Annotated in this window: 31 protein-coding genes, 3 tRNA genes and 2 pseudogenes (1 of these 36 running past the window's edge); 20 read left to right on the top strand and 16 right to left on the bottom strand. The window is 36.7% G+C overall.

What is annotated here, in order from left to right; translation table 11 throughout:
• The 3 genes from ACFILY_RS00180 to gpsA all read left to right on the top strand — a co-directional run.
• A protein-coding gene (locus ACFILY_RS00180; protein WP_375630500.1) for a cytochrome (ubi)quinol oxidase subunit III crosses the window boundary here: on the top strand, nucleotides 1-601 show its 3' portion. The gene continues 68 nt to the left of window position 1, outside the view; only the last 601 of its 669 coding nucleotides appear in the window; its start codon lies off the left edge, out of view; it ends in the stop codon at nucleotides 599-601.
• On the top strand, nucleotides 601-1,509 hold the full coding sequence (gene cyoD / locus ACFILY_RS00175) for a cytochrome o ubiquinol oxidase subunit IV (RefSeq protein WP_375637194.1): 909 nt from the start codon (nucleotides 601-603) through the stop codon (nucleotides 1,507-1,509). The genes ACFILY_RS00180 and cyoD overlap by 1 nt, the downstream gene beginning before the upstream one ends.
• A 398-nt stretch (nucleotides 1,510-1,907) precedes the next feature.
• Complete coding sequence (gene gpsA, locus ACFILY_RS00170) at nucleotides 1,908-2,915, top strand: NAD(P)H-dependent glycerol-3-phosphate dehydrogenase (protein ID WP_375630496.1); 1,008 nt, start codon at nucleotides 1,908-1,910, stop codon at nucleotides 2,913-2,915.
• Nucleotides 2,916-4,853: 1,938 nt separating this feature from the next.
• On the opposite strand, the gene fabI is transcribed toward gpsA, so the two are convergent.
• The 3 genes from fabI to fabA are packed head-to-tail and all read right to left on the bottom strand — an operon-like array spanning nucleotide 4,854 to nucleotide 7,508.
• Nucleotides 4,854-5,672: an enoyl-ACP reductase FabI gene (gene fabI, locus ACFILY_RS00165; RefSeq protein ID WP_273790282.1), complete on the bottom strand. Its 819-nt coding sequence runs from the start codon at nucleotides 5,670-5,672 to the stop codon at nucleotides 4,854-4,856.
• A gap of 48 nt (nucleotides 5,673-5,720) precedes the next feature.
• Nucleotides 5,721-6,941 carry a beta-ketoacyl-ACP synthase I gene (gene fabB, locus ACFILY_RS00160; RefSeq protein ID WP_375637193.1) on the bottom strand — a complete coding sequence of 407 codons (1,221 nt, stop codon included), beginning with the start codon at nucleotides 6,939-6,941 and terminating at the stop codon, nucleotides 5,721-5,723.
• A gap of 57 nt (nucleotides 6,942-6,998) precedes the next feature.
• Nucleotides 6,999-7,508, bottom strand: a complete 510-nt coding sequence (gene fabA, locus ACFILY_RS00155; protein ID WP_375637191.1) for a 3-hydroxyacyl-[acyl-carrier-protein] dehydratase FabA — start codon at nucleotides 7,506-7,508, stop codon at nucleotides 6,999-7,001.
• A 232-nt stretch (nucleotides 7,509-7,740) separates the two neighbouring features.
• Here fabA and irrA point away from each other — a divergent pair, with 232 nt between their 5' ends.
• Nucleotides 7,741-8,253, top strand: coding sequence for an iron response transcriptional regulator IrrA (irrA, locus tag ACFILY_RS00150; protein WP_273790284.1), 513 nt, complete (start codon nucleotides 7,741-7,743; stop codon nucleotides 8,251-8,253).
• A gap of 45 nt (nucleotides 8,254-8,298) precedes the next feature.
• Here irrA and ACFILY_RS00145 read toward each other — a convergent pair whose 3' ends face one another.
• The 4 genes from ACFILY_RS00145 to ACFILY_RS00130 all read right to left on the bottom strand — a co-directional run bounded on the left by ACFILY_RS00145 (nucleotide 8,299) and on the right by ACFILY_RS00130 (nucleotide 13,405).
• The gene (locus ACFILY_RS00145) at nucleotides 8,299-8,859 is read right to left on the bottom strand and encodes an SH3 domain-containing protein (protein ID WP_026500127.1); all 561 of its coding nucleotides are present in this window, start codon (nucleotides 8,857-8,859) and stop codon (nucleotides 8,299-8,301) included.
• A gap of 1,619 nt (nucleotides 8,860-10,478) precedes the next feature.
• Nucleotides 10,479-10,712, bottom strand: coding sequence for a 30S ribosomal protein S21 (rpsU, locus tag ACFILY_RS00140; RefSeq protein ID WP_012754552.1), 234 nt, complete (start codon nucleotides 10,710-10,712; stop codon nucleotides 10,479-10,481).
• Nucleotides 10,713-10,899: 187 nt separating this feature from the next.
• Entirely contained in the window at nucleotides 10,900-12,573 is a 1,674-nt protein-coding gene (locus tag ACFILY_RS00135; RefSeq protein ID WP_375637189.1) for a formate--tetrahydrofolate ligase, read from the bottom strand.
• A gap of 755 nt (nucleotides 12,574-13,328) precedes the next feature.
• Nucleotides 13,329-13,405, bottom strand: a tRNA-Arg gene (locus tag ACFILY_RS00130).
• A 355-nt stretch (nucleotides 13,406-13,760) separates the two neighbouring features.
• Between ACFILY_RS00130 and ACFILY_RS00125 the strand changes: the two genes are divergently transcribed.
• The 3 genes from ACFILY_RS00125 (at nucleotide 13,761) to pgi (ending at nucleotide 19,886) form a co-directional block, all read left to right on the top strand.
• A complete protein-coding gene (locus ACFILY_RS00125) occupies nucleotides 13,761-14,900 on the top strand; it encodes an efflux RND transporter periplasmic adaptor subunit (protein WP_375637187.1) in 1,140 nt (379 codons plus the stop codon).
• The gene (locus ACFILY_RS00120) at nucleotides 14,897-18,031 is read left to right on the top strand and encodes an efflux RND transporter permease subunit (RefSeq protein ID WP_375637185.1); all 3,135 of its coding nucleotides are present in this window, start codon (nucleotides 14,897-14,899) and stop codon (nucleotides 18,029-18,031) included. The genes ACFILY_RS00125 and ACFILY_RS00120 overlap by 4 nt, the downstream gene beginning before the upstream one ends.
• A 190-nt stretch (nucleotides 18,032-18,221) precedes the next feature.
• The gene (gene pgi / locus ACFILY_RS00115; protein WP_375637184.1) at nucleotides 18,222-19,886 is read left to right on the top strand and encodes a glucose-6-phosphate isomerase; all 1,665 of its coding nucleotides are present in this window, start codon (nucleotides 18,222-18,224) and stop codon (nucleotides 19,884-19,886) included.
• A 340-nt stretch (nucleotides 19,887-20,226) separates the two neighbouring features.
• On the opposite strand, the gene ACFILY_RS00110 is transcribed toward pgi, so the two are convergent.
• Nucleotides 20,227-20,316 (bottom strand) — tRNA-Ser (locus tag ACFILY_RS00110).
• 285 nt (nucleotides 20,317-20,601) lie between these two features.
• On the opposite strand from ACFILY_RS00110, the gene rplU reads away from it, so the two are divergent.
• The 4 genes from rplU to ACFILY_RS00090 all read left to right on the top strand — a co-directional run bounded on the left by rplU (nucleotide 20,602) and on the right by ACFILY_RS00090 (nucleotide 26,933).
• Complete coding sequence (gene rplU / locus ACFILY_RS00105; RefSeq protein ID WP_273790289.1) at nucleotides 20,602-21,081, top strand: 50S ribosomal protein L21; 480 nt, start codon at nucleotides 20,602-20,604, stop codon at nucleotides 21,079-21,081.
• 12 nt (nucleotides 21,082-21,093) lie between these two features.
• Complete coding sequence (gene rpmA / locus ACFILY_RS00100) at nucleotides 21,094-21,363, top strand: 50S ribosomal protein L27 (protein WP_100130483.1); 270 nt, start codon at nucleotides 21,094-21,096, stop codon at nucleotides 21,361-21,363.
• A 1,406-nt stretch (nucleotides 21,364-22,769) separates the two neighbouring features.
• Entirely contained in the window at nucleotides 22,770-25,301 is a 2,532-nt protein-coding gene (ptsP, locus tag ACFILY_RS00095) for a phosphoenolpyruvate--protein phosphotransferase (protein WP_375637182.1), read from the top strand.
• A gap of 1,542 nt (nucleotides 25,302-26,843) precedes the next feature.
• A tRNA-Ser gene (locus ACFILY_RS00090) sits at nucleotides 26,844-26,933 on the top strand.
• A 473-nt stretch (nucleotides 26,934-27,406) separates the two neighbouring features.
• Here ACFILY_RS00090 and ACFILY_RS00085 read toward each other — a convergent pair.
• The 5 genes from ACFILY_RS00085 to ACFILY_RS00065 form a co-directional block, all read right to left on the bottom strand.
• Nucleotides 27,407-28,627, bottom strand: coding sequence for an MFS transporter (locus tag ACFILY_RS00085; RefSeq protein ID WP_375637179.1), 1,221 nt, complete (start codon nucleotides 28,625-28,627; stop codon nucleotides 27,407-27,409).
• The gene (locus ACFILY_RS00080) at nucleotides 28,620-28,889 is read right to left on the bottom strand and encodes a hypothetical protein (RefSeq protein ID WP_375637178.1); all 270 of its coding nucleotides are present in this window, start codon (nucleotides 28,887-28,889) and stop codon (nucleotides 28,620-28,622) included. The genes ACFILY_RS00085 and ACFILY_RS00080 overlap by 8 nt, the downstream gene beginning before the upstream one ends.
• Before the next feature lie 1,298 nt (nucleotides 28,890-30,187).
• Nucleotides 30,188-30,394, bottom strand: coding sequence for a YqcI/YcgG family protein (locus ACFILY_RS00075; RefSeq protein WP_375630481.1), 207 nt, complete (start codon nucleotides 30,392-30,394; stop codon nucleotides 30,188-30,190).
• A 165-nt stretch (nucleotides 30,395-30,559) separates the two neighbouring features.
• The gene (locus ACFILY_RS00070) at nucleotides 30,560-31,765 is read right to left on the bottom strand and encodes an ATP-grasp domain-containing protein (protein WP_375637176.1); all 1,206 of its coding nucleotides are present in this window, start codon (nucleotides 31,763-31,765) and stop codon (nucleotides 30,560-30,562) included.
• Nucleotides 31,762-32,952 (bottom strand): hypothetical protein, encoded by a 1,191-nt coding sequence (locus tag ACFILY_RS00065; RefSeq protein WP_375637347.1) that lies wholly within the window; start codon nucleotides 32,950-32,952, stop codon nucleotides 31,762-31,764. Before ACFILY_RS00065 ends, ACFILY_RS00070 begins: the two co-directional genes overlap by 4 nt.
• 1,095 nt (nucleotides 32,953-34,047) lie before the next feature.
• On the opposite strand from ACFILY_RS00065, the gene ACFILY_RS00060 reads away from it, so the two are divergent.
• The 3 genes and pseudogenes from ACFILY_RS00060 (at nucleotide 34,048) to ACFILY_RS00050 (ending at nucleotide 36,509) form a co-directional block, all read left to right on the top strand.
• Nucleotides 34,048-34,437, top strand: a complete 390-nt coding sequence (locus tag ACFILY_RS00060; protein WP_375637174.1) for a dTMP kinase — start codon at nucleotides 34,048-34,050, stop codon at nucleotides 34,435-34,437.
• Nucleotides 34,437-34,697, top strand: a pseudogene (locus tag ACFILY_RS00055) (hypothetical protein); the annotation flags it as partial. The gene ACFILY_RS00060 and the pseudogene ACFILY_RS00055, both read left to right, overlap by 1 nt.
• 600 nt (nucleotides 34,698-35,297) lie before the next feature.
• Entirely contained in the window at nucleotides 35,298-36,509 is a 1,212-nt protein-coding gene (locus ACFILY_RS00050) for an MFS transporter (protein ID WP_375637172.1), read from the top strand.
• A 319-nt stretch (nucleotides 36,510-36,828) separates the two neighbouring features.
• Here ACFILY_RS00050 and ACFILY_RS00045 read toward each other — a convergent pair whose 3' ends face one another.
• From ACFILY_RS00045 to ACFILY_RS00035, 3 genes are all read right to left on the bottom strand, one after another.
• A complete protein-coding gene (locus ACFILY_RS00045) occupies nucleotides 36,829-37,098 on the bottom strand; it encodes a hypothetical protein (RefSeq protein WP_012754562.1) in 270 nt (89 codons plus the stop codon).
• Between the two features lie 2 nt (nucleotides 37,099-37,100).
• Nucleotides 37,101-37,547 (bottom strand): hypothetical protein, encoded by a 447-nt coding sequence (locus ACFILY_RS00040; protein WP_375637170.1) that lies wholly within the window; start codon nucleotides 37,545-37,547, stop codon nucleotides 37,101-37,103.
• A gap of 104 nt (nucleotides 37,548-37,651) precedes the next feature.
• Nucleotides 37,652-37,894: a hypothetical protein gene (locus ACFILY_RS00035; protein WP_273790297.1), complete on the bottom strand. Its 243-nt coding sequence runs from the start codon at nucleotides 37,892-37,894 to the stop codon at nucleotides 37,652-37,654.
• A gap of 147 nt (nucleotides 37,895-38,041) precedes the next feature.
• On the opposite strand from ACFILY_RS00035, the gene ACFILY_RS00030 reads away from it, so the two are divergent.
• The 6 genes and pseudogenes from ACFILY_RS00030 to ACFILY_RS00005 all read left to right on the top strand — a co-directional run.
• Nucleotides 38,042-38,548, top strand: a complete 507-nt coding sequence (locus tag ACFILY_RS00030) for a helix-turn-helix domain-containing protein (RefSeq protein ID WP_375637169.1) — start codon at nucleotides 38,042-38,044, stop codon at nucleotides 38,546-38,548.
• A 980-nt stretch (nucleotides 38,549-39,528) separates the two neighbouring features.
• Nucleotides 39,529-44,757, top strand: a complete 5,229-nt coding sequence (locus ACFILY_RS00025; protein WP_375637167.1) for a Vomp family autotransporter — start codon at nucleotides 39,529-39,531, stop codon at nucleotides 44,755-44,757.
• Nucleotides 44,758-45,393: 636 nt separating this feature from the next.
• The gene (locus ACFILY_RS00020; protein WP_375673249.1) at nucleotides 45,394-51,099 is read left to right on the top strand and encodes a YadA-like family protein; all 5,706 of its coding nucleotides are present in this window, start codon (nucleotides 45,394-45,396) and stop codon (nucleotides 51,097-51,099) included.
• Between the two features lie 401 nt (nucleotides 51,100-51,500).
• Nucleotides 51,501-51,758, top strand: a pseudogene (locus ACFILY_RS00015) (hypothetical protein); the annotation flags it as partial.
• Nucleotides 51,759-51,914: 156 nt separating this feature from the next.
• A complete protein-coding gene (locus ACFILY_RS00010) occupies nucleotides 51,915-52,220 on the top strand; it encodes a hypothetical protein (RefSeq protein WP_375637346.1) in 306 nt (101 codons plus the stop codon).
• A 385-nt stretch (nucleotides 52,221-52,605) separates the two neighbouring features.
• On the top strand, nucleotides 52,606-57,671 hold a 5,066-nt coding region (locus tag ACFILY_RS00005), incomplete at its 3' end, for a hypothetical protein (protein WP_375637163.1).

The following is a 57,671-nucleotide window of genomic DNA, read 5'->3' as shown; positions in this document are numbered from 1 at the left end:
GACGTTTGGTTTTTGGGTCTATATTCTTTCAGACTTAATCCTGTTTTCGACATTGTTTTCAAGTTTTGCTGTATTTTCTGCTTCTTATGGCGGTGGTAAAGCGGGCAATGAGTTTATAGATTTAAAGTTTGTTTTGGTTGAGACTGCTTTCTTGTTGTTTTCATCCGTCACTTATGGCTTTGCAATGGTACAAGCACATAAAAATAACATCAGTGGTGTGCGTTTATGGATGGCTATTACCTTTGTATTGGGGTGTTGCTTCATTGGTATGGAACTTTACGAATTTCATGAACTTTTGAGTGAGGTTTTTTATTTCGATCCAAATGCTTATGCGGGTATTGATCCTGCAACAGGTTTACAGCTTTTTGGACGGGAAATTCTCTCTGCTTATTGGTCAGCATTTTTTGCTTTGGTTGGCACCCATGGACTTCATGTAAGTGTTGGTCTTCTTTGGATGGTTGTGATGTTTTTTCATCTTCGTCGTAATGGTTTGGATCAGAACAATAAAACACGTTTAGCATGCCTTTCCATTTTTTGGCATTTACTTGATATTGTATGGATTGGTGTTTTCACCATGGTTTATCTATTAGGAGCGTTGTGATGAGCGTGCAAAATGAAACACATGGTCCCAGTACTGGTTCCTATTTGGTTGGTTTTATTCTGGCTGTATTTTTCACTTTGGGTTCTTTTGTTCCTGTGATGTATGGAATGATGGAAAGTTGGGCAGTTAGTACAAAGGTTGCGTATCTTATTGGGATGGCGATTATTCAGATTATAGTACAAATTGTTTTCTTTTTGCACTTGAATTCTGGTCCAGACGCCAAGTGGAATTTAAGCGCGTTATGGTTTGCTGCTATTTGCGTTTTTGTTATTATTGGGGGAACTTGGTGGGCTATTTCTCATTTAAATTATAATATGATGGGTGGTTCAGGACGTGTTATTGAACCGGAAATATCAAGTAGAGATGATTCTTCAGTGTCTGAGCAGTTATCAAGCAAAGATATATCCGTAAGAAAACAGCCAGAAAAGATACAGGGTTCAGAAATGCCCATTGGGCAGGATCTAAGTACGCAAACTCCTGTAGATCAAGAAGCTAGTTCAGAAATGCCCATGGGGCAGGGTCTAAGTACGCAAACTCCTGTAGATCAAGCACCTGGTTCAGAAGTACCCATGGGGCAGGATCTAAGTACACAAACTCCTGTAGATCAAGCACTTGGTTCAGAAATACCCATGGGGCAGGGTCTAAGTACGCAAACTCCTGTAGATCAAGCACCTGGTTCAGAAATACCCATGGGGCAGGGTCTAAGTACGCAAACTCCTGTAGATCAAGCACCTGGTTCAGAAGTACCCATGGGGCAAGGTCTAAGTACACAAACTCCTGTAGATCAAGCGCCTGGTTCAGAAATACCCATGGGGCAAGGTCTAAGTACGCAAACTCCTGTAGATCAAGCGCCTGGTTCAGAAATACCCATGGATCAAGATCCAAATACACAGTTTCCTGTGGAGTAGTTGTTAGAAATATCTATGGAGCTGATGCGGCATGTATCAGCTCGTAGAAGAAATTCGTAGGATATAAAGAAGGGAAGAAATACAAGATATCAGTGGATATGAGTATCATTATTTTGAATATACTTTTAATTTAAAAGAGAAAGTCCGTGGGGTATTTAGTCAAGCTTTAATTTTTGAGACAAATAGCTATTTGTAGAATATACAAAAAGTGATGTTTGTAAAATTTACTACAAAGAAAGAGAATGTGAGAAACAAGTTTTTATGTTGTGTGAGATAAAAAAACACGAAGCAGTAATGTTTTTAGATTGACAGAATTTATATTAAAGATAGCATTAAAGTTATTTGTAATAATAATATGCAATTGAAATCAAAAATTTAGAGAATAATCAGAAAACTTAATGAAAACCGTTGCAATGACAGTTATTGGTGCTGGTTCTTTTGGTACTGCATTAGCGATAGCTCTTGCCCGTAATGGTCATAATGTTTTACTTTGGGGATATAGTCCTCAACATATCAAAGAATTACAGGAACAACGTTGTAATCAAGTATATTTACCCGATATTCGATTTCCTGACAATTTATTACTTGAAGCTTCGCTTGAAACTGCAATAACGGCGAGTCACAATATATTAATCGCAGTTCCAAGCCATGTATTTCATCAAGTTTTGTGTAATATTCAGCCTTATTTAGATCAGCATTCACGTGTTATTTGGGCTACAAAAGGTTTAGAACATGGTACTGGACGTTTTTTACAAGAGGTTGCTCGTGAGATTTTAGGTGAAAAAATTCCTTTAGCTGTTTTTTCTGGACCAACTTTTGCTCAAGAACTAGCTATTGGTTGGCCTACTGCAATGACGATAGCAGCTTCTGATGTTGAGTTTGGTAAAGAATTGCAGCAACTTTTTTATTGTGACAAAAGTTTTAGAGTTTATAAAAGTTCAGATATGATTGGTGTTCAATTAGGGGGAGCAGTCAAAAATGTTATTGCTATTGGTGCAGGAATATCAGATGGCATAGGTTTTGGGGCAAATGCACGAATAGCTCTTATCACACGAGGACTAGCTGAAATCAGTCGTTTAGGGGGGGCTATGGGTGCTGAGCTTTCCACATTTATGGGAATGACAGGCTTAGGTGATCTGGTTTTGACATGTACTGATAATCAGTCACGTAATCGTCGTTTTGGAATACTTCTTGGTAAAGGAATAGATATAAAAGAAGCGGAAAAACAAATTGGTCAGGTTGTGGAAGGATACTTAAATACCAAGGAAGTACATACGTTGGCGCAGCGTATTGGGGTAGAAATGCCCATTGTAGAACAAATTTATCAAATTCTCTATTGTGGTAAAAACATAACTGAAGCGGCAAATACATTACTAAGCCGCGCCCTCAAGGACGAAATACAATGATATCCTGTTTTTTAATAATTCAAATCGTAAAAAATAGAAACATGCTATGATAGACATATAAAATAGATTTTATTGATGGTTGTATAAGGTAGTCATATTCCAGCAAATTATAGATTCATATCATTCGATTCTTTATGAAACATGGCTGAAATATAAAAGTTTTTGCTTTTATCTAAGAGCTATCTCTTTGAAGATAAATTATCGTTTCCACTTACACATGTTTATGTAATGTAATGAACAAGATATTTTTATTGTCTCTTAAATTCATCTCACAATGATGTTTGCAAACAGAATAATACAAGACTCATTAGGTAGAAGCATCTTATTTATGTAACGTATAAGTTAAGAATATCGGGGCAGGGATATTATGTATCTCTGTTTTTGTAATTCTTTAAAACAAGAAGACAATCTGTTTTGGGAAGAAGATGAAATTTTAAAGATGAAAACCAGTTCCCATTTCTACAATCATTTTTAAATTCAGTTTTACGCTATCTAAAGCAATATCTTTTAAATAATGGAGATTATCTCACACCTTTATTTTCTCATTTTTTAATGAAAGCATTTCTCTGATGTGTCAGGTAAAATAGAACGCCCAAAAAAACACGATAGCTGTTGTATATTCACGCGCTTGTTTTAAAGAGACCTCTCTTAAAACTTCCAAGTCCACTTCGCGACGGTAACCGTGAATAGTGTAACGATAAAGCTATTGTGCACATCCCCATCTTTACGTTTATGAAGGAGGAAGCCGAGCATCATTACACCCCCCAATGTTGAGACAGCTCTAAGCACTTGAAGCTGTTCAGTAGAAATATTTAAGTCTTTTATTTTCTCACATGTCAATTCTGTTTTTTATATGCAAGAAATGATTTTTGGAATTATAACTTTGAAAGTCTAAGATTGAAAAAAATATTATTGTACTTGTTTGTGGCTGTCATTTACACTGAAAAATAATGTGATTATAAAGATAAAAAATTGATTTATATAAATAATTCATTTTATTTTTGTATTGAGTTAATTAAAAATATGTGTTTGCTTGTCACAAGCGGGTTAGTATGTGGATAAAAATTATTAAAGATACTTCTAATGAATCATCTCAAGTGTCAAGGGTTGTTTCAATATTAGAACATGGCAAGTAAAATGACGGTGTCGGTTTGTCATCTGTATAAACATTAAAATGGTGGTAAAAAAAGGATTTTATGTACTTCACAGGGATTTTTTATACGTTCTACAGGTACCATTGTGAAATGGAATGGCGTGCATTGAGAGATATCTTTAAAAAATGCATGAAGGAGAAACAGCTATAGTGTTTTTGGGTGTTCTATTTTACCTGACACATCAGAGAAATGCTTTCATTAAAGAACAAGAAAAATAAAGGTGTGAGGTAAAGCGTAACCTCCATTATTAAAAAAACATTGATGTACATGCTTTTAAAATCGTAAAGCCTCATTAAAGAATAATAGTAAGATTAATGATTGATTTCTTTACGCCTTCATATTCGTCCTAAATTAGATTGTATTTGCGTTTCAAGAATAAATCAAACGGTAGGAATATTTTTTTCAATTTGCTACACAAAAGCTGAAACTAAGGATTTTAATAATTCTCTAATCTCTGTTTCAAACTACGGTAGCATGAGGGCTGGATATTGATTTATAAGCAACGACAAAAGCGTATGCTTTAGTAAGGTAAATAACGTCATAAAATACACACTTTATCAACCATGGATTGAAGAAATACTCCGGCTTTTTATAAAATATTTTGCGAAACAAGGCATCGTACATCTGGTTTTGTATTGACTTATTCTTACAAACATTTGCACATATGCCTTACGTCATATTATTATAAGTCAATACACTATTATATAGCTGAGAAAGTACTCAATACCCGATTAAAGCACTATGGACATGATTTATTTTCTTTTTTAGTGCAATGAAATAAATTTTATTCTTCTTGGGAATCGTCACTTTTTTTCAGTTCTTCAAGTATTGGCATAGACATGATGTTATAGCCTGAATCAACATAATGGATTTCACCTGTAACACCTGATGATAAGTCAGAGAGTAGATAAAGAGCAGATTTTCCAATTTCATGAATATTTACGGTACGCCGTAATGGGGCATTACGGCGTTGATGTGAAAATATTGCCCGCGCAGCTGCAATACCATTACCTGCTAAAGTTCTAACAGGACCAGCGGAAATCGCATTGACACGGATATTTTGAGGACCAAAGTCCGCTGCTAAATAACGTACCATAGCTTCTAAAGCTGCTTTAGCAACACCCATGATGTTATAATTAGGCACAACTTGCTGTGAAGCACCGTAGGTAAGAGTTAAAAGTGTTCCTCCATTGGGCATAAGCTTACCCGCGCGCTGGGCAATTTCAGTAAAGGAATAAGCTGAAATAACCATCGTACGTTGAAAGTTTTCACGTGTTGTAACATCAACGTAACGCCCTTTTAGCTGAGTTTTATCTGAAAAACCAATGGCATGGACAATAAAATCAATTGTTTTCCATTCTTTTTCAAGTTGCTCAAAGACGTAATCAATATTTTCACTTTTTTCAACGTCACACTCTAGCACTAATTTGCACCCAAGTTTATCTGCTAGGGGATGAACACGTTTTCCAAAAGCATTTCCTTGATAAGTCAACGCTAATTCCGCTCCTGCTTGTGCGAGCTGACAGGCAATGCCCCAAGCAATTGAATGGTCATTCGCAATTCCCATAATAAGGCCGCGTTTGCCCTCCATCAAACCTTTCATATTATTCTCCGTAAGACCGTACTTTTTTCAATTACTAAGAGCTTTTGTTTATACATAACGTTGGAAAACAAGCGTTGCATTGGTACCGCCAAAGCCAAAAGTATTCGACAATACGGTATTCAGTTGTTGATGATCACGTCGTTCACGAACGATTGGCATATCAGCAAAAGCTGGATCAAGTTCTTCAATATGGGCACTTTCACAAATAAAATTATGATTCATCATTAACAATGTATAGATTGCTTCGTGAACACCTGCTGCTCCCAAGGAATGTCCTGTTAGAGACTTGGTAGCAGAAATGGGGGGACATTGATCACCTGCTCCAAAGACACGACGGATAGCTTCTATCTCAGGAGGATCACCAACAGGAGTTGCTGTCGCATGGGGATTGATATAATCAATTTTATTATTGACTGTTGCAAGAGCCATGCGCATGCACCGCTCCGCTCCCTCTCCTGATGGGGCAACCATATCATGTCCATCGGATGTCGCACCGTATCCAACGATTTCTCCGTAGATTTTTGCACCACGTGCTTTAGCAATTTCTAAATCTTCAAGGACTAAAACGCCAGCCCCTCCAGCAATGACAAAACCATCACGATTAACATCATAAGCACGTGAAGCTTTGTGAGGAATGTCATTATATCTGCTGGACATAGCGCCCATGGCATCGAATAAAACAGATAGTGTCCAATCCAAATCTTCGCAGCCACCGGCAAAGATGCGCTTTTGTTTACCATATTGAATCATTTCGTAAGCATTACCAATACAATGATTGGAGGTAGCACAAGCTGAAGAGATTGAATAATTGATTCCCTTTATTTTAAAGAAAGTTGCTAATGTTGCAGATGCTGTAGAACTCATCGCTTTAGGGACAACAAAAGGTCCAACACGTTTTGGACCTTTTTGGCGTGTAATGTCAGCAGCTTCTACGATTGAATGTGTTGAAGCACCTCCAGAACCCATAATAATACCCGTGTGTTCGTTCGATACTTCATGCGGTTCTAGACCCGCATCAGCAATCGCCTGATCCATGGCGATGTGATTCCATGCTGTTCCACGCCCATGAAAACGTAGAGCACGTCGATCTACGAGTTCTTCTATATTAATATCGGGTTTGCCATAAACTCTACTACGAAAGCCTAATTCGGCATATTGAGGTGCGTAAGAAATTCCGGATTTTGCTTCACGTAAACTGGTTAAAACAGCTCTAGGGTTATTTCCAATCGCGGAGACAATTCCCATTCCGGTTACAACAACTCGACGCATTCATACCTCCTCGTTCCATACAGAATAGTGAAAAGTTCTTTCTGACGGAAATAACGTTCAATCTTCTTTGAATAAAGCAACGCGTAAATCATTCGCCTTATAAATAGTCTCTCCATCTGCTTTTAGCCACCCATCAGCTATTCCTAAGACTAAATTTCCACGTCGAATACGCTTAAAATCTATTTCATATTCAAGAATTTTGGTTTGTGGAGTTACCATCCCTGATAACTTTACTTCACCTGTTGATATTGCTCTTCCTTTTCCTAGTTCGCCTAGCCAACCAAGAAAAAAACCTGTTAATTGCCACATACCATCCAGTCCGAGACATCCTGGCATGACGGGATCGCCTATAAAGTGACAATTAAAGAACCACATGTCTGGTGTAATGTCAAATTCGGCGCGAACCATTCCTTTATCGTATTTACCATCAGTTTCACTAATTTGAGTGATTCGATGAATCATCAACATTGGCGGTGCTGGCAATTGCGCATTACCTCTACCAAACATTTCGCCGCGAGCGCAGCTTAGAAGCTCTTCATATGTGTAGCGAGACTTTTGTTCAGCCATTGTTACTCCATTTATTTGCATATATCTTTAATTTCTGCGCTTTTCCCAACCTACTTTTAGAGCAAATTTTAAAGAGAGGGAAATGATTTTATATCATTTTTAATGACAAAAGCCTTTTTTTATGTATTCTACATAGGTAATTATTTAAAAATGGAATACAAGATTACACCATACTATTCCCATTTTTTTGTATTTTGATCTTATTTAGCAGGAATGTATTTGGGTTTGTAATATGTCAGTGAGTGCAGACAATTTAGATATGAATGAAGAGCAACAGTGCACAAAAGAGTGTGGAAAAATGGTGCAATATTATTCCATTTCTATGTTAGAAAAACGTTTGCGTCAAAATGGTCTGCGTCCAACACGTCAGCGGTTGGAACTTGCACATATGATTTTTTCTCAAGGAAATCGTCATATTACTGCTGAAGAGCTCTATGAGGAAGCGGTGAGGGCAGGTGTACCTGTATCTTTAGCAACGGTTTATAATACGCTTCATCAATTTACGGAAGCGGGATTATTACGGATTATTGCCGTAGAAGGCTCAAAAACTTGGTTTGATACCAATACCTCTGATCACTACCATTTTTATATAGAAGGTGAAAATCGTATTCTTGATATTCCTTACAATTTGGAAGAATCTCCCATTATTAGAAATTTGCCTAAGCCACCAGAAGGTATGGAAATTTCACATGTTGATTTAATCGTGCGATTGAAACCAAAAAATCGATCTTGTGATAGGCAGTGAGGATATTCAATAAGGAATAAAATTAAACTTATTGAGTTTGAGTATTCACCAGCCTTTTACTTTTTCATCAGGATAGATTCCCCATAACTGTGGTTGTTGAAGCCATCCGCGCGTATTATTAATATTTAGTTCGCACCATTGTCCATCACATTGGCGGATATTACCAATGACATTAGGTTCTACTTCTGCCACAAGTTCTGCGTTGTCGGTGGGGTTTTTTCGTAGCATCAGTCTTTTAGTTTTATCTTTTTGCCATGGAATAGTTATAGCAGTTCGCTTTCCCGATAAAAGTGATTGATACACCCATCCCTCATCGCCTTCGGCATCACGAATTTTGCGCCATTGATCATATTCTTGAATGATTTCAATAGGTAATCCCTTCTTTTTGTAGGTAAAAATGATAGAATAGTTGCTTCCTGGTCCGACGCGTACATTAACGCTGGTGGGTTTAATCGAAGCAAATCGCGGAAGTGGTAAACCACTGGGCCCTAAATTTTGATTAAATGTTTGTGCATGCAACAAATGAGGTGAACCTAATACAATGACTGTTGCTATTAAGATACATGATGCGAGTATTGAAACGCGAAACCAACGAGAATTTTGCACACCGAACTCCTTTATTTCATCATATATTGGAAATTTAAAATCTGAAAGATAAGACTGGAAACTGATAAAAAGTATGACACACTGCTCGTTAAAGAGATCTAAACGATGAGAAAATTGCTACAAAAATATCAAAATAAGGAAAACAAAAGCTTATATTTCTTAGTGCGTATCTTTTTTATGAGGGGATAGATATAAATAAACATTGGATTTTTATGTAGCTGTACGCGTGATAAAACAGTAAAGTATTACTGGAGCCTTAGCAGTTTTTGTACAGGAAATTAGGGCTAAAGTATTGCATCTCTTTTCTGAGTTTGTTTCTCGAAGTAAAAGTGCATGTATGCATACTATGAACAAAGAGCTGTTCAGAAAGGGATTATTGTGTGGCTTGAAAAGAAGTTTTGAATGAACAAAATAATACGATAAATAAAACATTTAAGCGTAAAAATATGAGCGACATTATAGGGTAGATTGATATATGAAGGGCTAATTTTAACAGGACACTTTTTCGTGATAATTCATTTATAAAATTTGCTACACTCTAATCTTATGCCATGATAATGCTTATCCGTATGGTAGATAAGCTGGCTCCATCGTTCTATTTACCAGCTTTCAATGTTATGCAGTTCCTATTATTTATGGTGTTCATAAGAAGCATTTTTGTTTTTTCTTAAATAGCTTTTATTCTATTTGCATACGAATCCCGCTTATGATGTACAAGAAGATAATCTTGATTGATTCAATATGAGAAGGCATTGAGAAACTTTACGTTATTCAGAATTATTAATTAATATGAAAAACAATTACTTATAATAACAAATCACTGCGTTAAAAACTTTAACTCGTTATTTAAATTGTAAAAATATTTCCATCAACAATGGTAATAAAAGGCACATTCATCCATATTAAAATACAGTGTTTTCTCTGTTTATTGTCAAATTTCTTTTTCTCTAACTCAGTATAGAAGAAAGTTGAAAGAAATAGAAGGGCTTATTCGATACAATTATGAGGGTAATTACATAAGTGATGAATAGAAGAAATTTATCAAGAAAAAAGAATCTGTAGTGCAGTGGTTGAAATTCGTCATCCTTTAGAGAGACAGAATCAAGAGATATAAAAAGTTATGGAATTATATCGTTTCGTTACATAACTGAAGGGAAAGAGGATTATGAATTTGATATTATATTTTACACACAATCGCATATTGCGATAGTTATTTTTGTTTTGTAATCAGACCTAGGATGATCGAAAGATGTAGAATATTTAATGACAAAAAAGAAGTTCATCATGAAATTTGTACATAAGAAGCAGTGATGTAAGAGATATCCAGAAGGAGAAAATTATAGTGAAAAGTGATAATAAAACACCTCACACTCAATTCACATAGGAAAAAGTCGCTTAAATATCTAAAGTGTAGTTTGTTATCTATTTTTAAAATATAAGAGTGAAATAAAAACCACCTTTATGATAGAAATCTTATTATTTTCAAATAACTAACATATTAGATAACATTGTACACAAAAACCTACACACAAGCAATTTATTGCAATCGCCTATGAAGAAAAATTTTCTAGTAGCTTATTACCTATTGGTTATGCAGTTATATAATATCATAAAGTATATTACTTTACCGCAACAGTTCGTCCGTTACTAACAAAACCTTCTCTTTGTGCACGCTTACGAGCAAGCTTACGTGTACGACGAATAGCTTCAGCTTTTTCACGAGCACGCTTCTCAGATGGCTTCTCATAATAACTACGCATTTTCATTTCACGGAAGATACCTTCACGCTGCATCTTTTTTTTCAACGCACGGAGCGCTTGGTCAACATTATTATCACGAACGAGTACTTGCACTATCTATCCTGCTTTTTTCAGTGTCATAAATGATAGGAAAAAACCTACGTCCTTTTAAAGGCATATCCAAAAGGACAAGCACTTATATCATATAAATAAGACATTTGTCTATATCGCTTTTTAAAATTCTATTTTTTTTACAATAAAACGCTTTTTATAATGAATGATAGAATTTACGGTTATAAATTTATGAAAGTCCTTGTATTTGATCATTTTCGTCAAGATGAATTTTTTCAGCCGCGGGATAATGGGGTAGTCCCGGCATGGTCATAACATCTCCACAAATGACAACAATAAAACCGGCTCCCGCACAGAGACGAACTTCTCGTATGGGAATTTCAAAATCAACAGGAGCGCCGTATTGCTTGGGATCAGAAGAAAAAGAATAAGGTGTTTTTGCCATACAAATAGGGTAGACGCCAAACCCCTCTTTTTCCCAAGATTCAAGTTGTTTGAGAATAGGGGCTGAGATGATGGCGCCACGTCCACCGTATAGCTTTGTTATAATACAATTAATTTTTTGAACGAGTGGAATATCATCTTGATAGAGAACTTTAAAATCAGAATCGTGCTTTTCAATCAAGGTAACGAGTTCTTGTGCAAGTTCTATAGCGCCTTTTCCACCTTGTTCCCAATGCTTACAGATAATAGCTTTGTGTCCAGTTGTTGCAACTATTTTTTGTAATGTTTTTATTTCAGCATCGCTATCGCTGTCAAAATGATTGATAGCCACAACACAAGGAATACCGTAGTGCTTCATATTTTTTATGTGTCGTAAAAGATTGGCAGCTCCTTTTTCTAAAGCGGTAATATTTTCTTCTGTCAGGTTATTTTTATCCAGACCACCGTTCATTTTTAATGCACGAATAGTTGCGACGATCACTGTAGCATTTGGTACAATACCTGCTTGCCTACATTTGATATTGAAGAACTTTTCTGCTCCAAGATCTGCTCCAAACCCTGCTTCTGTGACAACATAATCCGCAAGTTTTAAAGCAGTTTTTGTTGCTATAACTGAATTGCAACCATGAGCAATGTTGGCAAAAGGTCCTCCATGAATGAGAACAGGATTATTTTCAATTGTCTGTACGAGATTGGGTTGTATAGCATCTTTGAGAAGAACTGCCATTGCACCTTCCGCATTGAGATCAGCAACGGTGATGGGCGTTTTATCATAACGATAAGCAACAATAATTTTTTTGAGTCTTTGTGTAAGGTTTTCTAAATTTTCAGAGAGACAAAGAAGCGCCATAATTTCTGATGCAACAGTAATATCAAAACCTGTTTGACGTGGAAAACCATTTGTTATGCCCCCCAATGAAATGACAATATCGCGCAATGCACGGTCATTCATATCAAGAACGCGTTTCCAAACAATGCGACGTGGATCAATGTTTAGAGTATTTCCCCAATAAAGATGATTATCTATCATTGCGGCAAGAAGATTATGAGCAGCTGTAATAGCATGAAAATCACCGGTAAAATGTAAATTAAGGTCATCCATTGGAATGACTTGCGCATAACCACCACCAGCAGCACCACCTTTTACACCAAAACAGGGACCTAAAGACGGTTCTCTCAAGGTAGCTATTGTTTTTTTACCAATAAGATTAAGAGCATCACTTAGTCCAACTGTTGTTGTTGTTTTGCCTTCTCCGGCAGGTGTGGGATTGATAGCTGTGACAAGGATAAGTTTACCGTCTGGATTTTTATTAAGCGATTTTATGTATTCAGAAGAAATTTTAGCTTTATCATGGCCATAGGGAATGAGATTTTCATGTGAGATACCAATTTTTTGTGCAATTTCAACAATATGTTGCTTTTTAGCAGTGCGAGCAATTTCAATATCAGTTTTAGGCATGGAAAAATTCTTTAAACTTATCTTTTATTAATATTCGAGATCTGTACCCCATGGGTTAATTAGAAAAATTCATAGAGAACAGAAAATATTAAGATATCATAGAAGTCGATGATATGCCATGCAAGAGATAATGCTAAAGAAGCACAAGAAGAGTTTTATTGTTTTTTAGGAAAAAGAATCACTTTGCTTTTAAGCAGTAAAAATACGTTTAATTCAATTAAAAATATTGCAGAAAGAAGCTGTGGTTTGCAACAAAATGCTGATGATATTAATGGATACCATAAGTGTTTTATAGTGGTACGTTTGAGAAGTAGTTTATTTATTCTTTCCAATAACACACTGAAAAAGTTTTACATGGTGGTAACCCGGAATTTATGGCGGCACATTTGAAGTCCCTCTTAAGATGGGACTGCTAGGAATAAAATATCCAGCAACATCCAGTTATGGAACAGTTAGAAATAAGAACGTAAAAAATTACCTAACTGATTAGAGAGTATAATCCGGAAGAGACCAAAAACAAGCGCATAGATTGAAAAAAGAAAACAACAATACACGCTACTCATGCAATCGCTACGATTATTAGCTAATAAAAGCCCTTAGGGCTGAATTGAAGGACTCATAACATCTTATTCTAGCAAAATGGCTAAAGAAACGACTCACAACAGAATGAAATAACAAAAAAACAAAGATAGGTAAAAATAAATCACAAAATAAAGAATTTAAAAAGTCTGCTTTATAAGTAAGATATTGATAGATGGCGCACCCGAAGAGATTCGAACTCCTGACCCCCAGATTCGTAGTCTGGTGCTCTATCCAGCTGAGCTACGGGTGCATATATTTCAATTTTTTACATTGTCTAAGACAAAGGGTTCCTAATCGTTTCATTAAAGAAATGCAAGTGAAACTTGGATAGTAATAAAAAAATCTCTCTTTTTTATGAGATATTTTAAAAATATTATGGCTTCAGTTGGTTTTGATATGAACATTTTTTTGTTGTGACCATACAAAGCAATATGAACGATAGTTAACTTGACGTTTTTATAGATGAAAGATAATCAAGCAGAGATGAGATCTGTTTTTTGCGGTGGGGGTAAGACACACACACCCGCTGTTGGGTTTTTGTGTAAAACGCCGATATTACTGTTGAAAACTATTTCAGATAAACATGACACAGCAAGGGCGGATGTATGGCGTTATTAAAAAAGAGCTTTCCATTAGTGTTTTTAATCGTTGTTTTAACGGTTACTTATTGGGCTGGAAAAAAGAGTGCAGAACAACCCATTTCTATGGTGGATAAAACAAAAGTATCAGATAAAACTTCAAATGGAAAAATGGGAAGGCCACCGGTAAATGTTGTCGTTGATCTTGTAAAAATTCAAGATTTTTATGAACAACTTAACGTTTTAGGGAGTGGAAAAGCTCTTGCAGAAGTTGAGCTTACCCCTTTATCCTCAGGTGTTATTGATAAGCTTTTTGTATCAGCAGGTACAAAAGTACAAGCCGATGATGTGATTGCAAAGCTTGATTCTAAAAAAGAAGAAATAGCGGCTGCAAAAGCAAAAGTGCAACGTGATAACAATGCGTTAACGCTTTCGCGCATTCTTAAATTACGCGCCAGCAATACAGCAACGGAAGTTCAAGAAATTATGGCACGCTTAGAGTTGGATAACGCAAATTTAGTTTTGCGTAATGCTGAATTAGATCTCGATCGGCGAACAATTCGAGCACCGATTCCTGGAGTTGTTGGTATTTTGCCCGTTGATGCGGGGAATAACGTGACCCTTAATACTGTAATAGGCCGTATTGAGAATAGAGAACGTATTTTGGTCGATATATGGGCCCCTGAACGATATGTGTCGCGCATCCATAAAGGAGATGAGGTAACGGCAACGTTAGTCGCGCAGCCAGATATGTCTTTTGTTGGTCATATTTATGCGATTGATAATATCGTTGATCCAGAAAGTCGCACACTTCATGTTCAGGTTGAAATCAATAATGAAAAAGATACGCTCATGTCTGGTATGTCCTTTTCTGTTGCCTTGCAATTTCATGGTGGTTCTTTTCCTGTCGTTAATCCTCTTGCAGTTCAATGGAATAGTAAAGGGTCATTCGTTTGGCGTGTGAGAGAAGGGAAAGTAGAGGCTATACCCGTATCAATTATTCAGCATAAAGCAGATCAAGTTTTCGTAAAAGCACCCCTAGAAAATGGTGATCAAGTTGTCATTCAAGGGGTGCAAATGCTTTATCTAGGAAGTAAAGTAACGATTGATGATCCAAAGTCTCATCAACAGCAATTACCAGCAGTTTACGGAACGGATATACAATGAGCCAAGAATTGAGCACAAAACAGCCTACGTCAAAGGTGGAGCAAGGTGGTCTCATTACCTTATTTATTCGCAGACCGGTTTTTACTTTTGTTTTAAATGCTATGATCATCATTGCAGGATTTGCAGCATGGTTAAATGTTGATGTAAGAGAATTACCCGATGTTGATACTCCCGTAACGACGGTTGTGACGGTGTTTTCTGGTGCGTCGGCAGAAACAATTGATCGTGAAGTTACAAAAGTTATAGAAGATGCCGTTTCTCGTGTTTCAGGTGTTAAGACGATTTCTTCAACGTCTTCTTTTGGGCGCTCCCGTGTACAGATTAATTTTAATGTTGGTGTTGATTTGAATGTTGCGGCATCTGATATTCGTGATGCTCTCTCCCGTATTACCTATTCTTTACCGAAAGATGCGGATTCGCCTTTGATTATTAAAGCAGATTCGAATGCTGCTGCCATGATGTATTTGGTTGTGACGTCACCAACAATGAGTGTTGATGATTTAACCACGATTGTAAACGATCAGATTGTTGATGCAATTTCTGCTGTTGATGGTGTTGGTGATGTACAGGTCGATAGTGCTCGCACAAAGATTTTTCAGATTGATATAGATCAAGCAAAACTTGCAAGTTATGGATTAACTGTAGCAGATATTTCACGTGTTCTTGCTGATATGACAACAGATGTGCCAGTAGGGTCATTACGCAATTCTAAGCAAACTTTAGTTGTACGTGCTACTGCACGTTTAACAACACCAGAATCTTTTGAACAAGTTGTTTTAAAGCCTCATGTGCATCTTGGTGATGTTGCGCATGTTACTTTATCGCCGGATATAGAAACAGTTATTCTTCGTATCAATGGAAAGACAGGTATTGGATTAGGTATCGTGCGTAAAGCACAATCCAACACTCTTAATATTTCTGAAGGTGTGAGAGCCGTTGTTGATAATCTCAAAAGTATTGTTCCTTCTTCTGTACATATAGACGTTATTAATGACGATGCAATTTTTATTAAAAGCGCTCTTCATGAGGTTGAAGTTGCGTTGGTCATTGCTATTTTGAGCGTTATCTTGGTCATTTTTCTTTTTCTCAGAGACATTCGTGTAACGCTGATACCTGCTGTATCTCTTCCTGTCGCTTTGATTGGTACCATTGCGGCTATTTATCTTGTAGGGTTTTCATTGAATATTCTCACATTTTTAGGACTTGTTTTAGCAACAGGGCTTGTTGTGGATGATGCCATTGTTGTTCTTGAGAATATTGTTCGGTGGCGCAACATGGGATTAGGTTCCAGAGCAGCAGCGGTGATAGGAACACGTGAAGTATTTTTTGCTGTTTTAGCAACAACACTGACATTAGTGGCTGTGTTTGTTCCTATTTCCTTTCTTCCTGGGCAAGTTGGAGGGCTTTTTAGAGAATTCGGTTTTGTTTTGGCAATTTCTATTTTGCTTTCTTCAGTTGTTGCCTTAACGCTTTGTCCCATGTTGGCTTCACGTTTTCTCAAAGAACATATTGAGGATAAAGAGGAAGAGTCCCATCATTTTGCTTTTTTATATAAATTAGGTACTTTTTTTCATAAGGCATATACTTACAGTTTGCATAAGTGTTTAGAAAAGCCTTGGGCTGTTGTTTTTGCTTCACTTATTTTTGGGGGTCTTTGTGTTGGAGGCTATACGAAGCTACAACAGGAATTAACGCCAGCAGAAGACAGAGCTGTGATCTTTTTGGTTATTAATGGACCACAAGGTATTTCAACACAATATTTGAACGAGCAAATAGAGCAAATTGAAGCAAGTCTACAGCCATTACGTGATGCAGGAGAGATTGCTAACAGTTACTCTATCGCGGGTGCTGGCGGTTCACCCAATACTGCTTTTTTGATTTTATTGCTTTCATCTTGGGATAAACGTTTACGTAGTCAGCAAGAAATCGTGAAAGATATTAATGCAAAGGTTAAACAGTTTCCCGCAGTTTTTGTATTTGCTGCGCAGGGAAATTCTTTGGGTGTGAGAGGAACTGGGCAAGGGTTGCAATTTGCAATTCTTGGCAATGATTATACAACATTACAACCCATTGCTGATAAGCTGGTGAGTGCTTTACAAGATGATCCGCGTTTTATTCGCCCACGCCTTACTGTTGATGCAACACAACCGCAATTTTTTATTGAAATCAATCGAAAAAAAGCCTCCGATTTAGGGATTGATATCGCCAATTTGGGCGATACATTACAAACAATGTTGGATGGTAAAAAGATTGGTTCCATTAACGTGGATGATCATTCTTACGATGTTAAATTGATATCGCGTACAAATTCTATGAAGAGTCCTAGCGATTTAGAAAATATTTTTTTAAAAACCAAAGACAATCGATATGTTCCTTTATCTGTTATTGCGCGTTTACATGAAAAAGCTATTGCTCCTCAATTAAAACGGGAAAAACGCATGAATGCTGTTGTTTTAAGCGCAAATCTTGCTCCAGATATCGCTTTAGGGGAAGCTTACCAAACTGTACAGAAAATTGCTTCTCCTTTGTTATCAAAAGGAACCTATTTGGTTCCCTTAGGGGAAGCCGAAACGCTTAATGAAACATCTTCCAATTTTATGATTGTTTTTGGCATTGCCTTTTTGATTATTTTATTGATTTTGGCTGCTCAGTTTGAAAGCTTTATTTCAGGATTCATTATCATGGCCACTGTCCCATTAGGGATTGGTTGTGCTGTAATTGCTATGCTATTAAGTGGTGTGAGTCTTAATATTTACAGCCAAATTGGATTAATTTTGTTAATTGGTGTTATGGCAAAAAATGGTATTCTCATTGTTGAATTTGCAGATCAATTACGTGATCAGGGAAGAAGCGTGCGTGAAGCCGTAGAAGAAGCAGCAAACATTCGCCTTCGTCCAGTTTGTATGACAATGATTTGTGCCATTTTAGGAGGTATTCCTTTGGTTTTAGCCAAAGGTGCTGGCGCAGAAGCTCGTATAGCTTTAGGTTGGGTTATCGTTGGTGGCTTAGGTTTAGCAACTATTTTTACGCTTTATGTTACACCGGTTGTTTATCTTTTTTTAGGGCGTTTTATAAGACCAAAAGCAGAAGAAGATTTACGTTTAACAAAAGAACTCAATCAAGTTAAATGATGTATATGATAGAAAAGATTTGAAAGTTTATTCTTGTAAAAATATCATTTTCGGATCTTATCCTTTATATTTTGTATATTCCTTCATTTTTATGTGAGCAGTGAAAATAGCGAGTAATAAAAGAGATACTTTCTGCTTTGTTATTGTTTGGGCATAGATTTCATTATCAATAACCATATAGGATAAGCTTATGGGAGATAGCTTTTCGATTCGAAATGAAATGGCTTTTGAAGCCACATTAAAAGCTTTAAGAAACCATGCCGCAAAGGATGGGGTCTATGATATTCGTCGGCATTTTGTAGAAGATGAACAGCGTTTTTCCCATTTTTCCCTCAGACTTGATGATCTTCTTTTCGATTTTTCAAAATGTGGTGTGACATTTAAAACATTGCAACTTCTAGATGATTTAGCGGTTGCAGCAGATGTGTTAGGCCGGCGTGATGCAATGTTTTCTGGTAAGGCGATTAATGCAACTGAAAAACGCTCAGTTCTTCATATTGCATTACGTTTACCTGCTGATGAAATTTTCATGTTGGATGGTCATAATCTTATTCGCGATATTCAAGACGTCCTTGAAGATATGGAAAGATTTTCTGAAAAGGTGCGTGATGGAAGCTATAAGGGAAGCAGTGGCGAGAGAATAAGTGATATTGTCAATATTGGTATTGGTGGTTCTGATCTTGGTCCTGCAATGGTCACATACGCTTTAAAACCTTATCATGATGGTCCACAGTGTCATTTTGTTTCGAATGCTGACAGTGCCCATATTTCTGATACTCTCTCTATTTTGAATCCAGCAACAACGCTGTTTGTCATTGCTTCTAAAACTTTTACAACGGCTGAAACAATGGTAAATGCTCAAGTTGCACGTCAGTGGATTTGTTCACATTTAGGAGAAAAAGCCGTTTGTACGCATTTTGTTGCTGTTTCAAGTGCGCTTGATAAAGTGGCAGAATTTGGCATAGATTCCACAAGCGTTTTTAAATTTTGGAATTGGGTTGGAGGACGTTATTCAATTTGGTCAGCCATTGGACTTGTTGTTATGTTTGCAATAGGTGGTGGAAATTTTCGCAAATTTCTCAACGGTGCTTTGCAAATGGACCAACATTTTAAAACTATGCCTTTGCATAAAAATATTCCTATTCGTTTTGCTCTTTTAGGATTTTGGCATCGTGTTATTTGTGGTTATTCATCACGTTCGATCATTCCTTATGCACAGCGTTTAATACATTTTCCAGCTTATTTACAACAGCTTGATATGGAATCAAATGGTAAGCAAGTTTCGCTGGATGGAAAACCATTAAGTTTTTCAAGTGGTCCAATTGTTTGGGGGGATTCAGGAACAAATAGTCAACATGCTTTTTTTCAGCTTCTGCATCAAGGAACAGATATTATTCCTGTAGAATTTATTTTATTTATAAAAGGGCATGAGAAAAATTTACATTCTATGTATGAGATGTTGCTAGCAAACGGTTTAGCACAATCAAAAGCATTGATGAAGGGGCGTAGTATTGAAGATGCTCGGCATATCTTGATAAAAAATGGAGTTGGTGAGGGTGAGGCAGATCATTTAGCACTTCATAGAAGTTTTAAAGGAAACCGTCCCAGCATTACGTTGGTTCAAGATTTATTAACACCTTTTGCACTCGGTCGTCTTATTGCACTTTATGAACATCGTACTTTTGTTGAAGGGATTTTAATGAATATTAATTCATTTGATCAATGGGGGGTTGAACTTGGTAAAGAATTAGCAAACGAGTTACTACCAATTCTTCGTGGAGAAAGTAAAGCGGATAATCGCGATAGTTCAACATTAGGGTTGCTAGCACATATTCAAGCAAGACGTGCAAAATAAATATAATTTGACAGTAGGTTTTGCACTAACTAAGCAAAAGTAGAATGAGAGAGAAATATGAGATAATTCTTTAATTTTACTATGCGTTCTCTTATTATCTGAACTAGATTTATGTAACAGAAAATCAAAAAAGTGCAAAAATTGTAAAAAGGAGAATTTATTCGCAAAAACGATAAAGACCTTTGAGAGGTCTTTGAAGACCCTTTGAGCCCCCCTTAAAATCCTTCGAAAAAAATAAATTGGTACAAAATCTAGTGTCAAATTATACAAAATCTGCTGACAAGCTACAACCGGCAAGCTACGATTGAAGACATTTTAATAATATCGTTTTATAAATTAATGGCGGAGAGAGAGGGATTTGAACCCCCGATAGAGTTGCCCCTATGCCGCATTTCGAGTGCGGTGCTTTCAACCACTCAGCCATCTCTCCATAATAAAGTGAAACAAAAATCGGCACTATTTGAGTGTATAAGGGGTAGATAACCTTCTATTGTTTTTGGTACAACCTTTTTTTCTTTTTTATGGGACTTTATTGACAGAGAATAGAAATTCCTTCATATATACAAAATATAAGCGTGGGGAAATCTGCGCATATTTGTGTTGAAGAAGGTTTTATCCTTCTTTGAGATTTATTACGACTGATAAAAAGCAGCCTATTTTCCCTTATTTCAAGGCAGAAATTAAATAAGAGCTGGAGTGAACGGAAGGATAAAAAATGTTCGCAGTCATTAAAACTGGTGGTAAGCAATACCGCATTGTTGCTAATCAAGTGGTAAAAGTTGAAAAAGTTAGTGGAAATGCGGGTGATGTTGTTGAATTCAATGACATATTAATGGTTGGGCAAGAAGGTAATGCGGTTATTGGTACCCCTGTCGTTGCTGATGCATTGGTGACAGCTGAGATTTTAGAACAGGCACGTGGGCGCAAGGTTATCGCATTTAAGAAGCGCCGTCGTCAAAATTCTAAACGCACGCGTGGCCATCGTCAAGAATTTACGAGGCTTCGTGTTTTAGAAATTTTAATGGGTGGTTCAAAACCTAAAAAAGTTGCTGCAAAACCGATAAAAGAAGAAGCAACTACACCACAAGAAACAAAAGCTGCTGCTTCTGTTGAGAAGACGGCTAAAAAAACGGTTGAAAAAAAGACTGCGCCGCAGAAGAAAGCGTCTGTAGCATCAAAGAGTAAGAAAGATTAAAGGAGAGCGTCTATGGCACATAAAAAAGCTGGTGGTTCCTCGCGTAATGGTCGTGATTCAGAATCGAAACGTCTAGGCGTTAAAAAATTTGGTGGTGAAACCGTTATTGCCGGAAATATTATTATTCGCCAGCGTGGTACACGTTGGCATCCTGGTAACAATGTTGGTATTGGAAAAGATCATACGCTTTTTGCATTATCAAATGGAAAGGTTTCTTTTCAACGCAAAGCGGGTAATCGTTCCTATGTTTCAGTCATTCCTATGCTGGAGGCAGCAGAGTAATCTGTAACACTCTCTAGCAATCAACAGGATTTCATTGAATTATAGTTGTGGTTTTATAAGTATTAAAAGGGAAAGATAGAGTCTTATCTTTCCCTTTTTGCGTTGGTACTATAATAAATGTAGAAGATATACGAAAAAGGTAGAATTGAGGAAATGGCTTTTCTCAATGAGGGAAAAAGTTTGTGCGATGTTATGTTAGTATTTAGTACTGAACATATTGATATTATGATAGAATTTGTTGATAAATTTCTGTATAATAATAGTGAGAGAGACTTTCTTTTTATGCATGAAGAAGTGTCTAGTGATTTCTTATAAGAGAAGCAGTTTGTTTTCAGAAAATTATGAGAAATTTAATGAGAGCATTCTTTATGTAATCATTTTGATAAAGATGGGTCTTTTTATCGGCATTGTGGTATTGATGAGTTGTCATACTGTTTTTAGGTGGTAGTGTGGATAGGTGTGGCTATTCATTTAAAAAGACATAGGGATAAAAAATCCATAAGAAGGCAGCCAAAACTACTTTGAAAGTGACGTGCATTAAGGAATTTTCGGTAAATCAAGAGTGAAATTATATTTTTAAGGAGGACGGTGTTTAAAGATATAAAAATAACCAACGTGCAATCAGCGCCCTTCAAGAATATTTTTTCTGATTTCACTATTATTGTGTATTGTTGAAAGTAAATAAGCATAAGAGCTAGGGTTAAGGCAATCATTGCGTTTCATTTTTTACTTTATTTATCTTATTTGTAGAGTTTTTCTTTATTTTAGTAATTGATGATGGTGCTTGGGGGGATGTTCGTACTTTGCAAATGTGCGACAGAGGGTATTGTGTATTTGCGATATTGATTGAAGTAAAGGTGTAGCTTAAAATATATAAATATTATATATCGAGGGTTTGATATCATAAGATGGGCAGCACGGAATTTTAAAGATGATAAGTTGCATGGAGCAATTTGTAATTATGTAATGAATTTATAAAGAGGGATAATAGGTTAAATAAACTTTGAGGAATCAATCAAAATATTAGCTGAAGTTACGGATGATTGGGAAGGATGCTTTTTTGTAGGAAAAATAATGAAAAGTTATGTTGAATAACTTAGGATAATGAGAGCGTTTCGAAAACATAGTTTTTCAGGTGATTGGTTCTGTAGAAAATGGGGTTTTGTCTTTGTAAAGTAAAAGAGTAAGAGGCAGATTTGCTTATAATGCTTTTAAGCACTTCGCTAGATAATAATATCCAATTGTTTTATCGGTTATATTGAGGTATTTAAGCACCTCACTTAGCTATATTCCGTAAAATATAAATAAAGCTGTGGTGGTATTTATAGCTTGTATTTTGGGAAATGCAGCTTTGAAAAGGAATGTGTCAGAGATATTGGTGTTCAAATGTGAGGCAATTTGAATTCATGATGAGATATGAGAAAGCAGAAGCAATGAATGTAGATTTTGCTGATGGTGAAATCTTGTCTATAAGATCTGTACAACTTGCAGCTGCTTTTGATCATAAAAATGATGCAATTTATGCTGCTGCTGAATTGCTTGTGCAGGTTGGTGCAGTTGATAAGTGTTATCTGGCAAGCATGCTTGCACGTGAAGAAACAACCAATACTTGGCTTGGAAATGGTATAGCCATTCCTCATGGTATGGCTGAAAATCGTGATTTAATTATCAAGGATGCTGTTGCTGTTATACAGGTTCCTGCTGGTGTTGAGTGGCAGGATGGCAAGAAAGCATATTTGGTTATTGCCATTGCAGCGTGTCCAGATCGCTATAGAGAAATTTGTAAAAAATTGACGTCTCTTTTATTTGATAAAAAACAGCTTGAAGTACTTGCAACAACTATGGACAAACAACAAATTGTTACAACTTTGTTTGACCAAAATATGAAGATAGAAAAAACTTTTATTGGTGACCTTTCTGTGTGTCAGGAATGGACTTTAGATTATCCAAGTGGTCTTCATGCACGACCAGCTTCTCTTTGGGTTGATTTTGCGAAAAAGGCTCAAAGTTCCATCAGAGTTCGCCATGGTCAATATACCGTTGAAATGAAAAATTTGGTTGGTTTATTGCAATTAGGAGCAAAAAACGGTGATGTTCTGATTTTTTCTACAGATGCTTCAGAAGGAGCACAACTTCTCAATGATGCCATTGCTATTGCAAAAAAAGTGAGTATTAGTGAAAAATGCCTGATGAGAGCAATGGAATCTCAAACAAAGGCTTTTCATGGTTGGTATCCACGCTCTATGCAAAAAGGCATTTCTGGTGTTGGAGCGAGTTCAGGATTAGCATTTGGTAAGATTTTTGTTTTAAGGCAAAATGATATTTCCATAATAGACCAGCCAATTGATTTTGCAGCTGGTGCAGCATGTCTTGAAAATGCTCTTACAAAAACAAAACATAAAATGGCATCTGTAATTTCTGATATTACAGTGCGTATGGGAGCAGATTCTGCTGCAATTTTTTCTGCGCAAATGGTTTTGCTTGACGATGAAAATTTAATAGCTCAAGCTTGTCGTTTTATAGCGGAAGGTCATGGTGTCGCTTGGTCTTGGGATAGAGCGGTTCGTCAATTTTCAGATATGTTTTTTAAGGTAGATAATCCTTTGTTAGCAGCACGTGCTGTTAATTTAGTTGATGTTGGTCGACGTGTTTTAGGTGAAATCAATCCATCCTATAGATCGTTCTTTTTAAATGATATTCCACATGGTGTAATTCTGGTTACAAATGACCTTTCTCCTTCTGATGTAGCACAACTTGATTGTACAAGGGTAAAAGGATTAGCAACAGCATGGGGAGGTCCATTATCTCATACAGCTATTTTGGCGCGTACTCTTGGTATTCCAATGGTTGTTGCTACAGGTGATGATATTTTAGCGATTCAGTCTGATATTCAGGCTATTATTGATGGCGATAACGGGTTTATTTACCTTGATCCTACGCTTGAAGACGTTGAAGATGCTCAAAGGCATATTGATACTGTTGCGCAAAAACGTGTCAGTGAAATAAGTGCGTGTAGATTACCAGCGCAAACGATAGATGGTCAAAGAATTCGTATCATGGCCAATGTCAACTACGCAAATCAGGTTCCTGTTGCGCTTGATTTGGGGGCTGAAGGTGTTGGACTCATGCGCACGGAATTTTTGTTTTTAGAGAATCCACATATTCCGGATGAAGAGCTACAATTTAATATATATCGGACGATGATTACAGCTGTAGGAGATAAGCCATTAATTATTCGTGCACTTGATATTGGTGGGGATAAACAGGTTACGCATTTACATTTATCTAAAGAGGACAATCCTTTTTTAGGTGTTCGAGGAACGCGGCTTTTGTTACGTCGACGTGATCTTTTGGTGCCTCAATTACGTGCTTTATATCGAGCAGCAAAAGAGGGCGGAGATCTATGGATTGTGTTTCCGATGGTCATGTCTGTTTCAGAGATTGTCGCTATAAAAAAGATTGCAGAGGAAATCCGCAACGATATCGATGCACCAAAATTAAAACTTGGTATTATGATCGAAGTTCCAGCAGCGGCCATTATGGCAGATGTATTAAGCGCCCATGTTGATTTTTTTTCAATTGGAACCAATGACCTAACACAGTATACAATGGCTGTTGATCGGCAAAATCCGTACCTTGTGTCTGAAGCTGATAGCCTTGATCCAGCAGTTTTGCGTATGATTTATCAGACTATTCAGGGAGCTGCACAAAATAAGTGTTGGGTTAGTGTATGTGGTGGTATGGCTGGAGATCCTTTTGGTGCAATGATTTTGACTGGATTGGGAATTAATGAGCTTTCTATGATATCTTGCGATATTTCTCCAGTAAAGGCGTGTTTACAGACTCATAGTTTTGAAGATATGAAAATTTTAGCACAAAAAGCATTACAATGTGAAACTGCACGAGCTGTACGTGCTCTAAGCAAGGATATAAGGTGATAGAGAACATTAAGGGGAAAAAACGAGCTCATTTTTCAGACTAATCAGATCTTTAGTGTTGTAAAACATTATCCTTTAGGACAATTATAAGCAGCATATTAATTTGTAATGGTAATTTATCGTGTTACATAATGAGAGCCTTAAATATTGTAGGGTTTTCTCGTTTTAAATTTCTCTATATTAAATTAATAAAAATTATTCTTTTATACATTACAAAGAGGAGTAATGTATGGATAAAAACACTCTAAGAAAGAATAAATGCCTTTTATGCATTTTCTCAAATCGCAATGGATGTTGTAATATTAGGTGATAAATAGCGTGATGGTACTTGGCTTTTACTTTTTATTTAAGGAAAGATGATTCTATCCAATAGATTTTATACCATTCATAGACACCGTATGAGGTAGATGTGACAAGCTTTAAGAGATGTTTTTTAACAAACGTGTGGATGAGAAAGAAAATAGTATTTTTAGAGTATTCTGTTTTGTTATGAGACCATATCCCACTTAAAGAATGCGATAATCAAAAGTATGAAGTAATACGTAATCTCTTTTAAATAATAGAGATTACTTTAGATATTTTGAAAACTGTAAAGCTGAATTTAAAAGTATATGGTAAAAATGAAAACAGGTTTGCATTTTTATGATTTTGTATTTGACCAAAATGACTATTTTTTCATTTCAGAAAATAAGATATATTCATACATATTAAATTAAAAATGCAAAGGTTTTTTTGTCTGAATTTTATTTTCTTTAGTATCAACTAAATATAGAAGTGTGAAATTGAATAGAGAATTTAGAGTAGGGCTTATTCTGTAATCCTATGAAAGAGAAAACTGACACCATCACACTATTTTACAGCCCTCAATGTTGCAAGAATTCGTGCTATTTGAAAAAATACATAAGAGGCACTTATCCTCTCTTAAAATGTTCTTCTCCCACATACCATCCCCGCTTATGACGTATAAACGATAATTTATTATTATAAATCAATATTTATATATTATCTGAAACATAAAAGTGATTAGCAGGTAGATCTCATTTCAAGAGAGAGTTGTTTGTAATCAAAGTTACAGTGATTAAGTATTTTCATCCTTGGAGGCAAGAAGAAGGTTGAAAACGATTTTTATTGAAATGAAATTTATTATCTGAATAAACAATTTTAATATTATATACATATAAGAAGTTCATATCGTTATTATTCTATTTATTATTAGGGTAATCAATGGTGTTAAGTGAGAGATATTAATTATTTGGTTATGCAAAACCATGGACTGTATGCCAATTTTAAGAGAAGTATTTTTTTGTGAAGCAGAAAGTGCGTAAATGAGTATGAAAATTTATAACTGGTGACAATCTTTTTATTCCCATTATTGTATTCTACAAACCTATCCACGAAAAAAGTTTTTTCTTAAAAAGAAGGGATGTGCTTGTTATTCAACAGATATAAGCTCTTACTTTAATAAATGAATTTATTTTTTGGGTTTTGAATGTATAGTTTAGACTTGCACGTTATTTCTTTCTGGGTATAGTGCAAACTTCTGGAGAGGTGGCCGAGTGGTTGAAGGCGCACGCCTGGAACGCGTGTATATGGGAAACCATATCGAGGGTTCGAATCCCTCTCTCTCCGCCATTAATTTAAAACGAACTTTCATATGCTTGATATGACATAGTTTAAAAAGCTCAGCATTTGCAGGATTTTTTGCTGTTGCAATTGACCAGTTCGCGCCAATCTATACCTGTCATTATGTACACCTGGAAATTGCTGTTGAATTTCCATGAATTTTACACTTTTTAAGCTCCTCTCCTCTCGATCTTGAGATAACCTGATCTAGCATAAACGATCTCTTCAAATATCATTAAAGGATTTTTGCCATTATCACTAACTTCTGGTAGAGCTTTTAGAATTAATGGTGATCATAGTGCTATTTGCAATTTCGTTGCTTAACGGGCTAAATGCGTTTTATCCACATGAGAGGTAACAAACACCTCAGCTTTTCTCACGCAATGTGCTTATTTAAAATTAATGTCATGAATATTTGTACAAAATTTTTATCTATACGATAATCAAAAAAAGGCTAACATAATATAATAATTGAATATCATTCATGCGGCACTTTCTTTTATCTTTAAGCTTTGTATGTAAATAGATAGTCCGTGCAAAATAAATAAAGGGGCGCAAAAGCCTATAAATACACATAGGACGTATAATATAGAAAATGAAAAAAATTTTCCTGCATATAAAAGCACAATAGAGAATAAAGCTGTTATGATGCGTACACTGGCATCGCCTGCCAAAATCACCTCGGCTAAATTTTCACTAGGTGTGATAGCTTGTCCAATTGTTATTCCCGATATCCTAAAATAAAATTGCCCAATACCTAATAAAAACCCCATAATATAAAGGGAATATTGAGTAAAATTTAAATATAAAACAAAAGAGATTGCGATCACGGCAAAAGCCGGTGCCCCCCATACAAAAAAACGAATTAAAGATGGAAATTTCTGTAAATAATAAGATGAGATAAGACCATTGATCACAAAACCCAGTGCTGACAAAGCAAAAATAGAATTTTGAATAGCTGTAAATTTTATATTATCTGATGTTATAGAAGCAAGCACAAGTGGCAATAAAACAATAGGCCCCGTATAGAGAGAATTATTCAAAATACGATTAATCGTTAAAAAACGCAACGCAGAAATCCGCCAAAGGCACCTGAACCCAACTCCATAAGCTTTTTGAGATGGCTTTTTTAATAGCTCTTTTGCTCTGTTTAGTTGTTGTATAGACTTTATACGAAACCATAAGCAGGCATTCAAAAGATAGATAAATACAATAAAGGCTATGGCTATTTTGTGCCCCAAATGCGCAATTATAAAATATATAAGCAATGGGGATATAATAACAAAAAACTGACAGCAACTAGTGTAAAATGCAAAAATTCCAGCTTTTTGTTTGGGAGCTGGAACCAGCTGATTCAAGGCACTATTGTTATTTGGGTTATCAGCCCCCATCAAGAGAGCAAGTAAAAAAAATACAAATAAAATAAGTACTGGATTGTTCATAAATAATAAGAAAGACAATAAACAAGCGCAAATAATTTGACTATAAAACCCAATTATAAAGCCTTGATAGTGCGCCAACACGTTTCCCAAACATAAGCCAGCAATTCCAATTGCGATTAAATTAACGACATTTAAAGTAGCAGACGCTTCTCCTGTTGTATCTTGGAATTGTAACAAAGAAAGGCCAATAGATAATACACCACTAGCACAAAAACTCGTCAAACAACCAATCACAATCATAAGAAAAACAGAATTACGCAATAGCCTCTTTCCTTTTAAACAGAGACTCAAGCCATTTTATGATTTTCTCCATTGTCGAATATGGTTCGGTACTAAATTCCAGTTTTTCATAAAAGTTTAGTTCAAATGCGTTATAGGCACTTATTTTTTGAAAGTCATCTGTCAGCATGAATTCTATACTTGGCAACGTTGTACCCATAGATTGAGATAAATAATAGGAAATTACTTTCCAATACATATAGGTACGCTCTCTTGCCAAATAATTTTCCAAGGCATATTTCAAGTGACAACCACTTAAAATATATTTCGGACAATGGTGCAACGGATAATAAATACAAATAGCACCGGCTTCGTGTCCGGGACAAGAAGAAATATTAATATTTTTATCATTTCATAATATTACAAAAACGCTCAGTGAGAAGATCTTCCAAATTTAGTCTAGTCACAACAAGATTGGTTGCTAATTTTTGAGAGACATGAGACCAAGCCAATCTTACTACTAAAGTTCCAATAACCTTTAAGTCAGATTCTGGATAAGCTTTTTTAAAATTTTCCACCCATATGTCTCTGTGACATATAATAATTGGCTCATCTCGTCTGAATGAACAAGATGTAATTCTAAACCAATATTATCACAAAGTTTTGAGCTCTTGAATTCTCCGTATCCTAATCTGGTATTCTTAAATCATCATAGGAACTAAGAATTTTTAAGTATTCCAACTTTTATTAAACTTTGTAACAATCTATTGGAATCTCCCCTTCACTGACTTCGACAATTATTTTCTCACCACTACAAGAACAAAAAATTATCTTTGAATTTGCTTACTTTTAGAAAAAAAATGAGCAACACTCTTTCTTAACTAAAAGAAACACGCTCTCTACCTTTTTCTTTATGATTATCAAAAGTCTATTCTGTTACAATGCGATCATCAATTATTAGGAGAATATTCTGCGTTTAGCCTAATAAACTGTTATAATCAATGTTTCTCTCTGTTCTAAAAATCAGCGTTTTTTCTCCTAGAGATACTCGTAATTGCTGTACAATCTTTCCCCAAAAGGCACTCCTTCAACATTGCTATTAACACGATCATCCTGAGAAGTTTTATACATACACACTGCATTCTATGTATTTTTTGGAAAATCCCTTTGAATCTCTATCGAGCCTTGTTTTGGCAGTATCATTTTTAATATATCATAAATATTTTTATTTAATTTAATTTTAGAAAACTTAGTCATTATCGTGTTTCATTAGATGATATGAGCAAGGTAGGGATTCAATAGTGTTGTCTTGCAGAAAATATTGCGTCCATTCTCTATTTTGGAGTTTGCTATATTTTCTTAAAAAAGGAGATTTTGTGATAATATCAAAAGGTTCAGGCCTTTTTCCTACAACGAGAATACATTTTGTTCTGTATCGAGCAGATCAGAAAAAACCCACCTAGGCTGGAAAGTTAACATAAATATAGAACTTACTTAATTCTGTTTATATGGGATGGGGTATTGCAAGCTATAAACGTAGGTTCGCCATGAAAGCAGAACTCTCATAGATGATTGTACATATTTTTTTTGTATATGCTTAGGTCACTCTCGGTTGTCAAAAGCTCGCAAATTTTTAAGTGTAGACCAGAATTTTTCTCTATAAAATTCGATACTTTTTATGGGGGCAGGCTCCTCGAATGCAACAAAAGATGTGTTCTTTCCAAAACTTTTATAATTATCGCAATAAGTTATCAGGTCTTCCATTATATTTTTTGAAGTCAGCTTGTTGTAGAACCCAAATCTAAGCATATTTTTTGAGTATCCATTTACACTGAATAGGCAGAAAAGGCCTAATTGTGTTATTCATGGTTGCATTGAATTCTTTAAAAATGACTTGCTCCCATTTTTAATATTTGTCTATATTTTCAATTATTTGCGCTTCTGAATCCATTTTTTCTTCCCAATTGCTATATTTTATAAGAAATTGCTACGAATGATCCTCTCCAAAGCTGATAATTCATCATCACTGTGTCCACAAATTGCTATAATAGCTGGGCAGGTATTTAAATCGATGGTTAGGGGGAGGGGCTCGTTTTCTTTAAAAAAGAGCGTAAAATGAACCACATTTTCCCAAGAATGAAGCTTTTGCCGCCATACGTTAACATCTTTTATAATATGACCGTCGATCTCGTTGATAAGGAAGATAATACGCCCTTTTTTCTTAAAGCGACTTGGGGTTTGCGAAAACACGCCTGCAATAAGGTTAACGGAGCTTTCAAGTAAACCATCTTCATAGCAATGCGCGAACAAGGTGGGTGCAATTCCTCCGTGGAGGCGGGCTCCTACTTCGATCATCACTGGACCACGAGCTGTTTGCATGATTTCCATATGCGCAGGTCCATATTCAATCCCCAGTGCGCGAATGCATTGTTTTGCATAAGAGATAAGAGGGGCATAAGAGGGATCTTGAGCATCAAGCACATCAAGTGATTCATAAACAAAAGCACTTCCATTATGAATACCTTTTTTATACCGCGATAAAGCACATATCTTTATAGCCTCTCCATTTACAACGGCGTCGACGATGTATTCCTCTCCCTCCAATCTTTCTTGGAGCAAATAGGCCTCGTTAGGTGCGCCAAAAATATTTTTTTTCTTCCAGTCGATTTCAGAGGTCCACGTTACTACTTCCTCAAGATTAGAGAAAAACAAAACACCATCACTCCCTGCAGAATCATTTGGCTTTACCACATAGCCGCTGTGGCTTTCAAAACCATCGAGAGTACAATCGTTTTTTGTAAGAATCTTTGATCGGATGTAAGATAAACCATTTTCACAAAGGCGTTTTTGCATCGCTGCTTTTTTCCGTCGCCAATCGGTAGTCAAGGGGTTATTCCCAAGACAACCATAATAAGCCGCCAATTGCTCTGCACAATAGATACCTCTTTCGGCACCCGCTATTACAGCCTCTATCGTGCCGATAGGAAAGCGTTTCTTTATCTCATCTACACTATGAAGCTTCGCTTCTGCCATGCCCTTTCCCTGATAAGAAAGCATAAAGTGTGAAAAAGGAGCTGCTTGAGAGACAACACCATAACAAGCATAGCCTAATTTTTGCAAAGCAGGGCTATAGAGGGCACCCGTGGAGAAAGGGTCGACAATAAGAATAGGTTTTCTCATACTTTGTTCCGCTGTGATAAAAGGAAAAGAACATAAATAAAGATTATTAGCCCTATAAGGGGCAGAAGATAAACAGCTGCTTGAGGACCCATAAGGGCAGAGCTTGTAAGAAGACCAAGAATGACATAACCTGCCGATTGGGAGAGAGTATAAAGCATACCGCTATAGCTTCCCACCAGCTCTGCTTGAGCCTCTGTTTTGGTTGCTTCAATCGTATGTTTGCGGGCATTAATTCGCATGGTATTCATTGAAAAGCCAATAAAAAAGCAAAAGACCACAGCCAAATAGGGCGATTGTGTGGTGCTAAAAATAAGATCAGCCATGCTCAACATAAGGGCTGGGAGAATAAATTCAAAACGAGGGATTTTGATAAAAGCAGCCAAAAAAGCGCCCACGCCCGCAACCGCACTGCAAAGCCCATAATATTCAGAGCCAAAATTTTTCACACTCTGAAAAAGAATAGTTGCCAGCGTATTATAAGCGCAAATATGAAAGCCAATAAGTCCTATGCAGACGCATAAAAGTTTAAGTTCACGGGAGAGCTCATCCGCTTGCGGTGTAGGCGCTGTCTTCTTACCAGTTGCAAGTGTTGTGGTATCTGTGGCGTTATATTCATCGCAAAAGATAATATATCCGGCTATAAGGCTTATAATGATGTCAAACACACAAAGTGTCACAATCAAACCATTATAACCGATTTCAGCCGCTGCCCCTCGAGGGCTGGTCGCTTCTAAGAGATAACCACTCAGTGCTGCTCCCAAAAATGCGCCAATTTGCACCACTGTTTGCATAATGCGGGAAGCCTTTTGGGCGCTAATATAACCACTAAGTGCTAGTTTAGTATTATAAGTCTCGAGAGTGCTTAAGGTAATCAAAGAGAGATAGCCGATAGAGATAGAGACAACGATAAAACCAAAGGGGGAATCAGCGTAATGGAAAAGTGCAATCAATAAAAGAAGGCTATAGATAATGATTCGCCTTTTGTATAAATCGACCAACCGCAGTGAGGCTTTAATGCGCACAAGACCGCTTTTTTTCAAAAGATAGGGCATAAGGGTGCCCAAAGCCATGGTTACGCCTAGGAAAACCGATGAGGATGTTATGCGATAAGCATTCCAAAGATTACTTAAAAATAAAACCATATCAGAAAGATACAGCAGGACAACAAGCCCATAAAACCGAAACATCCGTTGTTTGTGCACATTATCCCCCCCATTTCAGAATCTCTTAAAAACACACAGTATTATAAATCAGCACACATGTTTACAAATAATAAATACACACACACATAATTACTGGGCATGTCAAGTTTTTTGGTAGGGAACATTTGAACGCTGATGTTTATGGTAGTGATAGCTTATTATTCAGGAGAATGAATAGCGATAGAGGCTGGTATTTTTACTGCGTCTGTTGCGGGAGGCTTGCCAATAAGGGGAAAGCCAGATAACGAATATAACTATGTCCTAGAGATATATTTTGCGCTTTCAAGTTGATTTTATTTATACTCAAGGTTGAGGTTTTTCTATTGACCGTTGTTAGATGTTGTTGTGACAATAAACTTCGTTATCTATCAGAAACATTTATGGCATTAGCGCTAAGGTATTGTATTAAAGCCTTTACATAGTAGTCTGTCTAATAGAGAGGTATTATTGGTTCAGTTTTAGGAGGCTTTATTACGGCTGATTTGGGCGTCGTCGTTGTTTGAGGTCTTATTATAATATTCTTAATTTCAGTTTATGAATATACCGAAAAATATAGTGAAACATTTGATTTAAACGCTTTTGCAAGGCATATTTCAATATCTCAGCGATGTTTTCCAAGAATTGCTCTGCTGCTTTTTGACGGGATCGGATATCAAATGCTTATAGCGAGGGCAGTGGTTTGAGAAAAGATAGAGTTGATTTCATTAGCTTCCTATGGAGCGCAATCTAGTAGTAGCTCTTAAGGGACAATAATATACTGAGATCGAACTCATTTCTATACACTTACACGACGCTATAGGAGTAATCCTCAGAAACTCTACTAGAATTCGTCAAAAAATGACAGGTTATGGAGTGTGAACAAAAAAATATATTTTTTACAAATACTTAATCTCATTTTAAGTTGTCTAAAATATAACCTTATCTTAAAACTAAGTCTATATACTACCATTTATCATAAAGTTATACAAAATGCGGGAGTATTGTGTTTTTCTGTTTAGAGACGAGTTAAAAAACACCTTATTAAACATTAAGAGATTTCAGACATAAAACAATTTAACTTATGGAAAGTATATAGACAAAATGTATCTTGATAAAAAAGTTTATAATTCCATGTGGTCTCCAAAGAAATTTTCTGGTTCTTTTATTGTCTTATGTGGATTTGATGGGAGTGGTAAGACAACACAAACAAAAGAAATCGCTCGCCATTACTCAATAGAAAAACATATAATACAAACTTTTCAACCCAGTTATTGGTATAGAAATAATCCAGAAATTAGAGATTACTTAGATAATGGAAAAGCAATTGATCCGTTGCTTTTAGCACTCTTATCAGCGACAGATAGACGCAAACATACGCTTGAAATTATTGAACCTTACTTCACGTCATCGCAAAATTTATTAATTAGCATCGATATGTTTATTCTAGTCTTGCTTATTTTTATGCTCGAGAGCTTTCTGTTGAAAGTGTAGTTAAATTAAATCAATCTATTCCAAGACCTCATATTACATTTTATCTTCATTTACCGCCCACTACTATACTAGAGCGGTTGCAGAAAAGGGATGGTTTAAACTTAAAATACGAAGAAAAACTCTCTTTTATTGAAAAAGTTTACAAAGTATACAAAGTTTTATCAGAAATAGATGAGCGGTTTATAACAATTGATGGAACTGCTTCTGTTTCTTTAATTCATCATCAAATACGACATCATATAGATGAAGTTTGTTTTTGATTATGAATAAAATCATTTATTAATCAATTTATCCACGATAGATCCTCCTTTATGTATTCGTACTCTAAATCTGAAACTTTAGAGATATGATTGCAATAATTTAACTGCTCAGGAAAAATATCACGTTATATATTTTAATTAGAAAACTAACTGTAATGAGCTTGTTTTAAAAGATTTAGAGAAGGGGAGTAGAAAAGTTAGCAATATTTATTGTGAGGATAATAGTATGTTTATTCTTTTAGAGACGAAGTGTGGTGATAGAAGAACGACATGGAGGAATATACTCGAGCATATTTTAGTGCACGGAATAATAAGGACAATAATGTGAGTGAAGCTTCTATACCGTAAAATTGTTTCACATATGTATAAAGGTGTAGCTTCTGAATAAAACGCACATAAAATATTAATTTTGTTTTTGTCCATAAATGTTCCGTTTTCATAGAGGAATTAATCATAAAACAGCACAAAGATTATAAAAGCCTCAAAAAAGAAATTTTGCTTTCTTAAATTTAATGATCTAAAATGAAAATTGTAAGAATGCCTGTTTTTAAACAGGATGTATCATGCATATCGACTGGTATTCATTTTAGAGGATAATTTATGTTCACTTCAAATTTGAAGGAACGCATTGCTTTATTTGAAAATAGAACTTTTCTCTATTTTACTTTGAGCGGCTTATTTGCTACATTTGGAAGTGGACTAAATTATATTACATTGTCATGGCTCGCTTACAATCAGACGGGCTCAATCCGTGGTGTAGCGTTGATGATGCTTTTTCTTTGGACGCCTGGCATTGTTTTTGCGCCTATTTTTGGCATATTGGCAGATAAATATAATCGTAAAACGCAGATTATTATTTCAAATCTTGTGAGAGGTTTGGTAATTGTAAGCTGGGTAATGCTTTGGCATTTTGGTATAGAAATTGAATTGATGGTCTTATCTGCTCTTTTGGGTATTTTTATCCCTTTTTATATGCCATCAGCTATTTCTTTAATTCAAAGTATTGTGCTGAAGGAACAGCTCATCAATGCAAATGCGACCATCGATATGGTTTATGAACTTGGCACTATCGTAGGTATGGGCTTAAGTGGATTTATACTGTCCTATGCAGGAACAAAAGGAACTCTTCTAATAGGTGGTATATTCTTTATCATTGCTGGTTTATTTAATTTTGCAATGAAGGTACCTAAAAACCGAAGATCTAAAAATCAAAACCAGCAAAATTGGTGGGAAAATTATACAGCATCCCTTCATTATTTTAAACAGAATCCGGCTCTTTTTGTACCTTATATAAGCCAGATGATTATTATGACTCTTTTGATGACCATTCCTGTTATTCTCGTTCCTTATATACAAGAGGTTTTACATGCAGATAGCAGTATCTTTGCAATATTTGAGGTGCTTTATTCTATGGGCGTATTGACAGGTGCGTTTTTTTCACCACTTCTTTGTAAAGTTTTATCTATCAGGAAAACATTAGCCATTTTATTAGCTTTTATGGCTATTGGCCTCGCTATTCTATCTGTTAATACACACAATTTTGTTGTTTTTCCTGTTTACTTTATGATTGGATTTGGACTTTCGAGTTGGGCTCTTTCGATTTCTTTATCACAACTCTCTTGTGATCCTGAATACCAAGGAAGATTGCAGGCAAGTTTTAATGGTATCTCTGGATGCTTGATCCTCGGAGTCTACCTCATTATGGCAAGCGATAACAGTAGCATATCACCTCAATCGATATATTTTTTTCAAAGCATTGTTGCGTTTGTTGGAATACTCATAGTGCTGTTTTATAGACATGAAAAACAATAAATTACGTTTAAGAGTGGTCAATATACGCTATTTTATAAACATTTACGCTGCAGCACATTTCATATTTTGCTTTTAAAGGAGAGTTGAGAAAATGTAAAAGTTGGTGCTTAATGAACAAAGCATAAATTGATGTATACTAGAGAATACTCTCTATTTTTTGATAATGATCTAAAAGAATTGATGCGTTTCTTTAATTCATCTCACTGTTGTTAAGAAGACGAAAACGTAACACTTTAAATCTTCTTGAGAGTTTTTTGTTTAAGCGTAGTAGAAAGTAAAGCAATGAGGTAATATCGTATCATATGGGGAGAGTGTTGTATTATTTTTGTTTTTCAAAATCCATATGAAAAATTGTATCAATTTCATCTTCATTGGAATGGGTATTTCTACGACGATGCAAGGTTTGCACAATCTCTTTTTTTAAAACAGCATCTGTTTCACTTAAACGATGAATACTGAGTTCCAATTCAAGAGATAACGCCAAATCCACGCACAATTTAAGCTCTTCTCCAATGTCGAAACCGCGTTGATAGTCGTCATAAAGACCAACCAGTGTATCAGATAATTCTTTATCGCATAAAGAGGTCATGCTTAATTCCTCAACGTTGCGGGTTTCCATGCAGCTTTTTTAAGTATCACTCCACTATCATCACTTAAAATTGCCATGTATACGAACCTCATGGTTTTGTCAATTTTCTGCAAAATACGCGCTTTTAAATCAGTGCCTATTAAAGATTTTATTACTCCAAGTTTTTGAAGCGCCCAATTGTAAATATGGATGGCAATGTGTTTACTATAGAACTTATAGCATTTAAAATACACTGCCAAAAGGCTTTTAATGTGCGTAGAGGAAGAGTATTCTGACGATAAACCAAACACCCTGAAATCTCTATTGCCAATTACAGCTAACTCAGTGTCATTAATATATAAAATAAGCAAACAGGGTTTGTAAACGTCTAACTTTTTAATAACGAGTGATAATCTCATTTTTTGTAGAATACCAATTATTTTGCCTATTTTATATTGATTTTTAGACATTGATAAACTTTTTACCTTATAAAAACCTATGGGAAATGCATTTGCATATTTTTGTAATAAGATTTCAGTGGTATATTGCACAGCATGGAATGAAGAGAATCGTATTAGGCTTTTTGCTTTTGAAAGAATATGACTGCGACTTGTGAGAAAGCAGTTGGCAAGAATTGGCTTGGCATGCAAACTGATAGAGTTGGCAGTGGCGCATTTAGCTTTTTCATTGGGCTGTGTCCAAATGTTTTTGACTCTGGAAAATAGCCTCTGATAGGCTTGAGTTTTTCCAAGGTTATATTACAGGGGCGCAGTTCAGTAAAATACCACGGCGATTGCATTTTTTGTGTAATTGTCATAATTTTCGCTCCTGCTTAAACGGATGCTGCAACATCTGTTTTTGTGGGGTTATGTATGTGATAACTGCTCTTTTTAAGGAGCAGTAATAATAGATATAAATCAATATAATTATTTAGTCAACAATTATATTGATTTTGGAGTGTTTTTTGGCTCGTCCGGAAGCAAAACCTAAAACTGAGTTGGCAAAACGTTTTCGTGAAGTGCGTCACGCTCTTGGTTTTACAGAGCGTAAGCAGTTTGCTGCACATCTTGGTATCACTGCTGGCTCTGTAGGAACTTATGAAACTGGTATAAGTGAGCCTACAGCCTCTGCGCTCTCCAAATATCAAGAAATTTGTGGTATTTCCTTAGATTGGCTTGTGACGGGCAATGGCGAGATGTTTTCAGATATGGCAAAGGCGAAAGCAGCTGGTTTTAAACCGCAAGCGATACCTGCTGGGCTGATGAAAAAGCTGGGACATTTAGTTTATACGACCTATCATGATGCAAAAATAGATCTTTCTCCTGAAGATGTTGCGGAATTAGCAGCAGAGCTTTATGGAAGATTGCAAGAGCTTATTCAAAACCTCAATGATATGGAAGAAGTCGAAGCCACTTTGCCACTTTTAAAATTACATTTAAAGCGTAAAATCGAATCTGAAAAGCACATCTAGAAATTTCATAAGATACGAATGAACAGCCTTTTTAAAAAATAAAACTTTTTTGATTTTCTGCTGTATAACCAAGTTTGGAATGTGAAAACCTCACGATCTTCGAGTCTTTTATTCAACCTGAAAAACGAGAAACTATCATTATAAATCAATATATTGTTCTGATTAAAAATAAAGCAGTTCATAAAAAGAACGACGGGTAGCAATACAAACAAAATTGATTCAAAAAGAAGCTAATATAGTGTCATTCCTGAAATATTTGTTGGTTGAGGGAAAAGATACTGACAACAGTGAAAATACAATGACGATGTTTTGTTCCTATAGAAGGGTAACAGACATATACGCGAGAAGAACGAAAGATCATTTATAGCACTTTTGTCTTTTTATGAAGAGGACAAGATGAGCACGTTGGAACTTTTTACAGAGCGTGCATCATTATATTAAAAAAGATTTCTTTCAAAGATATGCATTATATATTGAAACAGATTATCTCGCAACAAAGAGTGAGATTATCATGATAATCGTTATCTATTACATTGTGCTATAAGTTAAAAAAATCATAAATTTGTGTTTATAAGAACAGCTATTTTATTGAGAAGTATTTTTACAAATTTATAAAAAATTATTTTTTACACTCTTGCCATTTTGCTGATGCGCTTTATTTGAAAAGTAGAATTGCTCTTTAGTGAAACTATTTTGTTAAGAGATAAACCGCAGTATTTTTAAATGGAGATTACGGTATATTTTCAAAGTCTTGTGTTTTTATTGATTTTTTAGCTTGAATCCCTCTAGCTAAAAGGGTTGGGGACTTTTCTAGATTTGATGTTGTTGCAGAGATTTTAGGGCGATGCCGTAAAGATAGCGGTATCGTAGGGGGAGAGTTTTGTCTTGATTTATTGGTTTTTGAAGTGCGCAAACAAGGGTTTTGCCGTGTGTGTTTTCGCACATTGTAATGATGTTGAACTCTGTTGGAGGAGGTTCTTATGAAAAAAAAATATTCCACACCAAATTTAATTAAAGTTGTCTCTCTTAGTACGGTAATGGCGACACTCTTATCGAGTGTTTCTCCTGTTTTTGCTGCCAATCTTGCTATAAGAGGAGCGACTATTAATAGTTCGAATCTTGGTGATGTTTCATATGCACATGGTAGTCATGGCAGTGTTGTTCTATCTGGTGATGATGACTACTGTGGTGTAGATAACGTTATTGGGCGTGGCGGCAAACAACAAGCGTCAGTTACTCAACGAATAACTGCAGAAGTCCAATATAACAGATTTATCACTGATCAAAAATTTGGTGATCGTAATCCTTATGGCACAACTACTGAAAAGGTCACTTGGGGTGGTAATAGTTGGACAACCCCTCGTGGTGGTTATATGGGAGCCCTAACGAGTGGCACTATTAGTGCTATGCCTGAGGCTTATGGTGTTTATTCTTTTGCTACCGGTTGTGGATCTGCTGCAACGGGTAATTATTCAACCGTTTTTGGTGCAGGTGCGACAGCAAAGGCAGGGGGTGCGCAAGCCTTTGGTGTTTCTGCACTTGCGGCTGGAAAAGCAAGTGTTGCTATAGGTGTGGGATCAGAAGCGTCGGGGGAATCTACGGTTGCTATTGGTGGGCTTGCAACTGCATTAGGTAAAAATAGCGTTGCTATGGGGACAAAGGTAAGGGCAGAAAAGAATTATGCGATTGCTATAGGCTCAGAGGCTGAAGCTCAAGCTTCAGGTTCTATTGCAATAGGGAGCAGACTCTCTGATAGAACTGAGACCGCTAATCCTGAAAGAAGAGTAATAGCGAAAGCTGAAAATGCGATTGCTATAGGTACGCACACATATGCTGAAGCGGAAGATTCTGTTGCTATTGGTGCAAATGCACAAGTAACTGTTTATGATGGTGTTGCTATAGGTGGAGGTTCTCTTTCTGATAGAGAAAAGGGGACTTTTGGTTATGATCCTGCCTTAAATGATAACTCGACAGAAGACGGTATGGCATGGAAAAGCACTGCAGGGGCTTTTAGTGTTGGTGAAGTTGGTGGCAGGGATAAGGGTAAACTAACACGACAAATTACAGGAGTTGCAGCGGGGAGTGCAGACACTGATGCGGTAAACGTAGCACAGCTAAAAGCTATGAGAGAAGTTATAGCAGGGGGAGGGGGCTGGAAACTTTCTGCTAACGATACCGATCCTATAGACGTGAATCCAGGAAGTACAATAGATTTTTCAGTGAAAAGTAAAAAAGACGAAGGAAAAGACAACTTAAAGATTGCAAAAAACACTGAAGGCACTAAGCATAAAATTGAATTTACTTTAAGTGATACTCTCACACTTACAAAAGTCACCACAGGCCAAAGCACGATGAGTGATGATGGCTTTTTTGTTAATGGTAAAGATGGTTCGCGCATGACTGTGGATGGCTTTTTTATTAATGATAATGGTCCAAATATAACTGTGGATGGTATTGATGCAGCCAAGCAAAAGATCACAAATGTAGCAGAGGGGACTGAAGATACCGATGCTGTAAATTATAAACAGCTGAAAGCTGTACAAGAGGCAACCAAAACGAGTTGGCAGCTTGCTGTTAACGGTGGAGATGCTACAGCTATTGGACCAAATGGCACAGTAAATTTCCAAGCAGCTGGAGATGAAGATAGAAAGAATATTAAGATTACAAAAGATAATGATCACAATGTCACATTTGATCTAGCTGATAATATTAATGTAATGAGTGTCACAGCAGGAGAAAGCATTATGAGTGCTGTTGGCTTTGGGTTTGAAGGTGGTGATGGGCCGAGCATAACTGTTAAGGGCATTCATGCTGGTGATAAAACGATTAAAGGAGTAGCGGCAGGGGAAGACGATACCGATGCTGTAAATTATAAGCAGTTAAAAGACTTTACAGCGGGAATTAAAACGGGTTGGAAACTTGCTGTTGAAGATGAAGAGCCTACAGATATTGGGGCAGAGAGTACAGTAAAGTTTGTAGGTGTTAATGCAGAGGATGGTAATGAAGAAAGTAAGAATATCAAAATTACCAAAAACGGTGACAATACTGTAAAGTTTGATTTGAATGATATTGTCAGAGTTAAACGTGTAATAGCAGGTAAGGCGAATGTAAGCGATGATGGCTTCGTGATTACTGGTGGTCCTAATATGACTACTGGGGGTATTTATGCTGGTAATAAACAAATTAAAGGGGTGGAAGAGGGAACTTTAGAGACCGATGCAGTGAATGTTGCACAATTGAACAAAATAAAAAATGAAATAGCAGGAAATAGTCTTGTTAAATGGGATGAAGTGCAGAAACTTATCACCATTGGTAAGGAAAAAAGTGGTACGAAAATTGATATCGCAGGTACTGATGGAGGGCGGATCATTACAAGCGTCAAAAATGGTGCAATTTCTGAAGATTCAACAGAAGCAATAAATGGTAGCCAGATTAATCAGATATCTGGAGATATTGCGAATTTCTTTGGTGGGAATGCAGCATTTGAAAATGGCGTCTTTGTAGGTCCAAAGTATAATTTATCTACAGTTTCTGCAGATGGTAAGGTAGTGCAGATGGTGTATACTGATGTTGGCTCAGCGTTGACAGGGCTTGATGTGAATGTCAAAAATGTAAATAGTCGTTTGACGCATGTTACTAATGAGTTTAATCAGAAATTTGATGATTTCTCTAAAGATGCTTTGCTTTGGAGCGAAAAAGAGCAAGCATTTGTTGCACTGCATGGACCAAATGGAGAAAAAACAGAAAGTAAGATTACTTACCTTTTGAATGGTGACATTAATGAAGACTCCACTGATGCAATAAATGGTTCCCAGCTTCATTCAGTGGGTAGTCAGATTGCTAATTATTTTGGCGGTGGAGCTAGCTATAAGGATGGAGAGTGGAGCAAGCCTACTTTCAAAATTTCTCAGCGTAATGAGGATGGCACTATTGTTGAGAAAAAGCATCATAATGTTGCTGATGCTTTTGAAGGTGTCGATAATTCTATCACAGATATTTATAATCAGATTAATAATGTGACAGAAAATAGCCTTGTAAAACAGGAAGGAGAAGATGGTCTTATTACTGTGGGTAAAGCAACCGGTGGTACTGAAATTAGCCTTGTAAATAAAGATAATCAAGAAAGAACACTTTCCGGTGTGAAAGATGGAGAACTTTCTCAAACATCAACGCAAGCGGTAAATGGTTCACAGCTTTTTGCTACGAATAAGAAGGTTACAACTGTTACTGGTAATCTATCAAAAGTTGCTGAAAATACATCGAAATATTTTGGGGGTAGTACAGATGTACTCGAAGGTATAGAACCAACTTTCCTTATTCAGGGGCAGACACATCGTAATGTTACGGATGCATTTACTGCTGTCAATACTTCTATCACAAATATTGATAATAAGATTTCCGATGTGGTAAAAAATAGTCTTGTTAAGCAAGACGGAGTTTCTGCTTCTATCACTATTGGTAAGGATACAGCTGGTACTGAGATCAATATTGCAGGATATGGTAAGGTCGCACGTTCCATTTCTGGTGTTAAGGCAGCAGAAAAGGGCGATGAAGCTGTTAACAAAGACCAACTTGATAAAAGCATAAAGGATATTACTAAAGATATTGAGACAGCAACTGCTGCTGCGGTTCTCTATGATAAAGATGAAGATGGTAATGTTAATTATAGTAGTGTGACTTTGGGCGGCAATAAGAATAACGAGCCAGTTGCTCTTCATAACGTCAAAAAAGGTAGCCTTTCTGAAAATTCCCACGATGCAATCAATGGTAGTCAGATTAATAAAATATCAGCAGATATTGCAAAGTTTTTTGGCGGTGGTGCAAAGTTTGTTAACGGTGCTTTTGAAGGGCTGAAATATACTTTATCGGCTATTGTAGGTGGTGAGGTAGGGAAGGCTAACTTTTATGACGTTGGTTCAGCTTTAACAGGTCTTGATAAAAATGTTCAAGATGTGAATCAACGCTTAACGAATGTGTCCAATGAGTTTAATCAGAGAATTGAAGATTTCTCTAAAGATGCTTTACTGTGGGATGATGAAGAAGAAGCATTTGTGGCACGTCATGAAAAAGATGGGCAGAAAACAAAGAGCAAATTGAAGTATCTTTTGGATGGTGAGATTGCTCAAGGTTCAACAGATGCCATTACGGGCAACCAACTTTATTCCATGAATAACCAGCTTGCTAATTATTTCGGTGGCGGTGCTAAATATGAGAATGGCAAATGGACAAATCCTACTTTTAAGATTGTTCAAGTCAATGCTGATGGTACGACTGTTGAGAAAGAGCACCATAATGTCGCTGATGCTTTTGGTGATATTAATAATGGGATGTCAAATATTAACAACCGTATTGATGATGTCATCAACAAGGTCGATACAGATGCTTTAAAGTGGAACGATAAAGAAAAAGCCTATGATGCTAATCGTGATGGCAAGCCGAGTAAAATTATCAATGTAGCTGATGGTAAAATTGTAGAAGGTTCGAAAGATGCGGTTAATGGTGGACAACTTTGGGAAACTAATGAACGTGTCACTGGTGTTGAAAAAGATGTGAAGCATCTTACCAACAGAGTTGATAATATTTCCACTACGGTTACGGATATTGGTGAAACGGTTTTCAATATTGAAAACAAAGTTAACGATATTGCTGAGGACGCTGTTCGTTATGACAGAGATGCAAACGGCAAAAAGACCAATAAAATCACATTAGCGGGTGGTGATGCCAGTGAACCTGTTTTGATTGATAATGTAGCTGATGGTAAAATTGAGAAGGGATCAAAAGAAGCTGTAAATGGTGGTCAACTCCATGACTATACTAAAGAACAGATGAAGATTATTCTTGATGAATCCAAGCACTACACAGATCAACGGGTTAATAATATTGTGATTGATGCGATTGATGATGCTGTTGATCAGTCTAAACAATATACAGATATGAAGTTTAACGTTTTAAACTACAGTATTGAGAGTGTGAAAAAAGAGGCAAGACAAGCAGCGGCTATTGGTCTTGCGGTGTCTAACTTACGCTACAATGATACACCTGGAAAATTAAGCGTTGGATTTGGTACTGGTTTATGGCGTAGTCAATCTGCATTTGCCTTTGGTGCAGGTTACACCTCAGAAAATGGAAAATACCGCTCTAACATATCCGCAACAACTTCTGGAGGTCACTGGGGTGTAGGTGCGGGATTCAATATGACATTGAACTGATAATAAACAAAATACATAAAAATTCCTTTTCACCCCTGTCTCATGAGGCAGGGGTGAATTGTTGTTACGTATGTAAAAATTATATATAAATTGATAAGCGCTATAACGACAAATACAGGTTTAAAAAACAGAAAAAACCTATACACTTTCAACAAAATGAACTTCTTATTTCAAAATAAGATAATAAGTTTTTCCATAAATTATAAGTTCATTATTTTTTCTTTAATTTTTAAATCTGAAAAATCTGTAGCACTCTACAGATAGAAAAAAACCTTTTGCTCTCTACAAATCTATTAAAAAGCTTTCTACTAAGATAAAAGTACACATTCAAATGTATTTCAACTTTACTGGAAGAAGTTATAAAACAATCCACTAAATCAACTCTACCCCTTGCAAAAAACAAACAATAAGTTTAAAAGTTAAAAAAACTAATCACCACAAAGAAATTTACTTTCTTAGGAAATGTAAAAGAGCAAAACACATTAACCATAAAAGCTAAAAACACAACTTCTCTATCTTTGCAGTCCGGTACTAAATTTTTGAATACGTTTAGAAAAACCAAATTTAGGAAACTTTATAGCGTTTAAATGTGTCTTTTTTGTGTTTATAGTTATTTCTTTCATTGGGGAGTTCATTATGAAAAAATTATATACAAAATTAGCAGGGAGCAATTTAAAATTTTCCCGTTTTCCTTTTATTAAAGTCCTATCCTTGACTTCAATAGCTGCACTTTTAGCCAGTATTTCCCCTGTTTTTTCGAATGATCTTGATTCAGGAGAAGAGATTTCTGCAAACATAAGGAACACTGCTGAGATATATCCACAAAGTATTGTCTCTGTTTATGATAGCTATAACAGTGATTTGGATTCTTCTAGTGCATCACAGGAAAATTATTTAACAGCGCTGAATGTTTCTTTGACATCCAAGGTAAGTGCTGCTGATGACTATGCAAATTTTTTAACCAAAACTCTTACTGGTGTGAGCGATTATAGTCCTATAGTGAATGTTTTGGCAGAAGCCAGCGATTCAATACGTTCAATTGATATGAATGCTGGAAGTAAAAAAATAACAAGAGCAGCTTTAACTCCAAGAGTTGTAACGGGCGGTCAAATGACTAGGGATGGGAATTTGGGTAATCCTCTTGTCCATGGTGAACGAGCTCAGGGAGAAGCTCATGATGCTATTGTTTACGGGCAGGTAGCGCAGACGAAGGCTGACCAAGGGATTGCAATCGGCTTAACTGCTTTAGCCGGTAGGAGTAGAGATACTAAAAATAGCATTGCAATCGGTTCTTCTCTAACCGATAGTTATGATGAAAAAGAGAGAACAGTTTCATTAGGTGATTTTTCAATAGCCTTCGGTAGTAAAGCACATAGTTATGCAAATGAAGCGATTGCTATGGGGTACAATGCATATGCACAGGAGCAGGCGCTGCAGGGAATTGCTATAGGCGCTAGCTCTAATGTGACGGTTGCGGCAGGTGTTGCTCTAGGAAGCGATTCTATATCCGATAGGGCTGCTGGTGAGCTTGGCTACACTTCTTTGTTGCAGGGGCCTGCAACAAACGTTGAGGCGCAATGGAAAAGTACGCGGGGCTCAGTTAGTGTTGGTGATTATAGTAAGGGTATAACCAGACAAATTACAGGCGTAGCTGCTGGTTCTAATATTACCGATGCAGTGAACCTTAAACAGTTGCAGGACTTAGAACAAGTTGTAAGACAAAACGGTTGGAAATTCTCTGTTGGAGATAAAAATGCTACAACTGTTCTTATGGATAGCGCGGTAGATTTTTCCGCTGGAAGTAGCAACCTAAATATTACAAAGGGCGAAGATGACAATAAAGTAAAGTTTGATCTGGCTCAAGACATTGCACTGGAGAGCGTAAAGGCAGGTACAAATACCTTAGATGCTACGGGCTTAGTAATTACTGATGGTCCGAAAATAACCACCGGAGGTATTGATGCTGGGGGTAAAAAGATTACAGGAGTGTCGGATGGCACTGGAGCGAACGATGCAGTTAATTTTTCACAGTTAAGCAAAACCAATGAGAGTCTTTCGTCCACAGCGAGAAATCTGGAAACGGCTATGGCGAATACATCAAAATATTTTGGTGGAGGTGCAGGAGTTGCTGGTTCTGACATGACGGGACCAACTTATGACTTATCCAAGATTGATACAAAGGGTAATATAACAGAGGGCTCTTTTAAAGATGTTGGTAGTGCATTTACTGGTCTTGATACAAATATCAAGAATGTGAATGCACGGATTAAAGAAGTTTCTGAAGGAGTAGCACAGGATTCTTTGTTATGGAATGATGAAGCCAATGCCTTTGTAGCGCGTCATGAAAAGAGAAAAGAAGAAAAAGGCAGGGCTGTAAGAACACAAGAAAACAGTAGAATTACGTTTCTAGAAAGTGGTGAGATTACCCAAAACTCAACAGATGCAGTAAATGGTGGTCAGTTCTATACAATGGGTAACATGCTTGCATCCTATTTTGGTGGTGGTGCTGGTTATGATGAAGCGGGCATATGGAGAGAACCAGATTTCAAGATCAAGCAGTTTAGTGAGGATGGTACTTCTTTTGACAAGAAATATACGAATGTAGCTGATGCACTTGCAGGTGTTGGAAGTTCTATCACGAATGTTCAGAATAAATTGACTGAACAGGTTAACGATGTGATTACCAAAGTGGAAAGCGAGAGCTTTGTTCAGCAAGACAAGACAACGAGTCGTCTCACTATTGGTGCAAAAGTAGGTGGCGCAGAAATCAATATTGCAAATGAAAGCGGTGCGGATCGGATAATTTCTGGTGTTGGGGAAGCAAAGAACAATAATGACGCTGTTAACAAAAGCCAGCTTGATAGCAATATCAAGAATGTCAATGATAATGTAACAAATAAGTTTAGCGAACTTACTAAAAACATAACGAATATTACTCAGCAAGTTAAAGGTGATGCTTTGTTATGGAACGATGAAGCCAATGCCTTTGTAGCACGTCATGAAAAGAAGCAAGAAGAAAAAGGCAGAGCTGTAAGGACACAAGAAAACAGTAGAATTACGTTTCTTTTAGATGGTGTTGTTTCTAAAGATTCAACGGATGCTGTCACGGGTGGTCAGCTTTATTCGCTGAACGAACAACTTGCAACCTATTTTGGTGGTGGTGCTGGTTATGATGAGCAAGGACAATGGAAAGCTCCAAGTTTTAAGGTTAAGACAGTTAAGGATGATGGTAAATCTGAAGAGAAAACTTATAGCAATGTGGCGGATGCTTTGGCTGGAGTTGGTAATTCTTTCATAAATATTAGAAATGAGATTAGCAAAGAGATTAATAATGAGATTGCCAATGTGAAAGGTGATAGCCTTGTTAAGAAAGATCAAGCAACCAATCTTATCACTATTGGTAAAGAAGTAGAAGGCAGTGAAATCAATATCGCTAATAGTAGCAAAGCAGATCGAACTCTTTCTGGTGTGAAGGCAGCAACACAAAATAATGAAGCGGTTAATAAAGGTCAGCTTGATGAAAGTTTAGAGAAGCTTTCTAATAGTCTTCAATCAGATGACTCGGCTGTTGTTCACTATGATAAAAAAGATGGTGATAATAACACTATAAATTATGCGAGTGTGACTTTAGGAAAAGGTGCAAATTCTGCTGCTGTAGCACTTCACAATGTTGCCGATGGTCAGATTGCCAAGGGTTCATATGATGCAGTCACGGGTGGACAGCTTCATATCATCACAGATGATTTCTCAAAGATTTTAGGTGGCGATGTATCCTTTGATGGCAAAAACTTTAAAGGACCAGGGTATAAATTATCGAATATTGATGAAAAAGGTGTTGTAACAGATAAACCGCATACCGATGTTGGTTCTGCCTTTAAAGGACTTGATGATAATATCAAGAATGTGAATGCTCGCATTAAGGAAGTCTCAGAAGGAGTTGCACAAGATTCTTTATCTTGGAGCGATGCTGACAAAGCTTTTGTCGCCCAGCATGGGGAAGGTGATGACAGAAAGGCAAGTAAAATCACATCGCTTGCTGTAGGAGATATTACGAAAGAATCGATGGATGCCGTAAATGGTTCTCAACTTTATTCACTGGGCGATAAGGTTGCAAAATATTTTTCTGATGACGCTGAATATAAGGATGGGGAATTGAAAGTTCCTGATTTTAAGCTCAAAATTATCAATGATGATGGCACTGAAGCTGAATCAAGCTATAAGAATGTATCAGATGCATTTTCAGGTGTGGGTAAACTTTTCACAAAGGTTCAAACTGCGATCAGCGATGTAATCAGTAATTTGCTTGTTACGAAAAATGAAGATGTTATCAACATTGGTAAAGGAGTAGAAGGTAGTGAAATCAATATCGCAAACAAGAGTGGTAAGGATAGAACCCTTTCTGGTGTGAAGGCAGCAGAAAAAGCCAATGAAGCTGTGAACAAAGAACAATTTGATAAAGGTTTGAAGGATCTTTCTGATACCCTTCTGTCTGATAGTTCTTCTGTTGTTCTTTACGATAAAACAACAGATAATCAAACTGATTATACAAATGTAACTTTTGGGAAAGGGAAGGATGCTACACCTGTTGCGCTCCATAATGTAGCCGCCGGATCGATTGCGGAAAACTCAACGGATGTTATCAATGGAGGACAGGTTCACATTCTTTCAATGGATATAGCAAAATTGTTGGGTGGAGATGCTGAATTTAAGGGTGGTGCTTTTAAAGGGCCAACTTATAATTTATCCAGTATTGATAAAGGTGGCGAAGTAACAGATAAACCGCATACCGATGTTGGTTCTGCCTTTAAAGGACTTGATGACAATATCAAGAATGTGAACGCTCGCATTAAGGAGGTCTCAGAGGGAGTTGCACAAGATTCTTTATCTTGGAGCGATGGTGACAAAGCTTTTATCGCTCTGCATGGGAAAGGTGATGACAGAAAAGCAAGCAAGATCACATCACTTGCGGCTGGCTCTATAGTATCAGGCTCGAATGATGCGGTTAATGGCGGACAGATTTATGATCTGAATCAGTCGCTAGCAAAGTATTTTGGTGGTGATGCTAAGTATGATGGTGATGGCTGGGCGCTTCCAGGTTTCAAGATAATGACTTTCCAAGAAGATGGAAGCTTTGAAGAGGAGAATTATGATAGCATTGCAGCCGCGTTTGCCGGTGTAAATAAGGTTTTCAAGAATCTTCATAATGAGATTTCAGACAACATTGAGCAAAATGCGTTGTTGTGGAGTGATGATGCAGGTGCGTTTGTAGCACAGCATGAGAAAGAAGGTAACAAGGAAAACAGCAAGATCACGTTCCTTGCGAAAGGAAAGATATCAGAAGATTCGACGGATGCGATTAATGGTGGTCAGATTTATACACTTCAACAGACATTTGCCTCATATTTTGGTGGAGGAGCTGGTTATGATAAGGAAGGAAACTGGCAAGGACCAAAATTCACTGTTCAGGTCTTTAATAAGGATGGTACGAAAGGTGATAAAGAGGAGCGTAATAATGTCTCTGAAGCATTTGATGTTGTTAATGACAGCATGAGCACTATCAACGATCGTATAAAAGAAGTTGAAAAGGGTACCTCTTTGAATAGTCTGAATTGGAATGAAGAAAAAGGAAGTTATGATGCATCTCATGTGGATTCTCAGGGTGTTAAGAGTCCAAGTAAGATTATCAATGTAGCGAATGGTAAGGTAGACAGAGATTCAAAAGAAGCAGTGAATGGAGGACAGCTTTGGGAAACTCAGCAGATGATTACAGATCAGGTCAAGGATATTGAAAATAGAGTTACGGAGGGATCTGTACAATACGATAAAGATAAAGAAACGGGAAAAAAGACCAATAAAGTTAGCTTAGTTGGTGGAGATGAAAGTTCTCCAGTATTAATAGCCAATGTAGCCGATGGAAAGATAGAAAAGGATTCGAAAGAAGCGGTTAATGGCGGTCAATTAAAAGATAAGATGGATTTTGTGCTTGAAAGTGCCAATAAGTATACGGATGAGCAAATTTCTCATCTTGTAAAAGATGGAGTTAGTGGGGCTAATTCGTATACGGATATGAAGTTTTCGACATTAAGTTATGCTGTTGAGGATGTTCGAAAAGAGGCAAGACAAGCAGCAGCTGTTGGTTTAGCGGTAGCTGGTTTACGCTATAGTGATATTCCTGGAAAATTAACAATCGCATTTGGTAGTGGTTTATGGCGTAGTCAATCTGCTTTTGCTTTTGGTGCAGGTTATACTTCAGAGAACGGTGATATTGGTTCCAACTTGTCAATTACCACTTCTGGAGGTCACTGGGGTATAAGTACAGGGGTTAATGTGATACTCAACTAATAAACGACTAAATCCATAAAATTGATTTGCCTTTTTCTTATTTAAGAAAAGGGCAAATTTTTTACTTTCTTCCAGAACTCTCTAAAGCTATTCTAAATGTATAAAACTCCCGTAATTATATAAAATCCGAATATAAAAAGCTTATTACAACTTTTGTTGAGAATAAAAGAGCTTAGTGGTAAAGATTCAAAAAATTGATTGCTATTATTTTGATTTATTAAAATGTTTCAAGCAATGTAAATACGAATATACCCTTTATTAAAAGAAGACAGTTTTAGCTTTTATTTTCGTATAGTTTTAAACGTATGCTTTATAATGCAACGATCTACAGGATATGCAATGTACTCCAAACACAAGTATTGCTTTAGGGTAGTGGAGCGCAAACGGAAAAAGAATGGAGCGTTGCTGTAGGCAATATGGCTCATGCTTTAGAGAAAAGCAGTGTCGCAGTAGGTGGTGAATATAATAAGAAGAGCGAACACGGGGAAAATGATTATACTCTTTCGAAGAGTGATTATTCAACAGTAGTAGGAGCTGTTTCTAAAGCTTTAGAATATGGTTCGATTGCTCTTGGTCACTCCGTGCATATGCATTTGCTCAATAAGCTATTTCTATGGGCTTCTATTCAAAAGCAAAAGGGGGTGGAAGTATCGCTTTAGGTTCCTATTCTAAAGAAAGTGATGGTTGATGGGAGAGCTATCGGGAACAACTCTGTGTCTGGTAGAGCTGCTGGCGTTTTTGGAGATACGTCTGTTCTGCAAGGACCGGTTAAAAACATCTAATCTCAATGGAAAAGTACGAAAGTTGCAGTAAGTATTGGTGTTCCTAGTAAGAACATAACGCGACAAATTATAGGCGTAGCAGCTGGCGTAGCAGCTGATAGAAAATCTGCCGATGCAGTGAACCTTAGACAGTTGCAAGATTTAGAAGAAGTCGTAAGAAAAAAGGTTGAAAACTGTCTATTTCTGATGAGGCAGCTAAAGATATGGGGGCTAGATAGTGCAATGAATTTTTCACAACTGAAGGGAATAAAAGAACAAGTAGCAGTGAGTATTTTTGTAAAACAGGATACAGCAACGAGACACATTACCATTAGTAAGGATATAGATGGGGCATTTTAGTAAAAAGCTTTCATAAATCCTCTAATGAAATAAAAAAATCTTATTCACGAAAAATAAACTGATGCCTAGCGGATGATCAATAGGCACAACAAAAATTATACCTCTTTCAAAGAGATCAAAGCTAAAAACAACACACAACCTATGATAGAAAAATGAAATATATTCTAATATTAAGTATTTTTTTACCTTCCTCAAATTGATTTTTACGAACCTTCCCCTAATTACCCTTCTAAAGACGCTGTAGAAACAACAGCTTATGTCTTAATTTTATTTATGACCTAAAACACGCTGTAAAAGCAGGAACACGCAAAGGAAATAAGAAAGCTTTAGAGTTCTAGAGCATACCTTTTTTGTGTTTTTAATCTATTATTATGAAGGGGGTATTATGAAAAAATTATATACTACACAAAATCTGCGTGATTTGAGTTTTTCTCGTTCACATCATCGATCATCATTGTTTAAAGTAGCTTCGTTAGGAACTGCGGTGGCATTGTTTTTATCAAATGCTTCTCCTGTTTTTTCAGCAAATCTCGATTTAACAAAAGCATCTCTTGAAAATGTGAAGAATGCTGCCGTGGTTTATCCGCAAAGTACTCTTTCTGCTTATAATGATTATACAAGTGCTATGGGGGGGGAAAATTCTGTCATAAATGTTTTAACAGTCGACGGAAGGTCTGTATGGAAAGATGCGCAAAATATCTTTACAGTGGGTGGCGCTGTTATTTTAGATCCAGAGAAATATACGGCAAAGGGGAAAAGTGTTGCTATAGACTCTACAGCGCACACTTTAGGACTAGGTAATATCGCGATAGATGCCGGATATAATAACCAAGATGATAATAGAGATGCATTCGTAAATGCTTATTCTTTACGAGTGAGGGCTGATGGTGATGAAACTGTTGCTATAGGGTCTGGGCCTGAAACGCGGGCGTATGGAAAGGTTATTCTTGGGGACGGTTCTGGGACTATCTCAGGTTTTGGCATGGCCGGTTATGATCCTTTCACTAAAGGTTTATCAGGTGATGATAGTCATGTATGGGTAGGTAATGCAGGTATAGCGACTATTGGTAATGATAAAGAGAAGATGGCGCGCCAGCTTGAGGGGGTGGCAGCTGGTACTTATAATACTGATGCTGTGAATGTTGCGCAGTTAAAATCATTACAAAAATACGTAGATCAAGGTTGGAACCTATCCGTTGGGGGTGAAAATGCTAAAGCCGTTGGTATAAAAGATACTGTAGATTTGTCAGCGGCAAGTGGCAACCTTACGATTATAAAAGGTGAGGAAGACAATAATGTAAAATTTGATCTAGCTAAGAATATTACAGTGGAACGAGTTACCGCTGGAAGAAGCTCTATAAGTGATGATGGCATTCTGTTTGCTAATGGGGCTGGTATAACTGTGGATGGTATTAATGCTGGCAATAAGCAGATTACAGGAGTGGCAGCTGGGGAAGAACCTGAGGATGCAGTGAATTTTGCGCAGTTAGGGAAGATTGAGAATACAGTTGAAGGTGTAACTCATAATATATCACAATATTTTGGTGGTGGAGCGGATGTATTTAACGGTAAGGCGCCCAGTTACACTATTCAGGGCAAACCACATAATGGTTTTGAATCTACTTTTAATGCTGTTGATACTTCTATCACGAATATACAAAATCAGATTGCGAATGTGGCAAAAAACAGCCTCGTTAAGCAGGAGGAAAATGAAAGTGCTATCACCATTGGTGAGTCAACAGGTGGCACTGAAATCAATGTTGCAAACAAATCTGGTGAAAATAGGATAATTTCCGGTGTGAAGGCAGCTGTAAATGCTAATGACGCTGTTAATAAAGAACAACTGGATGGGCGTATAGCAGATATTAGTAACAGTATTAATAACATTGAAGAGGGAAGTGCTTTTGCAGTTCTCTACGATAAAAAAGCAGATGGAGCCGTTAATTATAATAGTGTGTCTTTAGGTGGTGATAAGACTACAGCACCGGTTGCTCTCCGTAATGTTAAAGATGGGAAAATTATTGAAAATTCGCATGATGCAATCAATGGTAGTCAGCTTTGGAAGACGAATGATCGTGTTGCAGGTGCTGAAAAGGATATTGTCCATATTAACGATAAGGTTACTAACATATCAGCTACGGTTACTGATCTTGGTGAAGAGGTGTTCAATATTCAGAAAGTGGGTGCTTTTGCAGTTCTCTACGATAAAAAAGCAGATGGAGCCGTTAATTATAATAGTGTGTCTTTAGGTGGTGATAAGACTACGGCACCGGTTGCTCTCCATAATGTTAAAGATGGCATGATTGCGCAAGGATCGCATGATGCAATTAATGGTAGCCAGATTGAAAAAATATCCCGAGATGTAGCAGTCATTTTTGGTGGTGATGCGGAATTTAGCGAAGGTATTTTGTTTGGTCCGCACTATCATTTATCGCAAATTTCTGAAGATGGTGTAGCAATAACTAAGGACCATAATAATGTTGGTGATGCTTTGACAGGGCTTGATGACAATATCAACAATGTGAATAGCCGCTTAACACATGTAGCCAATGAGTTTACTCAGAAAATTGATGGTGTCTCTAAAGATTCTCTGTTGTGGAGTAATAATGAGCAGGCATTTGTAGCACAGCATGGAGCAGACAAAGAAAATAGCAAAATTAAATTTCTTGCCAATGGAGACATTTCTGCTAATTCAACCGATGCGGTAAATGGTTCACAACTTTTTGTTACTAATCAGAATGTTACCACTGTTACGAATAATCTAGCAAAAATTTCTCAAAATACATCTCAATATTTTGGTGGTGGTGCAGATGTATCTAACGGTAAGGCTCCCACTTACACTATTCAGGGTAAGCCACACAATGGTTTTGAATCTACTTTTAATGCTGTTGATGCTTCTATCACGAATATTCAAAATCAGATTACGAATGCGACAAAAAACAGCCTCGTTAAACAAGAAGAAAATGAAGGTACTATCACCATAGGTAAGGCAACAGGTGGTATAGAAATCAATGTTGCAAATAATGCAGGCAACGATAGGACGATTTCTGGTGTGAAGGCAGCTGTAAATGCTAATGAAGCTGTTAACAAAGCCCAGCTTGATAAAAGTATAGAGATGATTTCTAATGATATTAATCTCACAAGTGCTGCTGCAGTTCTCTACGATAAAGAAAACGGTGCCATTAATTATGGTAGCGTAACTTTAGGTGGGGTAGATAACCAAGACCCTGTTGCTCTTCATAATGTTAAAGATGGCATAATTGCGCAAGGATCGCATGATGCAATCAATGGGAACCAAATTAATAAAATATCTGGAGATATAGCAAATTATTTTGGTGGTGGTGCGTCATTCAAGAATGGTACCTTTAAAGGACCAAAATATAGTTTATCTGTTATTGATACAGATGGTCAGATGGCAAAAGCCAACTATTATGACGTTGGGTCAGCTTTGACAGGTCTTGATGCAAATGTGAAGAGTGTGAATACGCATCTGACGAATGTGGTAAACGATGTTAATGAAAAAATCACGAATATTACTCAAGAAGTTAAAGGGGACGCCTTGTTGTGGAACGGTGATGAGCAGGCATTTGTAGCACAGCATGGAGAGGGAAGAACCAATAGCAAAATTAAGTTTCTTGCCAATGGAGACATTTCTGCTAATTCAACCGATGCGGTAAATGGTTCACAACTTTTTGTTACTAATCAGAATGTTACCACTGTTACGAATAATCTAGCAAAAATTTCTCAAAATACATCTCAATATTTTGGTGGTGGTGCAGATGTATCTAACGGTAAGGCTCCCACTTACACTATTCAGGGTAAGCCACACAATGGTTTTGAATCTACTTTTAATGCTGTTGATGCTTCTATCACGAATATTCAAAATCAGATTACGAATGCGACAAAAAATAGCCTCGTTAAGCAGGAAGAGAATGAAGGTGCTATCACCATTGGTGAGTCAACAGGTGGTATAGAAATCAATGTTGCAAACGAATCTGGTGATGCTCGTACAATTTCCGGTGTAAAAGCTGCAGAGTGGAGTGATGAAGCTGTTAACAAAGCCCAGCTTGATAAAAGTATAGAGATGATTTCTAATGATATTAATCTCACAAGAGCTGCTGCAGTTCTCTACGATAAAGAAAATGGTGCCATTAATTATGGTAGCGTAACTTTAGGTGGGGTAGATAACCAAGACCCTGTTGCTCTCCATAATGTTAAAGATGGCATAATTGCGCAAGGATCGCATGATGCAATCAATGGGAACCAAATTAATAAAATATCTGGAGATATAGCAAATTATTTTGGTGGTGATGCTTCATTCGAAAATGGTGCCTTTAAAGGACCAAAATATAGTTTATCTGTTATTGTTGAAGATGGTCAGGTGGCAAAAGCCAATTATCATGACGTTGGCTCAGCTTTGACAGGTCTTGATGCAAATGTGAAGAGTGTGAATACGCATCTGACGAATGTGGTAAACGATGTCAATGAAAAAATCACGAATATTACTCAAGAAGTTAAAGGGGACGCCTTGTTGTGGAACAGTGATGAGCAGGCATTTGTAGCACAGCATGGAGAGGGAAGAACCAATAGCAAAATTAAGTTTCTTGCCAATGGAGATATTTCTGCTAATTCAACCGATGCTATAAATGGTTCGCAACTTTATCTTATGAGCAACCAATTGGCTGCGTATTTTGGTGGTGGCGCTGGCTATAATAATGGAGAATGGACTGCTCCTACTTTCAAGATAGCACAATTCAAGGCTGACGGTAGCTCTGGTGAAAAGAAGAATTATCATAACGTTGCCAGTGCTTTTGACGGCGTGAGTGAGAGTATGTCTAAGATAAACGACCGCATTCAAAATGTTGAAAACAATGTCTCGTCTAATGGTTTAAATTGGAATGAGCAGAAAAAAGCTTATGACGCTAGCCATGATGGTCAACCAAGTAAGATTATCAATGTAGCAGATGGTAAAATTGTAGAAGGGTCAAAAGATGCAGTCAATGGCGGACAGCTTTGGGAGACCAACGAACGTATCACTGGCGTTGAAAAAGATATTAAGCATATTGAAAACAGAGTCGACAATATTTCCACTACGGTTACGAATATTGGTGAAACGGTTTTCAATATTGAAGACAGAGTTGATAATATTGAGAACACGGTTAATAATCTTTCTGATGGCGCAGTTAACTATGATAAAGATGGAGAAGGAAACAAAACCAATAGGATCACTTTAGAGGGTGGAGATTCCAGTGAACCTGTTTTAATTGATAATGTTGCGGATGGCCGTATTGAGAAGGACTCGAAAGAAGCTGTGAATGGTGGTCAACTGCATGATTACACTCAGCAACAGATGAAAATTGTTCTCGATGATGCAAAAAAATATACGGATAGTCGGGTGGATAATATTGTTATTAATGCCATTGATGATGCTGTTGATCGGTCTGACCGATA

It is taken from the genome of Bartonella sp. CL25QHWL, from assembly GCF_042195335.1.
Classification (GTDB): Bacteria; Pseudomonadota; Alphaproteobacteria; order Rhizobiales; family Rhizobiaceae; genus Bartonella.
This window is presented reverse-complemented; position numbering and strand designations above follow the sequence as displayed.

Coding starts and splice junctions, on each gene's coding strand:
- cyoD (WP_375637194.1), top strand. CDS start 601: ATGAGCGTGCAAAATGAAACACATGGTCCCAGTACTGGTTCCTATTTG.
- gpsA (WP_375630496.1), top strand. CDS start 1,908: ATGAAAACCGTTGCAATGACAGTTATTGGTGCTGGTTCTTTTGGTACT.
- fabI (WP_273790282.1), bottom strand. CDS start 5,672: ATGAAAGGTTTGATGGAGGGCAAACGCGGCCTTATTATGGGAATTGCG.
- fabB (WP_375637193.1), bottom strand. CDS start 6,941: ATGCGTCGAGTTGTTGTAACCGGAATGGGAATTGTCTCCGCGATTGGA.
- fabA (WP_375637191.1), bottom strand. CDS start 7,508: ATGGCTGAACAAAAGTCTCGCTACACATATGAAGAGCTTCTAAGCTGC.
- irrA (WP_273790284.1), top strand. CDS start 7,741: ATGTCAGTGAGTGCAGACAATTTAGATATGAATGAAGAGCAACAGTGC.
- ACFILY_RS00135 (WP_375637189.1), bottom strand. CDS start 12,573: ATGCCTAAAACTGATATTGAAATTGCTCGCACTGCTAAAAAGCAACAT.
- ACFILY_RS00125 (WP_375637187.1), top strand. CDS start 13,761: ATGGCGTTATTAAAAAAGAGCTTTCCATTAGTGTTTTTAATCGTTGTT.
- ACFILY_RS00120 (WP_375637185.1), top strand. CDS start 14,897: ATGAGCCAAGAATTGAGCACAAAACAGCCTACGTCAAAGGTGGAGCAA.
- pgi (WP_375637184.1), top strand. CDS start 18,222: ATGGGAGATAGCTTTTCGATTCGAAATGAAATGGCTTTTGAAGCCACA.
- rplU (WP_273790289.1), top strand. CDS start 20,602: ATGTTCGCAGTCATTAAAACTGGTGGTAAGCAATACCGCATTGTTGCT.
- rpmA (WP_100130483.1), top strand. CDS start 21,094: ATGGCACATAAAAAAGCTGGTGGTTCCTCGCGTAATGGTCGTGATTCA.
- ptsP (WP_375637182.1), top strand. CDS start 22,770: ATGATGAGATATGAGAAAGCAGAAGCAATGAATGTAGATTTTGCTGAT.
- ACFILY_RS00075 (WP_375630481.1), bottom strand. CDS start 30,394: ATGCTTAGATTTGGGTTCTACAACAAGCTGACTTCAAAAAATATAATG.
- ACFILY_RS00070 (WP_375637176.1), bottom strand. CDS start 31,765: ATGAGAAAACCTATTCTTATTGTCGACCCTTTCTCCACGGGTGCCCTC.
- ACFILY_RS00065 (WP_375637347.1), bottom strand. CDS start 32,952: ATGTTTCGGTTTTATGGGCTTGTTGTCCTGCTGTATCTTTCTGATATG.
- ACFILY_RS00060 (WP_375637174.1), top strand. CDS start 34,048: ATGTATCTTGATAAAAAAGTTTATAATTCCATGTGGTCTCCAAAGAAA.
- ACFILY_RS00050 (WP_375637172.1), top strand. CDS start 35,298: ATGTTCACTTCAAATTTGAAGGAACGCATTGCTTTATTTGAAAATAGA.
- ACFILY_RS00045 (WP_012754562.1), bottom strand. CDS start 37,098: ATGACCTCTTTATGCGATAAAGAATTATCTGATACACTGGTTGGTCTT.
- ACFILY_RS00040 (WP_375637170.1), bottom strand. CDS start 37,547: ATGTCTAAAAATCAATATAAAATAGGCAAAATAATTGGTATTCTACAA.
- ACFILY_RS00035 (WP_273790297.1), bottom strand. CDS start 37,894: ATGACAATTACACAAAAAATGCAATCGCCGTGGTATTTTACTGAACTG.
- ACFILY_RS00025 (WP_375637167.1), top strand. CDS start 39,529: ATGAAAAAAAAATATTCCACACCAAATTTAATTAAAGTTGTCTCTCTT.
- ACFILY_RS00020 (WP_375673249.1), top strand. CDS start 45,394: ATGAAAAAATTATATACAAAATTAGCAGGGAGCAATTTAAAATTTTCC.